The sequence below is a fragment of the Luteibacter mycovicinus genome, from assembly GCF_000745235.1.
GTDB lineage: Bacteria > Pseudomonadota > Gammaproteobacteria > Xanthomonadales > Rhodanobacteraceae > Luteibacter > Luteibacter mycovicinus.
Genome location: NZ_JQNL01000001.1, coordinates 115,344 through 171,687, shown reverse-complemented (window position 1 = coordinate 171,687; position 56,344 = coordinate 115,344). Strand labels below are relative to the sequence as shown.

General features: G+C 65.3%; 54 protein-coding genes and 2 pseudogenes (2 of these 56 only partly in view). 34 read left to right on the top strand and 22 right to left on the bottom strand.

All coding sequences use genetic code 11. From position 1 onward, the window contains the following. Positions 1 to 42 carry the 3' end of a high-potential iron-sulfur protein gene (locus FA85_RS00745; protein WP_036112961.1) on the top strand. Its footprint begins 291 nt before the window's first position, so only the last 42 of its 333 coding nucleotides appear in the window; its start codon lies off the left edge, out of view; its stop codon occupies positions 40 to 42. A 372-nt stretch (positions 43 to 414) separates the two neighbouring features. On the opposite strand, the gene FA85_RS00740 is transcribed toward FA85_RS00745, so the two are convergent. The 3 genes from FA85_RS00740 to FA85_RS00730 form a co-directional block, all read right to left on the bottom strand. Continuing rightward, positions 415 to 1,863: an amino acid permease gene (locus FA85_RS00740; RefSeq protein WP_036112962.1), complete on the bottom strand. Its 1,449-nt coding sequence runs from the start codon at positions 1,861 to 1,863 to the stop codon at positions 415 to 417. Between the two features lie 90 nt (positions 1,864 to 1,953). Further along, a complete protein-coding gene (locus FA85_RS00735; RefSeq protein WP_036112965.1) occupies positions 1,954 to 3,444 on the bottom strand; it encodes an amino acid permease in 1,491 nt (496 codons plus the stop codon). A gap of 217 nt (positions 3,445 to 3,661) precedes the next feature. Next, positions 3,662 to 4,630, bottom strand: coding sequence for a hypothetical protein (locus tag FA85_RS00730; protein ID WP_036112968.1), 969 nt, complete (start codon positions 4,628 to 4,630; stop codon positions 3,662 to 3,664). Between the two features lie 143 nt (positions 4,631 to 4,773). Between FA85_RS00730 and FA85_RS00725 the strand changes: the two genes are divergently transcribed. Continuing rightward, on the top strand, positions 4,774 to 5,334 hold the full coding sequence (locus FA85_RS00725) for an NUDIX hydrolase (RefSeq protein WP_051943623.1): 561 nt from the start codon (positions 4,774 to 4,776) through the stop codon (positions 5,332 to 5,334). Between the two features lie 9 nt (positions 5,335 to 5,343). On the opposite strand, the gene FA85_RS00720 is transcribed toward FA85_RS00725, so the two are convergent. Further along, on the bottom strand, positions 5,344 to 5,868 hold the full coding sequence (locus tag FA85_RS00720) for a 3-hydroxyanthranilate 3,4-dioxygenase (protein ID WP_036112971.1): 525 nt from the start codon (positions 5,866 to 5,868) through the stop codon (positions 5,344 to 5,346). Positions 5,869 to 5,980: 112 nt separating this feature from the next. On the opposite strand from FA85_RS00720, the gene FA85_RS00715 reads away from it, so the two are divergent. Next, positions 5,981 to 7,255: an NAD(P)/FAD-dependent oxidoreductase gene (locus tag FA85_RS00715; protein ID WP_036112973.1), complete on the top strand. Its 1,275-nt coding sequence runs from the start codon at positions 5,981 to 5,983 to the stop codon at positions 7,253 to 7,255. Position 7,256: 1 nt separating this feature from the next. Beyond that, entirely contained in the window at positions 7,257 to 7,592 is a 336-nt protein-coding gene (locus tag FA85_RS00710; RefSeq protein ID WP_036112977.1) for a tRNA-binding protein, read from the top strand. Positions 7,593 to 7,615: 23 nt separating this feature from the next. Here FA85_RS00710 and FA85_RS00705 read toward each other — a convergent pair whose 3' ends face one another. Genes FA85_RS00705 through FA85_RS00695 form a run of 3 tightly spaced genes read right to left on the bottom strand, consistent with a single transcriptional unit; the run spans position 7,616 to position 11,942 of the window. Next, on the bottom strand, positions 7,616 to 8,824 hold the full coding sequence (locus FA85_RS00705; RefSeq protein WP_036112980.1) for an acetyl-CoA C-acyltransferase: 1,209 nt from the start codon (positions 8,822 to 8,824) through the stop codon (positions 7,616 to 7,618). 50 nt (positions 8,825 to 8,874) lie between these two features. Beyond that, a complete protein-coding gene (locus tag FA85_RS00700) occupies positions 8,875 to 11,244 on the bottom strand; it encodes a 3-hydroxyacyl-CoA dehydrogenase/enoyl-CoA hydratase family protein (RefSeq protein WP_036112983.1) in 2,370 nt (789 codons plus the stop codon). Between the two features lie 35 nt (positions 11,245 to 11,279). Continuing rightward, entirely contained in the window at positions 11,280 to 11,942 is a 663-nt protein-coding gene (locus FA85_RS00695) for a TetR/AcrR family transcriptional regulator (RefSeq protein WP_036112986.1), read from the bottom strand. A 253-nt stretch (positions 11,943 to 12,195) separates the two neighbouring features. On the opposite strand from FA85_RS00695, the gene ndk reads away from it, so the two are divergent. From ndk to moeB, 8 genes are all read left to right on the top strand, one after another. Then, entirely contained in the window at positions 12,196 to 12,621 is a 426-nt protein-coding gene (gene ndk, locus FA85_RS00690; RefSeq protein WP_036112989.1) for a nucleoside-diphosphate kinase, read from the top strand. A gap of 8 nt (positions 12,622 to 12,629) precedes the next feature. Continuing rightward, complete coding sequence (gene rlmN / locus FA85_RS00685; RefSeq protein WP_239709043.1) at positions 12,630 to 13,754, top strand: dual-specificity RNA methyltransferase RlmN; 1,125 nt, start codon at positions 12,630 to 12,632, stop codon at positions 13,752 to 13,754. Beyond that, positions 13,744 to 14,514, top strand: a complete 771-nt coding sequence (pilW, locus tag FA85_RS00680) for a type IV pilus biogenesis/stability protein PilW (RefSeq protein ID WP_036112995.1) — start codon at positions 13,744 to 13,746, stop codon at positions 14,512 to 14,514. Before rlmN ends, pilW begins: the two co-directional genes overlap by 11 nt. 89 nt (positions 14,515 to 14,603) lie before the next feature. Further along, entirely contained in the window at positions 14,604 to 15,581 is a 978-nt protein-coding gene (locus FA85_RS00675) for a helix-turn-helix domain-containing protein (RefSeq protein WP_239739788.1), read from the top strand. Between the two features lie 150 nt (positions 15,582 to 15,731). Beyond that, positions 15,732 to 16,382 carry a YfgM family protein gene (locus FA85_RS00670; RefSeq protein ID WP_036113000.1) on the top strand — a complete coding sequence of 217 codons (651 nt, stop codon included), beginning with the start codon at positions 15,732 to 15,734 and terminating at the stop codon, positions 16,380 to 16,382. Then, positions 16,379 to 17,578, top strand: a complete 1,200-nt coding sequence (gene bamB, locus FA85_RS00665) for an outer membrane protein assembly factor BamB (protein ID WP_036113002.1) — start codon at positions 16,379 to 16,381, stop codon at positions 17,576 to 17,578. The genes FA85_RS00670 and bamB overlap by 4 nt, the downstream gene beginning before the upstream one ends. A 23-nt stretch (positions 17,579 to 17,601) precedes the next feature. After that, complete coding sequence (gene der, locus FA85_RS00660) at positions 17,602 to 18,999, top strand: ribosome biogenesis GTPase Der (protein ID WP_036113005.1); 1,398 nt, start codon at positions 17,602 to 17,604, stop codon at positions 18,997 to 18,999. A gap of 26 nt (positions 19,000 to 19,025) precedes the next feature. Continuing rightward, the gene (gene moeB / locus FA85_RS00655) at positions 19,026 to 20,195 is read left to right on the top strand and encodes a molybdopterin-synthase adenylyltransferase MoeB (RefSeq protein ID WP_036113008.1); all 1,170 of its coding nucleotides are present in this window, start codon (positions 19,026 to 19,028) and stop codon (positions 20,193 to 20,195) included. 53 nt (positions 20,196 to 20,248) lie between these two features. On the opposite strand, the gene FA85_RS00650 is transcribed toward moeB, so the two are convergent. Then, entirely contained in the window at positions 20,249 to 20,815 is a 567-nt protein-coding gene (locus FA85_RS00650; RefSeq protein ID WP_036113011.1) for a GNAT family N-acetyltransferase, read from the bottom strand. 65 nt (positions 20,816 to 20,880) lie between these two features. Between FA85_RS00650 and folD the strand changes: the two genes are divergently transcribed. From folD to guaA, 3 genes are all read left to right on the top strand, one after another. Beyond that, a complete protein-coding gene (gene folD, locus FA85_RS00645; RefSeq protein ID WP_036113013.1) occupies positions 20,881 to 21,735 on the top strand; it encodes a bifunctional methylenetetrahydrofolate dehydrogenase/methenyltetrahydrofolate cyclohydrolase FolD in 855 nt (284 codons plus the stop codon). Between the two features lie 110 nt (positions 21,736 to 21,845). Then, positions 21,846 to 23,300, top strand: a complete 1,455-nt coding sequence (guaB, locus tag FA85_RS00640) for an IMP dehydrogenase (protein WP_036113016.1) — start codon at positions 21,846 to 21,848, stop codon at positions 23,298 to 23,300. A gap of 119 nt (positions 23,301 to 23,419) precedes the next feature. Further along, a complete protein-coding gene (gene guaA / locus FA85_RS00635; RefSeq protein WP_036117540.1) occupies positions 23,420 to 24,976 on the top strand; it encodes a glutamine-hydrolyzing GMP synthase in 1,557 nt (518 codons plus the stop codon). Positions 24,977 to 25,250: 274 nt separating this feature from the next. On the opposite strand, the pseudogene FA85_RS00630 reads toward guaA, so the two are convergent. Continuing rightward, positions 25,251 to 26,102: pseudogene (locus FA85_RS00630) on the bottom strand (AraC family transcriptional regulator); the annotation flags it as partial. 215 nt (positions 26,103 to 26,317) lie between these two features. Here FA85_RS00630 and FA85_RS00625 point away from each other — a divergent pair. Genes FA85_RS00625 through FA85_RS00615 form a run of 3 tightly spaced genes read left to right on the top strand, consistent with a single transcriptional unit; the run spans position 26,318 to position 27,825 of the window. Next, positions 26,318 to 27,061, top strand: coding sequence for an SDR family NAD(P)-dependent oxidoreductase (locus FA85_RS00625; protein WP_036113021.1), 744 nt, complete (start codon positions 26,318 to 26,320; stop codon positions 27,059 to 27,061). 10 nt (positions 27,062 to 27,071) lie between these two features. Beyond that, positions 27,072 to 27,473 carry a VOC family protein gene (locus FA85_RS00620; protein WP_036113024.1) on the top strand — a complete coding sequence of 134 codons (402 nt, stop codon included), beginning with the start codon at positions 27,072 to 27,074 and terminating at the stop codon, positions 27,471 to 27,473. A 4-nt stretch (positions 27,474 to 27,477) separates the two neighbouring features. Further along, positions 27,478 to 27,825: a nuclear transport factor 2 family protein gene (locus FA85_RS00615; RefSeq protein ID WP_051943625.1), complete on the top strand. Its 348-nt coding sequence runs from the start codon at positions 27,478 to 27,480 to the stop codon at positions 27,823 to 27,825. Positions 27,826 to 28,096: 271 nt separating this feature from the next. Here the strand turns inward: FA85_RS00615 and FA85_RS00610 are convergent, their stop codons facing one another. Next, complete coding sequence (locus FA85_RS00610; RefSeq protein ID WP_036113027.1) at positions 28,097 to 28,840, bottom strand: SDR family oxidoreductase; 744 nt, start codon at positions 28,838 to 28,840, stop codon at positions 28,097 to 28,099. Between the two features lie 98 nt (positions 28,841 to 28,938). On the opposite strand from FA85_RS00610, the gene FA85_RS00605 reads away from it, so the two are divergent. Further along, positions 28,939 to 29,829 carry an AraC family transcriptional regulator gene (locus tag FA85_RS00605; protein WP_036113031.1) on the top strand — a complete coding sequence of 297 codons (891 nt, stop codon included), beginning with the start codon at positions 28,939 to 28,941 and terminating at the stop codon, positions 29,827 to 29,829. A gap of 50 nt (positions 29,830 to 29,879) precedes the next feature. Here FA85_RS00605 and FA85_RS00600 read toward each other — a convergent pair whose 3' ends face one another. Then, entirely contained in the window at positions 29,880 to 30,794 is a 915-nt protein-coding gene (locus FA85_RS00600) for a LysR family transcriptional regulator (protein ID WP_036113034.1), read from the bottom strand. A 257-nt stretch (positions 30,795 to 31,051) separates the two neighbouring features. Here FA85_RS00600 and FA85_RS00595 point away from each other — a divergent pair, with 257 nt between their 5' ends. The 5 genes from FA85_RS00595 (at position 31,052) to tadA (ending at position 34,540) form a co-directional block, all read left to right on the top strand. Continuing rightward, positions 31,052 to 32,215 carry an NADH:flavin oxidoreductase/NADH oxidase gene (locus FA85_RS00595; RefSeq protein ID WP_051943627.1) on the top strand — a complete coding sequence of 388 codons (1,164 nt, stop codon included), beginning with the start codon at positions 31,052 to 31,054 and terminating at the stop codon, positions 32,213 to 32,215. Between the two features lie 123 nt (positions 32,216 to 32,338). After that, positions 32,339 to 32,800, top strand: coding sequence for a nuclear transport factor 2 family protein (locus FA85_RS00590; protein ID WP_051943628.1), 462 nt, complete (start codon positions 32,339 to 32,341; stop codon positions 32,798 to 32,800). A gap of 5 nt (positions 32,801 to 32,805) precedes the next feature. Next, positions 32,806 to 33,366: a TetR/AcrR family transcriptional regulator gene (locus FA85_RS00585; protein ID WP_036113037.1), complete on the top strand. Its 561-nt coding sequence runs from the start codon at positions 32,806 to 32,808 to the stop codon at positions 33,364 to 33,366. Positions 33,367 to 33,425: 59 nt separating this feature from the next. Beyond that, entirely contained in the window at positions 33,426 to 33,980 is a 555-nt protein-coding gene (locus FA85_RS00580) for a DNA-3-methyladenine glycosylase I (protein ID WP_036113039.1), read from the top strand. Positions 33,981 to 34,024: 44 nt separating this feature from the next. Next, positions 34,025 to 34,540 carry a tRNA adenosine(34) deaminase TadA gene (tadA, locus tag FA85_RS00575; protein WP_036113041.1) on the top strand — a complete coding sequence of 172 codons (516 nt, stop codon included), beginning with the start codon at positions 34,025 to 34,027 and terminating at the stop codon, positions 34,538 to 34,540. Here the strand turns inward: tadA and FA85_RS00570 are convergent. Further along, positions 34,531 to 35,388, bottom strand: a complete 858-nt coding sequence (locus FA85_RS00570) for an NAD-dependent protein deacetylase (protein WP_081907470.1) — start codon at positions 35,386 to 35,388, stop codon at positions 34,531 to 34,533. The two genes, tadA and FA85_RS00570, sit on opposite strands and share 10 nt — an antisense overlap. Then, positions 35,357 to 36,100 (bottom strand): hypothetical protein, encoded by a 744-nt coding sequence (locus FA85_RS00565; protein WP_156108725.1) that lies wholly within the window; start codon positions 36,098 to 36,100, stop codon positions 35,357 to 35,359. The genes FA85_RS00570 and FA85_RS00565 overlap by 32 nt, the downstream gene beginning before the upstream one ends. A 138-nt stretch (positions 36,101 to 36,238) precedes the next feature. Here FA85_RS00565 and FA85_RS00560 point away from each other — a divergent pair, with 138 nt between their 5' ends. From FA85_RS00560 to yjjX, 4 genes and pseudogenes are all read left to right on the top strand, one after another. Continuing rightward, on the top strand, positions 36,239 to 36,931 hold the full coding sequence (locus tag FA85_RS00560; RefSeq protein ID WP_051943630.1) for a response regulator: 693 nt from the start codon (positions 36,239 to 36,241) through the stop codon (positions 36,929 to 36,931). A 104-nt stretch (positions 36,932 to 37,035) separates the two neighbouring features. After that, positions 37,036 to 38,676, top strand: a complete 1,641-nt coding sequence (gene pgm, locus FA85_RS00555) for a phosphoglucomutase (alpha-D-glucose-1,6-bisphosphate-dependent) (protein WP_036113047.1) — start codon at positions 37,036 to 37,038, stop codon at positions 38,674 to 38,676. A gap of 378 nt (positions 38,677 to 39,054) precedes the next feature. After that, positions 39,055 to 40,662 (top strand): annotated as a pseudogene (locus tag FA85_RS22610) (methyl-accepting chemotaxis protein); the annotation flags it as partial. Between the two features lie 56 nt (positions 40,663 to 40,718). Then, complete coding sequence (gene yjjX, locus FA85_RS00545) at positions 40,719 to 41,288, top strand: inosine/xanthosine triphosphatase (RefSeq protein ID WP_036117558.1); 570 nt, start codon at positions 40,719 to 40,721, stop codon at positions 41,286 to 41,288. Here the strand turns inward: yjjX and FA85_RS00540 are convergent. Further along, the gene (locus FA85_RS00540) at positions 41,285 to 42,031 is read right to left on the bottom strand and encodes a glucose 1-dehydrogenase (RefSeq protein ID WP_036113053.1); all 747 of its coding nucleotides are present in this window, start codon (positions 42,029 to 42,031) and stop codon (positions 41,285 to 41,287) included. The genes yjjX and FA85_RS00540 overlap by 4 nt on opposite strands. A 193-nt stretch (positions 42,032 to 42,224) precedes the next feature. Here FA85_RS00540 and zwf point away from each other — a divergent pair, with 193 nt between their 5' ends. Then, the gene (gene zwf / locus FA85_RS00535) at positions 42,225 to 43,712 is read left to right on the top strand and encodes a glucose-6-phosphate dehydrogenase (RefSeq protein WP_036113055.1); all 1,488 of its coding nucleotides are present in this window, start codon (positions 42,225 to 42,227) and stop codon (positions 43,710 to 43,712) included. A 38-nt stretch (positions 43,713 to 43,750) separates the two neighbouring features. On the opposite strand, the gene FA85_RS00530 is transcribed toward zwf, so the two are convergent. From FA85_RS00530 to FA85_RS00520, 3 genes are all read right to left on the bottom strand, one after another. Next, positions 43,751 to 45,136, bottom strand: coding sequence for an aminotransferase-like domain-containing protein (locus FA85_RS00530; RefSeq protein ID WP_239739790.1), 1,386 nt, complete (start codon positions 45,134 to 45,136; stop codon positions 43,751 to 43,753). An 83-nt stretch (positions 45,137 to 45,219) separates the two neighbouring features. After that, on the bottom strand, positions 45,220 to 45,420 hold the full coding sequence (locus tag FA85_RS00525) for an antitoxin Xre/MbcA/ParS toxin-binding domain-containing protein (protein ID WP_036113058.1): 201 nt from the start codon (positions 45,418 to 45,420) through the stop codon (positions 45,220 to 45,222). 3 nt (positions 45,421 to 45,423) lie between these two features. Next, positions 45,424 to 46,197 carry a MipA/OmpV family protein gene (locus FA85_RS00520; RefSeq protein WP_036113061.1) on the bottom strand — a complete coding sequence of 258 codons (774 nt, stop codon included), beginning with the start codon at positions 46,195 to 46,197 and terminating at the stop codon, positions 45,424 to 45,426. Positions 46,198 to 46,334: 137 nt separating this feature from the next. On the opposite strand from FA85_RS00520, the gene FA85_RS00515 reads away from it, so the two are divergent. The 4 genes from FA85_RS00515 to msrA all read left to right on the top strand — a co-directional run bounded on the left by FA85_RS00515 (position 46,335) and on the right by msrA (position 49,410). Continuing rightward, positions 46,335 to 47,024, top strand: coding sequence for a response regulator (locus FA85_RS00515; RefSeq protein WP_036113066.1), 690 nt, complete (start codon positions 46,335 to 46,337; stop codon positions 47,022 to 47,024). Further along, the gene (locus FA85_RS00510) at positions 47,008 to 48,339 is read left to right on the top strand and encodes a sensor histidine kinase (protein ID WP_036113069.1); all 1,332 of its coding nucleotides are present in this window, start codon (positions 47,008 to 47,010) and stop codon (positions 48,337 to 48,339) included. Before FA85_RS00515 ends, FA85_RS00510 begins: the two co-directional genes overlap by 17 nt. Before the next feature lie 112 nt (positions 48,340 to 48,451). After that, the gene (msrB, locus tag FA85_RS00505; RefSeq protein WP_036113072.1) at positions 48,452 to 48,913 is read left to right on the top strand and encodes a peptide-methionine (R)-S-oxide reductase MsrB; all 462 of its coding nucleotides are present in this window, start codon (positions 48,452 to 48,454) and stop codon (positions 48,911 to 48,913) included. Further along, positions 48,910 to 49,410, top strand: a complete 501-nt coding sequence (gene msrA, locus FA85_RS00500) for a peptide-methionine (S)-S-oxide reductase MsrA (protein ID WP_036113075.1) — start codon at positions 48,910 to 48,912, stop codon at positions 49,408 to 49,410. Before msrB ends, msrA begins: the two co-directional genes overlap by 4 nt. A 59-nt stretch (positions 49,411 to 49,469) precedes the next feature. Here the strand turns inward: msrA and gph are convergent, their stop codons facing one another. Together gph and FA85_RS00490 are read right to left on the bottom strand one after the other, a co-directional pair. Further along, complete coding sequence (gene gph, locus FA85_RS00495; protein ID WP_036113079.1) at positions 49,470 to 50,126, bottom strand: phosphoglycolate phosphatase; 657 nt, start codon at positions 50,124 to 50,126, stop codon at positions 49,470 to 49,472. 32 nt (positions 50,127 to 50,158) lie between these two features. Further along, a complete protein-coding gene (locus FA85_RS00490; RefSeq protein ID WP_036113082.1) occupies positions 50,159 to 52,711 on the bottom strand; it encodes a bifunctional diguanylate cyclase/phosphodiesterase in 2,553 nt (850 codons plus the stop codon). Positions 52,712 to 52,892: 181 nt separating this feature from the next. Between FA85_RS00490 and FA85_RS00485 the strand changes: the two genes are divergently transcribed. Continuing rightward, positions 52,893 to 53,438, top strand: coding sequence for a DUF2878 domain-containing protein (locus tag FA85_RS00485; protein WP_036113086.1), 546 nt, complete (start codon positions 52,893 to 52,895; stop codon positions 53,436 to 53,438). Here the strand turns inward: FA85_RS00485 and FA85_RS00480 are convergent. The 3 genes from FA85_RS00480 to FA85_RS00470 form a co-directional block, all read right to left on the bottom strand. Next, a complete protein-coding gene (locus tag FA85_RS00480; RefSeq protein ID WP_051943632.1) occupies positions 53,409 to 54,161 on the bottom strand; it encodes a hypothetical protein in 753 nt (250 codons plus the stop codon). The genes FA85_RS00485 and FA85_RS00480 overlap by 30 nt on opposite strands. Positions 54,162 to 54,314: 153 nt before the next feature. Then, positions 54,315 to 55,157, bottom strand: a complete 843-nt coding sequence (locus tag FA85_RS00475) for a class I SAM-dependent methyltransferase (RefSeq protein WP_036113088.1) — start codon at positions 55,155 to 55,157, stop codon at positions 54,315 to 54,317. Between the two features lie 39 nt (positions 55,158 to 55,196). Next, on the bottom strand, positions 55,197 to 56,344 hold the 3' portion of the coding sequence (locus tag FA85_RS00470; protein WP_036113091.1) for a dihydroxyacetone kinase family protein. The gene runs 562 nt beyond the window's last position; 1,148 of the gene's 1,710 nt are visible here — the last part of the coding sequence; its start codon lies beyond the right edge, outside the window — the gene reads right to left on this strand; the stop codon is at positions 55,197 to 55,199.

Below are 56,344 nucleotides of genomic sequence, written 5' to 3'. Positions count from 1 at the left end.
GCCGCCAAGGGCTGGTGCGTTTCGCACGCCGCGATGATGTGATGCCGGCCTGACGGTGGATAAGGAAAAAGCGCCTTCGGGCGCTTTTTTTGTGGTGGGCCGGACGGACCGCTTTCCCGAGCCCGACCAAAGAAAAAGGCCAGCTCCACAGCCGGCCTTTCCAGCCCATGAAATCATGGGAATCGCAAAATGCAGCCCAAGCGCGTCAGGCCGAGGAGCTGACCCGCCTGACGCGCTGGGCGGCAATCCGGGGCCCACTGCCAAGTGATTTACCCGCGGACTGAGGATCATACTCCCCTCCCGCCGCAGGCTGCCAATGGCAGTTAAATGACAGGCGAATTTCTGCCTATCTCGTCGCAAAACAAGACCTTATAACGAAAACCTAATACTTTCTGTAAGATTTTTGTTAGCGGCTTACACGCGTGAGGAGCCGTGCTTCAGCCGGCTGTGGCGATACCCGTACGCGCCATAGATGGCCATGCCGATCAGGGTCCACGCGCCCATCAGCGCCCAGTTGTACCAGCTCATGTAGAACAGCAGGGCGATACAGCTGGCGATGCCGGCGAGGCAGGTGAACCAGACCCAGGGCACACGGAAGGTGCGCGGGAGGTCCGGCGCGGTGAAGCGCAGGATCAGGACACCGCCACACACGGCACAGAAGGCGATGAGCGTGCCCATCGAGGTCAGGTCGCCGAGAACGTTCAACGGGAAGACGGCGGCGAGCAACGCGATACCGGCGCCCGTGATCACCGTGTTGAGGTGCGGCGTGCGGTACTTCGGGTGCACGGTGGTGAACACCTTCGGCAGCAGCCCGTCGCGACCCATGATCATGAAGATGCGTGGCTGGGCGATGACCATGACCAGCACCACCGAGGACAAGCCGATGAGGGCGCCCACTTCGACCACGCCGCGCAACCAGCCGAGTTCCGGATGGTTGCGGATGGCGGTGACGACCGGTTCGGACGTTCCGAGCTCGGTGAACGGGACGAGGCCGGTCAGCACGGCGGCCATGGCGATGTACAGCACCGTGCAGATGCCGAGCGAGGCGAGGGTGCTGATAGGCATGTCGCGCTGCGGGTTCTTGGATTCCTGCGCCGCCGTCGAGGTCGCCTCGAAGCCGATGTAGGCGAAGAACACCATGGAGGCGCCGCGCAGGATACCGGACCAGCCGTACTTGTTCTCTCCCTGGTTCTCAGGGATGAACGGGTGCCAGTTGGCGGTATCGATGTGCTGTGCGCCGACCACGATCACGGTGATGATCAGGGCGGTCTTCAGCAGCACCATCGCCATGTTGATGCCGGCGGACTCGCGGATGCCGACGTAGCAGAGCCAGGTCAGCGCCAGCACGATACCTACGGCCGGAAGATTGAACAGGGCGCCGGTGGTGACCAGGTGGCCATCGACGTAATCGAGCGGCGCGTTGGTCAGGACGGTCGGGATATGAATGCCGACGTGGTCGAGCAAGCTGACGAAATAGCCCGTCCAGCTGACTGCGACGGCGGACGCCGAGACGCCATATTCGAGGACGAGGTTCCAGCCGATGAACCAGGCGGCACCTTCGCCGAGGGTGGCGTACGCGTAGGAGTACGCACTACCGGAAACGGGAATCATCGAGGCGAACTCGGCATAGCACAGCGCGGTGAACGTGCTGCAGATGGCCGCGAGGATGAAGGAGATGATGATCGCCGGGCCGGCGTGCTCCGCCGCGGCGACGCCGGTGATGACGAAGATGCCGCCGCCGATGACCGCGCCGATGCCCAGCGCGGTCAAACCCCAGGGGCCAAGGGTGCGCCGCAGGGCGGGGCCGTGCGCGTCGTCGGGTTCAGCCTGAGGGGCTTTCTTGGCGAGTAACTGCTTGAGCATGGGCGGCCCGGAAAGAAAAGACGTTGAGAGAATAGCCGCAAACGGAAAGGCCGGCGGGAGCCCGCCGGCCTTGTCACGTGAGCGTGTCGATCAGGAGAGCGACTTGCGCAACTTGCTGTGTGCGTAACCGTAGCCGAAGTAGATCAGCTGGCCGATGACGATCCAGCCGCACATCAGCCGCCAGTGTTCTTCAAATGCCTGCCAGAACAGGTAGACGCAGGCCAGGGCGCCGATGATGCAGATCGGCCAGACGAACGGAACGCGGAAGCTGCGCTTCAGCTCCGGACGGGTGTAACGCAGGATCAGCACGCCGATGCAGACGGTGGCGAAGGCGAGCAGGGTACCCATGGAGACGAGCTCACCGAGCACGCTGACGGGGAACAGGCCGGCCATGGCGGCCGCGGCGACGCCCACGATGATCGTACCGATGTACGGCGTGCGGAACTTCGGGTGCACCTTGGCCATGGTCTGCGGAAGCAGGCCGTCCTTCGCCATCGAGAAGAAGATGCGCGGCAGGCCCATGAGCATCACGAGGATGACCGAGGACAGGCCGGTGATCGCACCGAGGATGACCAGCGCTTTCAGCCAGGACAGATGCGGATACAGACCAAGCGCGGTGGCGACCGGCTCCGGCGTGTTGAGCATGCGGAACGGGGCGATACCGGTCAGGACCAGCGCGACGGCGATGTACAGCACCGTGCAGATGGCGAGCGAGCCGAGAATGCCGATCGGCATGTCGCGCTGCGGGTTCTTCGCTTCGCCGGCGGCGGTGGAGACCGCATCGAAGCCGACATAGGAGAAGAACACGATGGTCGCGGCGCGGAAGATGCCGCCCCAGCCGTAGGTACCCGGGCCTTCCGCTTCCGGGATGAACGGATGCCAGTTGGACGGGTTGATCACCTGGATGGCGAAAGCGAGGAACAGCAGGATCACGGTGACCTTGATCGCCACGATGATCGAGTTGACGAAGGCCGACTGAGTGATACCGACGTAGCACAGGCCCGACAGCGCCGCGATGATGCAGACCGCGGGGAGGTTGATCAGGGTGCCGGTCGCCTGGATATGCCCCTCGACGAACTGGTACGGCGCCGACGCGAGCGCGGCGGGCAGGGCGAGATTGCTGCCGGTGAACTGGCCGACCATGCCGAGCAGTTCGTTGAAATAGCCTGACCAGCCCGCGGCGACCGTCGCGGCGGCGAACAGGTATTCGAGGACGAGATTCCAGCCGACGAACCAGGCGACGTACTCGCCGAGCGTGGCGTAGGAATAGGAGTAGGCGCTGCCCGAGACCGGGAGCATGGCCGCGAATTCGGCGTAGCAGAGGCCTGCAAGGGCGCAGGCGAAACCGGCGATAAGGAAGCTGATGACCAGTGCGGGACCCGCGTGAAGCGCGGCGGCCTGGCCGGTGATGACGAAGATACCTGCACCGATGACGGCGCCGACACCGAGAAGGATGAGGTGCTTCGCGGTGAGTACGCGCTTCAGCTCGTTATTTCCGTGGACGCTGGTGCTGATGTGCTCACCGGCGTCTACGTGCGGCGCGGCCTCGATCGGATGCGTCGCGAACAGGTGTTTCAACATGTGTCTCCCCTACTACCGGAATGTAGCCTTTTATTATTGGGACCGCCGCGTGACTCACGGTGGACACGCCGCTGTCTTAAAGCGCTGGCACGGCACCATAGCCCAGCGGGCATTGGCCGTACAAGCTGCGATGCGGGGCGTGCCAAGGCCCTGCACGGACAGGGTGCGGATGTCGAGCATGACTTACGGCGGTTGTGCATGGCGCGGTGCTGCTTTCTCAGAAAACCATGTTCAGCGCGGCCTGCGGTGCCACGTAGTCGCCGGCGTTGCGGCCCGCGACGGTGAACTGGACGCCTGCGATGAGCCCCACCGTGGGGCTGAAGTGGTACTCCACCGCCGGGGCGAGGCTGATGTCATGGGATGCGGGGACACGATGGCGGGTCGTCTGCCCGTGGCGCGACCGACCGCTGACGGACACCGCACTCGCGCGATTCCAGATCGCTTCGCCGACCAGGCCCCAGCGCGTGTCGAGGACATATTCGGCGGCAAGGGTCGCGTTCCAGGCCTGTCCGACGCGTGCCCGGCCGCGAAATCCTTCGGCGGTGCCATAAACGCTGCTGTCGTGAACCTTGACGTGCCCCGGCGACGGGCTCCAGGCGAGTTGCCCGCGCCAGCGCAAGGCGTGGTGGTTCGGCAGCCAGTGCAGCTGCTGCGCGCCGAGGCTCAGCGTGGTTCGCGCGGCGCCATTGCCCGTCGCATTCAGCGGATTGGTGTCCAGTCGCTGGTATTTGCCGGTGACGAAGCGCTGCGCCACCGCCAGGGCGAGCACCAGGCCGGTGCCGTCAGCCGCGGGGGCGATCAGGCGCTGTTGCACGCGCAGTACGGAGTCGCCCATGCGAAGACCGTCGGTGTGCCGTCCGCCGCCGGACGTGCGCGAGGCGTTCAGCGTGAGCTGAACCGCACTGCTGTCGGTCAGGGCGTACGTCATGGGAACGGCGACCTGCCATTGACGGTACATCGGATGCTGCTCGCGGCGGTGACCGGTGTTGTCGTAGCTGCCTCGCGTATTCGTATGGATGAGGTAAGGCTCGATGTTGAGCATCCCCATCGGCATCGTGTTGACGGCGGGCGTCACGAGCGGGCCGGTAAAGCGGGGCGATTCCTGCTCCGGCGACGCCTGTGCGGCGAAGGCTGGCGGTATCGTCAGGGCGAGTAAGAGGGCGGTGACGTTGGGGATGTAGCGCATGCTGCGATTCCTTGCTGGGCTGAACTGCCATGCGCGTCGTGCGCATGGACCCATCCTAGGCGGCCATGTCCCCTGAAAAACATCGGATTAGTCCTAAAATGTCGTGCGAGAATGCTCAGCTCGACCGCCACCGAAGGGTCCGCATGCACGCCGAACGCCACGCCTTGCTCGATGCTTTTCGTCACTATGGCGAGCGATGGCCAGCCGAACCGGATGTGGAGCGATGTGTCGCCTGGTTACGCGATAGCGAGCAGCCATTCCATCGCGAGACGTTGGCCGGGCACTTCACCGGCTCCGCATGGCTGGTCAGCGGCGACGGCGAGCGCGTTCTGCTCATGCTGCATCGCAAGCTCGGCCGCTGGCTTCAGCCGGGCGGTCATGCCGATGGCGACCCCGACCTGGCCGAGGTCGCCCTTCGCGAAGCGCGGGAAGAGACCGGACTGCGGGATCTCGAGGTTCATCCCGTCATCTTCGACGTCGATACCCATCGCATCCCCGCACGGGGGCACGAGCCGGAGCACTGGCACCATGACGTGCGTTACGTGGTGGTCGCGCGCGGCGACGAGACGTTCGTCGTCAACGAGGAAGCACTCGCGCTGGCGTGGCGTCCGGTCGCCGATATCGCGGCGGATCCGGAAGCGGATGTGTCCTTGCGACGCATGGCGGCCAAGTGGCTCGTCATGCGCGATACGCTGCTGTCGTAGCGCGGGGCCTCAGTCCTTATATTTCGCCGGTGCCGGATGCAGAGTGCCGCACTCGGTGCATGTGCGCGCCTCGACCGACCGGTAGAAGCGCTCGAAGACGGGCGGGAAGTCGTTCTCGATGCTGTCCAAAGGGAAATAGGTCTCGAACAGCTTGTGGTTGCAGTTTTCGCAGAACCACATCAATCCGTCCCGTTCACCCGCCAGCCGCCGCCGCTCGACGACGAGGCCTACCGAATCGGGCATGCGTTGCGGTGAATGCGGGACTCTCGCGGGCAGGTAGAAGACTTCGCCGGCACGGATCGGTATGTCGCGTGCCCGACCTTCGTCCTGCACCTTCAGGACCATCTCGCCTTCGAGCTGATAGAAGAACTCCGGGCCCTCGTCGTAGTGGTAATCGGTGCGCGCGTTCGGGCCACCGACGATCATGATGATGAAATCGCCATCGACGATGCATTTGTTGCCGACTGGCGGCTTGAGCAGCGCGCGGTTGTCGTCGATCCATCGCTGAAGGTCGATCGGGGGGGGCAGACTCATGGCCGGGCGTCGTATGAGAAGTCACTGAATCATACTCCGGTGTCTTCGGGTACTTCCCGTCGTGGCCCGCACTGTCGTACAACTGCGCTCTTTCGTCACTGGATCGCCGCCCATGCCGTCGTGGTACCACGACCGGGTCCCCGCACCCGAACGCCGGCCGCCGCCGCAGGGCAGGCGCGAGGCGGCCGTCGTGGTCGTTGGCGGCGGCTTTGCCGGGCTGAATACCGTCCTCGGTCTCGCCGCGCGGGGCGTGCGCGACATCGTGTTGCTCGACGCGGAGACCATCGGTTTCGGCGCGTCCGGCCGCAACGGTGGCTTCGTCTTCGCCGGTTACTCACTGGGTGAGCGCGCGCTGCTGGAACGTGCCGGCCCCGGCCGTGCAAGACAGCTCTACGGCCGCACGGTGGATGCCGTGAACCTCATTCGCGAGCGCATCTCCACGCTGACCATCGACTGCGACATGGTCGACGCCGGGGTGGTCTGGGCGAACTGGTTCCGCGATGCCGGCCTGCTGCGTGCGCGCCAGGAACTGCTCGCGCGGGAGTACGGGGCCGACTGGCAGTGGATACCCGCGAACGCCATGCATGAGTTCGTTCACAGTGCTCGCTATCACGATGGTCTGTACGAGCGGAACGCCCTGCACATCGACCCGCTGGCTTATGCGCGCGGGCTGGCGCGTGCCGCCGAGAGCGCAGGAGTCACCCTCCACGAGGGATCGCGGGTGCGCATGCTTGAGCGTCGCGGACCACGCTGGACGCTGCGCGTGGGCGATGCGGAAATCGAAACGCCGAACGTCGTCCTGGCCTGCGGCGGCTATCTGGCCGGGCTGGATCGCGACATAGACCGCGCCGTGCTTCCCATTGCGACGTATGTGATGGTGACGGAGCCGCTGGGCGAAAGCCTGGGTGCGTGCCTGCGGACGCGCGCGGCGATCTACGACACACGCTTCGCCTTCGATTATTACCGTCCCCTGACGGACACGCGGCTGCTCTGGGGCGGTCGCATCTCGGTGCGCGACCGGTCGCCGCGCGCCGTGCAGCGATTGCTCAGGCGCGATCTGGCACGCGTCTTCCCGTCCCTGAAGGATGCACGGATCGAGAAAGCCTGGTCGGGCCTGATGAGCTATGCACGCCATGAGATGCCCCAGGTCGGCACTCACGGCAACGGACTATGGTACGCACAGGCCTTCGGAGGCCATGGGCTGGCACCAACCTGCGCGGCGGGCGAAGCGCTGGCCGATGCGATCGCCGGCGGAGACACGTCCCTCGCGGCCTACGCGGACTTCGGTCTGGATCCCGTGCATCGCCCGTTCGGTTATCTTGCGGCTCAGGGGACGTACTGGAATCATGAATTCCGCGACTGGTTCAAGTCGCGACTGGAAGGATGACATGAGCGAGGAAATCAGCTGGGCCGACTTCGAGAAGGTCATGCTCGTCGCAGGCACCATCGTGCGCGCGGAGGCCTTTCCCGAGGCACGGCGCCCGGCCTACAAGATCTGGGCGGACTTCGGTCCGCACGGCGAACGAAAGACCAGTGCGCAGGTCGCCGCGATCTATGCGGCCGAGGAGCTGGTGGGCAAGCAGATCGTCGGGGTGATCAATTTCCCCGAGAAGCAGATCGGGCCGTTCCGGTCGCAGTTCCTGTTGACCGGATTTCATACCGATGAGGGCGTGGTGATCACGACGACGGAGCGGGCGGTGCCGAACGGGGCCAGGCTGGCCTGATCCCCGCCGGACACCGCCTCACCTCACAGCGATTCGAAGATGCCGGCGGCACCCATGCCCGTGCCGATGCACATCGTCACCATGCCGTATTTCTGTTTCCGGCGGCGGAGGCCGTGGATCAGCGTGGCGGCGCGGATGGCGCCGGTAGCGCCCAGCGGGTGGCCCAGCGCGATGGCGCCGCCCAGCGGATTGACCTTCGACGGATCGAGGCCGAGATCGCGGATGACCGCGAGCGCCTGCGCCGCGAAGGCCTCGTTCAGTTCGATCCAGTCGAGCTGATCCTGGGTGATGCCGGTCTGCTTGAGTGCCTTGGGAATCGCTTCCTTCGGGCCGATGCCCATGACTTCGGGCGCCACACCGGCGACGGAGAAACCGACGAAGCGCGCAAGCGGGGTCAGACCGTGGTCCTTGATCGCCTTCTCGCTGGCGATCAGCAGGGCGCCGGCACCGTCGGACATCTGCGAGGAGTTGCCCGCGGTGACCGAGCCGCCGAACTGGCCGTTGCGGAACACCGGACGCAGCTTGCCGAGGACCTCCAGCGTCGTGTCCTTGCGCGGACCTTCGTCGGTGTCGATGACGCGACGGTCTTCGCGAACGCTGTGGTTCTTCAGGTAGGGGTAGCGGTCGTCGAGCTGGAACGGGGTGATCTCGTCCCTGAACTCACCGGCGGCGATCGCCGCGAAGGCACGCTCGTGCGACTGCAGGGCGAAGCGGTCCTGATCCTCGCGGCTGACCTTCCAGCGCTCGGCGACCTTCTCGGCCGTGATACCCATGCCGAACGCGATGGCGCGGTTTTCGTCGTTGTCGAAGATCGCCGGATTCATGGCGATCTTGTTGCCCATCATCGGCACCATGCTCATCGACTCGGTACCGCCGGCGAGCATCAGGTCGGCCTCGCCCAGGCGGATGCGGTCGGCCGCCATCGCGATGGCCTGCACGCCGGACGAGCAGAAGCGGTTGATGGTGACGCCCGGGACCTGCTCCGGCAGGCCCGCCAGCAGCACGCCGATGCGTGCGACGTTCATGCCTTGCTCGGCTTCCGGCATCGCGTTGCCGATGACGGCGTCGGCGATCAGGGCGGGGTCGATGCCCGGGGCCTGCTCGATGACGGCGCGGATGACATGCGCGAGCAGGTCGTCGGGGCGGGTATTGCGGAACACGCCGCGCGGCGCCTTGCCCACCGGGGTGCGGGTGGCGGCGACGATGTACGCGTCTTGCACTTGCTTGCTCATGATTGGTTCCTTTAAGTGGTGAAGTCGGATGCGTAAGAGCGCGAAGCGCGTCAGTTACGCAGCGGCTTCCCCGTCGTCATCGTGTGCGCGATGCGGGCCTGGGTCTTTTCGGTCTGTGCCAGTTCGACGAAGTGGCGACGCTCGAGCGCGAGCAGCCACGTCTCATCGACCAGCGAGCCACGCTCGATCTTGCCGCCCGCCAGGGTGTCGGCGATGCGGCTGGCGATGTCGATGTCATGCGGCGAGGCGAAATAGCCTTCGGCGAGATTCGCGAGCGAGGCTTTGAACGTGGCCGTGGCGACGTCGCCGCCGACCGGGATGGCGCGGCCGGGCATGGGCGGGCGATAGCCGGACTCGGCCAGGGCGACCGCCTGGGCCTTGGCCACGTGCAGCACCTCGTACGAATTGAAGACCACGATGTCGTCCTGGCGCAGGAGACCCATGGATTTGGCTTCGAGTGCGCTGGTCGAGACCTTGGCCATCGCCACGGTCTCGAAAATCTTCTTCAGGAACTCGAACGGGTCTTCCGGGTTGGCCTGCGCGGCGCGCACGGCGAACTCCTTCAGGCCACCGCCAGCGGGCAGCAGGCCCACGCCGGCTTCGACCAGACCGATATAGCTTTCCAGCGCCGCGACCGTACGCGCCGAATGCATCTGGAACTCGCAGCCTCCACCGAGGGCCAGGCCGCGAACGGCCGCGATCACCGGCACCAGCGAATACTTGATGCGCATGCTGGTGGCCTGGAAGTTCGCCACCATGGCTTCGAACTGAGCCAGCTTGCCGGCTTCCAAGAGGCCCAGCGCGCCCTTGAGGTCCGCACCGGCCGAGAACGGCTCGGACGGCTGCCACAGCACGACGCCGCGAAACTGCTGCTCCGCCAGGCCGATCGCATGCTGGATGCCGTCGAGCACGTGATCGTTGACCGTATGCATCTTGGTCTTGAACGAGATCACGCCGATGTCGTCGCCCGAGTGCCACAGGCGCACGCCGTCGTTTTCCCAGACCGTGGTGCCCTGGTCGAATTTCTCGCCCAGGATCGGATCCGGGAAGGCCTGGCGCGCGTAGACCGGGTGCGAGGAACGCGGCTTCTCCGCGTTGGCACTGGCCGAGTACGAGCCGGCCTTGCCGTGCACGCCGGCCCGACCGTCGGTGACCCAGGCGGGCAGGGGTGCGCTGCTCATGGTCTTGCCGGCGGCGATGTCTTCAGCGATCCAGCCGGCGATCTGCTGCCAGCCGGCGGCCTGCCAGAGCTCGAAGGGACCGAGCTTCCAGCCGTAACCCCAGCGGATGGCGAAATCGACGTCACGCGCCGTCTCGGCGATATCGGCCAGGTGGAAGGCGGTGTAATGGAAGAGATCGCGGAACACCGCCCAGAGGAACTGGGCCTGCGGATCCTGCGACGCGCGCAACCGGGCGAACTTCTCGGCGGGATCCTTGATTGCCAGAATGGCCGAGACCTCGTCGGAGGCCTTCTGCTCGGACGGGCGATAGTCCTGCTTCTGCAGGTCGAGCACCACGATGTCCTTACCGGCCTTGCGGTAGAAACCCGCGCCGGTCTTCTGGCCGAGCGCGCCCTTGTCGATCAGACCTTTGAGCCAGACCGGCGGCTGGAAATACGAGTGCCACGGATCGTCCGGGAGCGTGTCGCCCATGGTCTTGACCACGTGCGCCAGTGTGTCGAGGCCGACGACGTCCGCGGTGCGGAAGGTGGCGCTCTTCGGGCGGCCGATGGCCGGGCCGGTCAGCGCGTCGACGGTGTCGAATCCCAGGCCGAACTGTTCGGTGTGGTGCATGGTCGACAGCATCGAGAACACGCCGATGCGGTTGCCGATGAAGTTCGGGGTGTCCTTGGCGTAGACGACGCCCTTGCCCAGCGTCGTGGTCAGAAAGGCTTCGAGGCCTTCCAGTACGCCCTTGTCGGTCAGTCTGGTCGGGATCAGCTCGACCAGATGCATGTAACGCGGCGGGTTGAAGAAATGCACACCCGTGAAGCGGTGGCGCATCTCTTCGGGCAGCGCCTCGGCCAGCCCGTTGATCGACAGGCCCGACGTGTTGGACGCCAGCACGGCGGTCTTCGACACGTGCGGGGCGATCTTCTGATACAGGTCGAGCTTCCAGTCCATGCGCTCGGCGATCGCTTCGATCACCAGGTCCACGTCGGCCAGCTGGGCCAGATCGTCCTCGTAGTTCGCCGGGATGATCGCGGCGCCAAGCGTTTTCTCCGCCAGCGGGGCGGGCGACAGCTTGGCCAGGTTGGCGATCGCCTTGAGGGCGACGCCGCTCTTCGGACCTTCCTTCGCGGGCAGGTCGAACAGCACGGTTTCAACGTTGGCGTTCGTCAGGTGAGCGGCAATCTGCGCGCCCATGACGCCGGCGCCGAGTACCGCGGCCTTGCGAATGCGTAACGGTGTTGCGGTCATGATGATCTCCGGTGGTACTTGGGATTCGTCCACGGTCAGCGCGTGGCCGTGGAGTTCGAAACGGTGGGGCTTCGCAGGCCGGCGGCGGCGAAGCGGATGAGGTGCTCGGCGGCGCTCTCCCGGTGGTCGCGTTCGTCCACGTCGTTCTTGCGCTGGATGATTCCGAAATCGGCCATCGCATAGGTCAGCGCGCCGGTGACGATGTCGAGGCGCCAGTAAATCTCCTCCTTGGCGAGACCAGGGAGCAGGCGGCCGAACTCGGCGGCGAACTGCCGCAGCACGTGGCCGTAGTTCTCGGAAAGGAACCGGCGCAGCGTCTCGTTGTGCTCGGCATAGGCCCGGGCCAGTACGCGGACGAAGGCGGCGCCGCCCCCGTCGTTCCGGGACAGGTCCAGAGCCGGCCTGATGTAGGCGTCGAGGATGTCCTCCAGGGACGTCCCGGCCTTGCCAGCCACCCTGGCCAGTGCCGCCAGGCGCCGGCTGTTCAGCTCGTCCAGCCGGCGGCGGAACACTTCCTCGATCAGCTTGTCCTTCGAACCGAAGTGGTAGTTGACCGCGGCCAGATTGACCCGGGCGGCAGCCGTCACCTGGCGCAGCGACGCCCCGGCGAAGCCATGCGTGGCGAACAGGGCCTCGGCGGCACCCAGGATGCGTTCCTTGGTGGTCCGCTCGCGGGACGCGTAGGGTGCGCTGGTCATGTCGGCGGACTCCGAAGCGGCAGGTTTGAATCAAACGATCGTTTGAGAATACGCCCGGGTCCGCAAAAGGGTCAATGTGCGAACGCACATGACGCCGGAGGCCTGCAAACGGCTTGCGATTGAGCTAGAATCTGTCAAGATTTCGTGAGCTAAGTCAGTCATTCCTGACGGCTTTGGCCCCAAACTTTCACCGGGCGTCCCCGCGGACGCTGGCAGACTCGTTCACCCTTTTCCCATTCCCCGGAGCAAACGTATGGCGCTGGAGCGCACCCTTTCGATCATCAAGCCCGACGCCGTCAAGAAGAACGTCATCGGTGAAATCCTGACCCGCTTCGAGAAGGCCGGTCTTAAGATCGTTGCCGCGAAGCTGAAGCAGCTGACCCGCGAAGAGGCCGAAGGCTTCTACGCCGTCCACAAGGAGCGTCCGTTCTTCGGCGCCCTGGTCGACTTCATGATCTCCGGCCCGGTCATGATCCAGGCCCTGGAAGGCGAAGGCGCGGTCCTCAAGAACCGTGACCTGATGGGCGCCACCAATCCGAAAGAAGCCGCCGCGGGCACGATCCGCGCCGACTTCGCCGAGTCCATCGACGCCAACGCGGTCCATGGTTCGGACTCGCTCGAGAACGCCGCGAACGAGATCAAGTACTTCTTCAACGACTCGGAAGTCGTTTCGCACTGAGACACGCCGTGAATACGCCTGCTGACAAGGTCAACCTGCTCGATTTCGATCGCCAGGGGCTGCGCGATTTCTTCGCCCAGCTCGGCGAGAAGCCCTATCGCGCCGAACAGGTCATGAAGTGGATCTACCACCGTCTCGAAAGCGATTTCGAGAATATGACCGATGTCGGCAAGGCGTTGCGTGAAAAGCTCAGCGCCAGCTGCTATGTGGGCCCGCCCAAGACCGCGTTCGAAAAGACCGCGGTCGACGGCACCCAGAAGTGGCTGCTCGGTATGGATGGCGGCAACGCCATCGAGACCGTGTACATCCCGGAGCCGACCCGCGGCACGCTTTGCGTGTCGTCGCAGGTCGGCTGCGCCCTGAACTGCCAGTTCTGCTCCACGGCAACGCAGGGTTTCTCCCGCAACCTGTCGACGGCCGAGATCATCGGTCAGGTCTGGGTCGCGGCCAAACATCTGGGCAACGTGCCTCACCAGCAACGCCGCATCACCAACGTGGTGATGATGGGCATGGGTGAGCCGCTGCTCAATTTCGACAACGTGGTGAAGGCCATGAGTCTGATGCGCGACGACCTGGGCTTCGGCCTGGCCAGCAAGCGCGTCACGCTCTCCACGGCAGGCCTCGTTCCGATGATCGACAAGCTTTCGACGGAAAGCGACGTCTCGCTGGCCGTCTCGCTTCATGCGGCCAACGACGAGCTGCGCACCGAGCTGGTCCCGCTGAACAAGCGCTACCCGCTGGCGGAGCTCATGGCGGCCTGCGAGCGCTACATCAATCGCGCGCCGCGCACCTCGATCACGTTCGAATACACGCTGATGAAGGGCATCAACGATCGCCCCGAACATGCCAGGCAGCTGATCAAGTTCATGCGCCGCCTGCCGGGCGCGAACAAGGTCAACCTCATTCCGTTCAATCCGTTCCCGGGAACTCGCTTCGAGCGCTCCAATCAGGAAGACATCCGCAACTTCCAGACCCAGCTGCTCAACGCCGGTGTACTTACGATGCTTCGCCGCACCCGTGGTGACGACATCGACGCCGCTTGCGGCCAGCTCAAGGGGCAGGTGGTCGATCGCACGCGCCGTCAGGCGGAATTCCGCAAGAAGCTGGAAGAGGGAGTGGTGAATGCGGCTTGAGCGGTGGGGGATGCTGGTGGCGCTCGTGTGGGCGTGCACCGGCTGCGTGGGTGACGGCTCGGTCCTGAAGCCCGCCACGGCGGCGGATGAGCGCGCCAAGGGAGCTCAGGTGCACACCGAACTCGGTCAGCGCTACATGGAGAGCGGCAACCTGCAGGGCGCGATGGAAAAACTGCAGAAAGCGCTGAGCTTCGATCCCAGATATGTGCCCGCCCACACGGTGATCGCGGTGCTTTACGAGCGGATCAACGATCCGGTCAATGCGGAGCTGCACTACCGTAAGGCCATAGAGTTCGATCCGAAAAAGGGGTCGCTGAACAACAATCTCGCCGTGTTCCTGTGCAAGCAGGGGCGTGCCGGCGAGGCCAAACCGTTCTTCGATCGCGCCCTTGCGGATCCGTTTTACGAGACGCCCGACCTGGCCATGACCAACGCGGGCACCTGTCAGATCCAGGCTCACGATTATGAGGCCGCGGAAGGTTACTTCCGTAAAGCGCTCGAGCGTAATGGCAACAACGCCGATGCCCTGTATCAGATGGCTTACCTGTTGTACCTTAAGAACGATGCGTTCCGGGCACGGGCCTTCATGCAGCGCTACGAAGCGCTGGCCAGGCCCACTCCGGATTCGTTGAAGCTCGGTCGCGATATCGAGCTCCGTCTGGGCAACGGGGAGGTTGCCCAGGACTATGCCAAACGGTTGCGCTCACAGTTCCCGGATTCGGAACAAGCGCGCTCACTCGAAGCCAGCGCACGTCAATGACATCCGTACCTTCGAATTCTTCCGGTCGGGACGATCGCGAACAGGATCTGTTCGCCGGGCTCGCGCCGAACGCACACACGGAGCAAGCCATGGATCCCCAGCTCGATGTGAACGCTGACGAGGGCGGTCGCGTCCTCATCGACCTCGGCGCTGGCACCACGGGCTTCGGAGCCCGTCTGCGTGCCGCCCGGGAGGCGCGTGGCTACACCGTCGAGGCCTGCGGCCAGGCGTTGCGTCTGCCGTCGCGCCTGCTGCGCCAGCTGGAAGCGGGCGAGTACGGTGGCATCGACTACCAGGTTTATCTGGCCGGCTATCTCAGTAAATACGGCAACCATCTCGGCGTCGACCCGGAAGCCATTCAGGCCGAGCTCGCGCGCCTGACCCCGCGCCAGCCGGAGCTCGTCGTCACCGGTGGGGTGTCCCATTCGCGCTATCTGCTCGAGCGCTATGTGACCGCCGCCACGTACGTCGTGCTGACCGCGGTGATCGTCGTGCCCATGGTGTGGCTCGGCGTACGCGGCACGCTCGATCGCGATATGCCGCGCCTGGCTCCGCTGGATGCCGCTCCCGTCGCTCAGCAGGACGCCCCGGCCGGCGCCTCGTCCACCGCGCTCGCGAGCGATGCCGCCCCCGCCAGGCCGGCGGCCGTGTCGGAGCCCCGCGCCGAGGACCAGCAACCGCTGCTGGCGTCGATGGCCATGTTCCCGCCGCTGGACCGGGGCGCCGCCAGGGCGCCGCTGGCTACCGCCGCCGCCGCGCCTGTCGTCGATGACGCGGCGAAGGCTCAGGGGCAGGGCGCGCACAGCCTTTCCCTGTCGTTGCCGTCCGCGAGCTGGGTCGAAGTGACGGCCGCCGATGGCTCGCGTCTGGAGTACGGCATCCTGCCTGCCGGAACGCAGAAGTCCTACCGCAGCGACAGCCCTCTGGATGTCCGCATCGGCAATGCCACGGGTGCCCAGGCCTCGGTGGACGGGCAGGCCGTGCAGATCGACGCGTTCCGCCGCGCCAACGTCGCCCGTTTCCGTGTGGATATCCGCGACGGCAAGGCGACGCCGGTCTCCAACTGATCGCCGCGAGCGTGGTTCCGTCTCAGCGCGGCGCCGCCGGCCCGCGCTTTTCGGTTATCCTTGCCTATTGATCCGCCCCGTCATCGTCAGATGGCAGGTGCGGGCTTGTTCCCTTCAGGATGTGCTGCGCGGAGCGCAGTGGGTGATTGCATGTCTTTCGACGTATACGACGACTACGAACAAGGCGAACGCGTCCAGCAATGGCTGCGCAAGAACGGCGTTTCGATCGCCGTCGGCATCGCGCTGGGCCTCGTGCTGATCTTTGGCTGGCAGCAGTGGAAGTCGCACCGCGCCGGTCACGAGCAGGCGGCGGCCGGGGAATATTCGGCGCTTCAGGCGGCCGTGGCGCAGAACAACGCCAATGCGATCGACGTCCACACCGAAACGCTGCTGAAGGATTATGCGGACACCGCCTGGTCCGTCTTCGCAGCGGGCGAGCGGGCGCAGCGCAACGTCATGGCCGGTCAGCTCGACAAGGCTTCGGGCGACCTGGACTGGGCCGTGGCCCATGCCAAGGACGACGCGCTCAAGACACTCGTGCAGCTTCGTGTCGCACAACTCAAGTTTGCCCAGAACAAGCCACAGGACGCCCTCACCGCGCTGGACGCGATGCCGGGCAAGTCGTTTGTGGCCATCGCGCAGGAACTCCGCGGCGATGCGCTGGTCAAGCTTGGACGCCACGACGACGCACGCAAGGCCTATCAGGCGGCGATCGCCGCGATGGGCGACAGCGCACCGCAACGCGGTGTGGTTCAAACAAAGCTCGATGATCTGGCAGTGGCCGGGAAGCAGGGTGCATGAAACGTTTTTGGGCAATCGCGTTGACTTCGTCGCTGGTCGTTCTGGCCGGCTGCCATTCGTTCAAGAAGGAAAACGTCGAACCGCCGACCCCGCTCGACAAGAAGTTCGAGCCGACCCTCAAGGTCGAGCGTCTCTGGAAGTCCAGCATCGGTGACGGCGCCGCCGAGTCCGGTGTGCGTATGCGTCCGACCGTCGTCGACAACGTGCTTTACGCCGCCAGCACCGACGGCAAGATCGCCGCCTTCGAGGCTTCGACCGGCAAGAAGCTGTGGTCCAAGAGCACCCGCCAGCACGGCTGGTTCGGCTGGGGCGACGCCAAGCGCGAAGACGCGCGCTTCTCCGGTGGCCCCGGCGCCGCCGGCGACCTCGTCGCCATCGGCACGCTGGATGGACATCTGTACGGTATCAACGCGAAGGACGGCGAGCGTCGCTGGTCGTCCGAGCTGTCGTCGGAAGTCATCACGGCACCCGTCATCGTCAACGGTCTGGTCGTCGTTCGCTGCAACGACGGTCGCATCTACGGCATCGACGCCAGTAATGGCGAGCGCCGCTGGGTGTTCGACCAGGCCCAGGTGCCGCTCCTCAGCCTGCGTGGCAACGGTCGCCTGCTGATCGCCAACGGCGTGGTGTTCGTCGGCAGCGATGCCGGCAAGCTGATCGCCATTCGCCTGGACAACGGTGAGAAGCTCTGGGAGCAGACGCTCGCCAGTGGTGAAGGCCGTACCGAGATCGATCGCCTGAACGACGCCGATGGCTCGCTGGTCCTCGATGGCACCACGCTTTACGGCGCCGCGTACCATGGCAACCTCACCGCGATCGACGGCCCGAGCGGGCGTCCGCTGTGGAATCACGGCTTCTCGACGTTCACCTCGCTGGACGTGAAAGACAACGCCGTCTACGGCGTCGACGACCAGTCGCAGGTTTTCGCCTTCGACAAGAGCAGCGGCGCGAACATCTGGAAGCAGGCGGGTCTCAAGTACCGCTGGCTGACCGGGCCGGCGATCCAGGGCAACTATGCCGTGGTCGGCGACCTCGACGGTCACATCCACTGGCTGGCGGTCGGCGACGGCAAGATCGCCGCACGTGAGCGCCTGTCCAAGAAAGCCATTCGTGCCCAGCCCCTCGTGGTGGGTGACACCGTGTTCGTTGAAGATGTCGAGGGCCACATCGGCGCCTACCGCATCGCGACGAACTGATCCACAGGATAGATGTAACTCCCATGTTGCCCGTCGTCGCTTTGGTCGGCCGTCCCAATGTCGGTAAGTCGACCCTCTTCAATGCGCTGACGCGTAGCAGGGACGCTCTTGTCGCCGATATGCCCGGCGTCACTCGTGACAGACACTACGGTGTCTGTCGTCTCGGTCCCCGACCGTTCGTTGTCGTGGATACCGGCGGCTTGTCCGGTAGTGATGAAGGCATTGAAGGCCTCACCGCGCAGCAGGTTCGTCTCGCGATCAGCGAGGCCAACCTGCTCGTCTTCGTGGTGGATGCCCGCGATGGCGTCCTCCCGCTGGATGCCGGCATCCTCACCGAGCTCCGCCGCAGCGGCAAGCCGGTCATCGTCGTCGTCAACAAGACCGACGGCGTCGATGAAATCGTGGCGCTGGGCGAATTCGCTTCGTTCGGCATCGCCGAAACGCTGCCCATGTCCGCCGCGCACAACCGCGGCGTCGACGTGCTGGTGGCCAAAGCCATCGGTTACCTGCCGGACGACAGGGATAACGACCCCGCGCTCGAAGATCAGGGCATCCGCGTGGCGATCGTCGGCCGTCCCAATGCCGGCAAGTCCACATTGATCAATCGTCTGCTGGGCGAGGATCGTCTCATCGTTTCGGACCTCGCCGGCACCACGCGCGATCCGATCCGGGTATCGCTGGAGCGTGACGGCAAGCGCTACACGCTGATCGATACCGCCGGCGTCCGCCGTCGTGCACGCGTCGAAGAAGCGGTAGAGAAATTCAGCGTCATCAAGACGTTGCAGTCTATTGCTGCGTCGCAGGTGACGGTCGTTCTGATCGATGCCCGGGAAAACCTCGCCGACCAGGACCTGACCCTCATCGGGCACGCCATCGAAGAAGGCCGGGCGCTGGTCATCGCGGTGAACAAGTGGGACGGCATGGACTCTTATGCCCGCGAGCAGACGCAGAAAGCGCTCGAGCGCCGCCTGCAGTTCGCCGAGTGGGCGAAGACGGTCTTCATTTCCGCGCTGCACGGCTCCGGCCTGCGCGAACTCATGAAGGCGGTCATTCGCGCTCACGGGGCAGCGACGAAGGTGCTGACGTCCAGCGAACTGACCCGGACGCTCGAGCAGGCTTACGAGGCCTATCAGCCGCCGTTGGTGCGCGGGCATGCGCCCAAGCTGCGTTACGCCCATCCGGGCGGATTCAATCCGCCGACGATCGTGATCCACGGCAGCCGGACCAAGCACATTGCGCCGGCTTACCGCCGTTACCTGGAAGGGTTCTTCCGCAAGCGTTACAAGCTGGAAGGCACGCCCATCCGTATCGATTTCCGCGATGGTGAGAACCCGTTCGCCGGCAAGAAGAACGTCCTGACGGAAGGCCAGCAGCGCCGCCGCCGGGAAATGATCCGCAACGCGAAGCGACGCGAGAAGTAAGCGTCGCCCTCGCAGAGGTGCCTCGCATGACCGAAGACCTGGGTAGGGATCGCTGGCTGGCCGAGTTGCGCCAGCGGGTGCCCGAGATCGCCGCGACCGATGCCTTGTCCCGCCAGCTGGACGGGGCATTGCTGATCGATGTCCGTGAGGACAACGAGCGCAGCGAGGGCTCGCCGGCCGGTGCGAGCGGGCTCTCACGTGGATTTCTTGAACTGCGCATCGAGCAGATCGAGCCGGACCGGCAGCGCGAGATCCTCGTGCTCTGTGGCAGCGGCCAGCGCTCGTTGCTCGCCGCCGAGGCCTTGCAGCGCATGGGCTATGCACGGGTGTCCTCGGTCGCGGGCGGCATGGCGGCGTGGAAGGTCGCGGGCTTACCGGTGCTTGCGGGTGCGCTCGATAGCGACGCCGCTGAGCGTTACGCCCGACAGGTGTTGCTACCGCAGGTCGGTGAGGCTGGGCAGTCCAGGCTTGCCGCCGCTCGCGTGGCCGTGATCGGGGCGGGCGGCCTGGGGTCTCCGGCGTTGCTTTACCTCGCCGCGGCCGGCGTCGGGCATCTAACCCTGATCGACGACGATCGCGTCGAGCGATCCAATCTGCATCGCCAGGTCGTCCATGCGGACGCGCGCGTGGGCATGAGCAAGGCGGAGTCGGCCCGGATGACGCTGCTTGCGCTCAACCCGCGCATTCATGTCCGTGTCGTGGTCGAGCGCCTCCGTGCGGACAACGTCGAAGCGATGATCGGCGGCCACGATGTGGTGATCGATGGCGCGGACAATTTCGCCACGCGCTACCTGCTGGCCGCGGCAACGCGGCGCCTGGGGCTGCCCATGGTTTATGCCGCGATCGAGCGCTTCACCGGTCAGGCGAGTGTGTTCGATCCGCGACGCGCGGATTCTCCCTGCTACCGCTGCCTGTTCCCCGAGCCGCCGGCGGCCGCCGATGCGCCCAACTGCAGCGAGGCCGGTGTGCTGGGGGTGCTCCCCGGACTGGTGGGCATGGTGCAGGCCACCGAAGCGATGAAGCTGATCCTTGGCGTCGGCGAAACGCTCGTCGGACGATTGCTGACTTACGACGCCCTCGGCATGCGTTTCCGCGAGCTGAAGCTGAAGCGCGATCCGCAGTGCCCGGGTTGCGGAGACGGGGCGTCCTTCGACGGCTATGTGGACCTCGAGCGGATGTGCGGGATCGCCGGCTGAGGCGTTGCGGGTCGGCTGCGGGCTTCATCCTTACGGAAAGCCGGAAGACTCGCTCACAATCGATCCCCGGACACGACGGAATACATCGCAGCGTCGAAAGGTTTATTTCGTAAAACCAATCGGTTACGAAGTATTCCTTCGAATATGCCTCCAATGCGTTCAGCTGTCTTCCGGCTCGGCACGTTGTCGTGCGCCGCGACGATTTCCAGCCGCGAGACCCGCACGGCCTCGAACGCGAACTGGACCGCGAGCTTGCCCGCCCGTGCCGCGACGCCCCGGCCCTGCGCCGACTCACGCACCCAGTAACCGAGGTTGGCAAAACGGTGCTCGCGATTGAGGTGGTTCACGCCCATGCCGCCGAGCAGTGCGTCCGTCGCTGCATCGAACACGAGGAACTCATGGCCTTCGCCCATCAGCCAGGCCTTCTGGCAGGTTGCGATCCATGCCGCCGCGTCCATGGGCGTGTATCCCACATGGCACCAGTCCTGCCAGCGGCCGACGGTCGCGACGGACTCGCGTACGGCTTCGGCGAGGGCCTCCATGTCGCCGGTACGGTGCGGGCGAAGCGTGACCTGCCCATCGGTCAGGGCGTTTGGGTAGGGAAGGGTTTCGATGGCCATGCCGGAGAGTATGCAAGCGTCGTAAGCTCAGGGGATAATGTCCGGTTTCCACAGGGCGATATCCCATGACCGCACGTATTCTCGACGGCAAGCGCATCGCCCAGGAACTGCTCGAGCACATCGGGCGTCGTGTCGCCAAACGCGTTACCGAGGGGCATCGCGCACCTGGACTCGCGGTGGTTCTGGTCGGCGAAGACCCGGCCTCTGCGGTCTACGTCAGGAACAAGCGCAAAGCCTGTCAGCAGGTGGGCTTCAAGTCGTTCGGCTACGACCTTCCGGCCGAAACGTCGCAGGAAGAACTCTTTGCGCTGATCGACAAGCTCAACGCGGATCCGGCGGTGCACGGCATCCTCGTGCAGTCGCCGCTGCCGGCGCATATCGATGAAGAAGCGCTGGTCGACCGGATCGATCCGATGAAGGATGTCGATGGCTTCCAGGCGGTCAATGTCGGCCGCCTTGCGCTGCGCCGTTTCGGTCTGCGTCCGTGCACGCCCAAGGGTGTGATGACGCTGCTGGGTCATACCGATCGCCCGGTGCGCGGCGAGCACGCGGTCATCGTCGGCGTCTCAAATCACGTCGGTCGGCCGCTTGCGCTGGAGCTTCTTATTGCAGGAAGTACAGTCACTTGCTGCCACAAGTTCACCCAGAATCTCGAAGGCTTCGTGGCGCAGGCGGACATCCTCGTCGTGGCCGCGGGTAAGCCGGGGCTGGTCAGGGGCGAATGGATCAAGCCGGGCGCCGTGGTCATCGATGTAGGTATCAATCGCCTGGAGGACGGGCGTCTGGTGGGCGACGTGGAATTCGCCCCCGCGGCCGAGCGTGCGTCATGGATCACGCCGGTGCCGGGTGGGGTGGGACCGATGACGGTGGCGACGTTGATGGAGAACACGCTGGAGGCGGCGGAGGCTCTCGACGGTTGAGGGGCAGGGGGTCGCCGGCATGGCCCGTTCCTGCTGGAGGGCACTCGTCGCGCTGTCGTTTTGCTGCAACGCACGCTATAATGCCGCGATTTACTCGCGGGACTAATGCTATGCGCATCCTTGCCGAGGCACTCACTTACGATGACGTGTTCCTGGTTCCCGGCCACTCCACGGTTATGCCCCGTGATGTGGATACCTCAACGCGGTTCACGCGCGGCCTGCGCCTGAATATACCCATCGTGTCCGCCGCCATGGACACCGTGACCGAAGCCCGCCTCGCCATCACGATGGCCCAGAACGGCGGCATCGGCATCATCCACAAGAACATGACCGCCGAGCTCCAGGCCGCTGAAGTACGCCTGGTCAAGAAGTTCGAAGCCGGCGTCATCCGCAGCCCGATCACCGTCCGCCCGGACACCTCGATCGGCGACGTCATGGCCCTGACCCGCGCGCACAACATCTCCGGCGTGCCGGTGGTCGACGGCGAGAAGCTGGTCGGCATCGTCACCAGCCGCGACCTGCGTTTCGAGCGCAAGCACGACGACCCGGTGCGCAACATCATGACCCGCGAAGATCGCCTGGTCACGGTGAAGGAAGGCGCCTCGCACGACGAAGTCCTCGAACTGCTGCACCGCAACCGCATCGAAAAGGTCCTGGTCGTCAACGACAGCTTCCAGCTGCGCGGTCTGATCACGGTCAAGGACATCCAGAAAGCCCGCGACAATCCCAACGCCGCCAAGGACTCGCATGAGCGCCTGGTCGTGGGCGCCGCCGTGGGTGTGGGTGGCGATACCGAGCGTCGCATCGAGCTCCTGGTCGACGCCGGCGTGGACGTGGTCGTGGTCGACACGGCGCATGGTCACTCGCAGGCGGTCATCGACCGCGCGGGCTGGGTCAAGAAGCATTACCCGCAGGTCCAGGTCATCGCCGGCAACATAGTCACCGGTGAGGCGGCGCGTGCGCTGCTCGACGCCGGTGTCGACGCGGTCAAGGTCGGCGTGGGTCCCGGTTCCATCTGCACCACCCGTATCGTCACCGGTATCGGCGTGCCGCAGATCACCTCGATCGACATGGTCGCCACCGCGCTGAAGGGCGAGATTCCGCTCATCGCCGACGGCGGCATCCGTTACTCGGGCGACATCCCCAAGGCACTGGCCGCCGGCGCGTCCTCGGTCATGCTCGGCTCGATGTTCGCCGGCACCGAAGAAGCCCCGGGTGAGGTCGAGCTGTTCCAGGGTCGCTCCTACAAGAGCTACCGCGGCATGGGCTCCATCGGCGCCATGCAGCTGGGCTCCAAGGACCGTTACTTCCAGGACGAAGCCGATGCCGACAAGCTCGTGCCGGAAGGCATCGAAGGTCGCGTGCCGTATCGCGGTCCCCTGCGCAACATCATTCACCAGATGATGGGCGGGCTGCGTGCCTCCATGGGTTACATGGGCGCGGCCTCGATCGAAGAGATCCACGAGAAGGCCCAGTTCGTGAAGGTGACCGGCGCCGGTGTGCTCGAAGCGCATCCGCACGACATCCAGATCACGAAAGAAGCGCCGAACTACCGCCGGGACTGATGCGCTCACGCGCTCGACCCGGTGACCCAGGACGCCCGCCGCAAGTGGGCGTTCTGCTTTTTCAGGCCAACGCGCAGCGCGCGGGGCCGCCAGAAATTTCATACTGCCAGGCCGCCACGATGACCGATATCCACAGCGACAAGATCCTCATCCTCGACTTCGGTTCGCAGTACACGCAGCTGATCGCCCGCCGCATCCGCGAGATCGGCGTCTATTGCGAGGTGTGGGGCTGGGATCACGCACCGGACGAGATCGCCGGCTTCAACCCGAAGGGCGTCATCCTTTCGGGCGGCCCGGAATCGGTGACCGAGGACAACTCGCCGCGCGCGCCCCAGCAGGTCTTCGACCTCGGCGTGCCGGTGCTGGGCATCTGCTACGGCATGCAGACCATGGCCGAACAGCTCGGCGGCAAGGTCGAGGCCGGCCACGATCGCGAGTTCGGTCCGGCCACCATCACCTTCGGCAGCTGCGCGCTGTTCGACACGGTGGTCGAGGACGGTGAGGCGCTGGGTGTATGGATGTCGCACGGCGACCGCGTCACCGCGATCCCGGAAGGTTTCAGGGTCACCGCGTCGACGTCCAGCCTGCCGCTGGCCGCCATGGCCGACGACGCGCGCCGCTTCTACGGCGTCCAGTTCCACCCGGAAGTGACCCACACCAAGCGCGGCATGGAGCTTCTCCGCCGCTTCGTCGTCGACCTCTGTGGCTCGGCCACGCTGTGGGACGCCGCACACATCATCGAAGACGCCGTCGCCCGCGTGCGCGAGCAGGTCGGCAGCGATCGCGTGCTCCTGGGTCTCAGCGGCGGTGTGGATTCGTCCGTCGTGGCCGCGCTGCTCGAGAAGGCCATCGGCAACCAGCTGACGTGCGTCTTCGTCGATACGGGTCTGCTGCGTTTCCAGGAAGGCGACCAGGTCATGACCACCATGGCCGAGCACATGGGCGTGCATGTCATCCGCGTGGATGCGAAGCAGCGTTATTTCGACGCGCTGGCTGGCGTGGAAGACCCGGAAGCCAAGCGCAAGGTCATCGGCCGCCTGTTCATCGAGATCTTCGACGAAGAGTCGGCCAAGCTTGAAGGCGTGAAGTGGCTGGCCCAGGGCACGATCTATCCCGACGTCATCGAATCCGCCGGCAGCAAGACGGGCAAGGCCCACGTCATCAAGAGCCATCACAACGTCGGCGGCCTGCCGGAACACATGAAGCTCAAGCTGGTCGAGCCGTTGCGCGAGCTGTTCAAGGACGAAGTCCGCCGCATCGGCGTCGAGCTCGGCCTGCCGCGCGAGATGGTCTATCGCCATCCCTTCCCGGGTCCGGGTCTGGGCGTGCGCGTGCTGGGCGAGGTAAAGGCGGAATACGTCGACCTGCTGCAGCGGGCCGATGCGATCTTCATCGAGGAGCTGCGCAGCCATGGTCTGTATGACCGGGTGAGCCAGGCGTTTGCAGTGTTTCTGCCCGTGCGCTCGGTGGGCGTGGTCGGTGACGGCCGGGCTTACGAGTGGGTGATCGCGCTGCGTGCCGTGGAGACGATCGACTTCATGACGGCGCACTGGGCGCACCTGCCGTACGACTTCCTTGACAAGTGCTCGACGAGAATTATCAATGAGTTGCGTGGTATTTCTCGCGTCGTTTATGATATTTCGGGGAAGCCGCCGGCTACGATTGAGTGGGAGTGAGCTGGCCCGTCGGACTGATCGAGTGGAAGGGGACCATCAGCGCTTCATGTTGGCGCTGAGTGGCTAGCACGGCGCTTCGACATCGGGATCATGCAGCGACTGCCAGAGGCCGCGCAGCGCGTGATCCTGGCGCGCAATCTGCTGCCCAGTCGAGAACTATCTTCGGCCGCTGAGGCGAATGCTTCAGCTTCTTTCTCGTTACCGTCGCCATCTTGGAAGGCGTAGGCCACGAGCATTCAGGAGGGCTGCAGATAGATCGCCCATCCGCGAACCGTCAGGTCGCATCCGCATTCTGCAAAGGCCTGATGTTGGTGGCGCCGTCCTTGTTACGCATTGCGTTGTGAATACGCAGTACGTCCTTCGCTGGCGGCAATCCAAATTCACGAGCGTACTCGCGGCTGAACTGGGTCGGACTCTCGTAGCCCACTTCATGCGCCGCCGTGGTGACGCTGTAGCCCGCAGTAACCAGCCACTTGCGCGCCTGCAGCAGGCGAATCTGTTTTTGGTACTGCAGCGGACTTAGCGCTGTCACGGCTTTGAAGTGACGGTGGAAGGCCGATACGCTCATCGCAACCTCCTCGGCCAGTTCTTCCATCCGCAGCGGGCGCGCATAGTCCTGGCGGATACGTTGAATGACCCGGTTCATGCGCGCCAGGGCGGTGTCCGGCGTCGCGATGTCATGCAGCATCCAGCCCATTGGACCTTGCAGTACGCGGTAAAGGATCTCGCGTTCATACGCGGGTGCAAGGGCCGCAATATCCATCGGATGGTTCATCAGGCGCAGCATGCGAACCCAGGCATCCAGCAATTCGACGGTCATGGCAGCGACCGAGAAGCCCGTTTCGCGGCGTCTTGCCGCGGCAGCATTGGGCAAATCGGACAGCAATTCCGCCAGCAGCGACGGGTCGAGCGTCAGGCTTACCGCAAGATAGGGCGCGCCCGAATCGCTGCTGCGCACGATGCCGGCTGCAGGCAGGTCGACGGACATGACGAAATAGGTGGCAGGATCATAGTGCAGGGTCTGTCCGCCCACGGTCATGGACTTACTACCCTGCAGGATCACGTTGACCATGGGCTCGTAGACGGCGGCAAGCTCGTGTTCCGGAACGGCTCCCTGAACCATCGCCACGCGCGGGATGCCAGTCTCGGTTCGACGATTTTGCGCGTGAGCGGCAAGGCTCCGCAGTTCGGTCAATGGGTTCTCCATGACACCCATTGGACTTCGACTTTCGGCTGACGGCAAGCGATCGAGCAGAAATAGGCAGGAATGAGGCACGATCGGGTGAGCCAGCGACGCCACGCGCACCTATCGTATCGGTACCGAATTTCAAGGAGCCATTCATGGGAGTCATCGTCATCACCGGCGGCAGCCGGGGCATTGGCGCGAGCACCGCAGTCGAATGCGCGCGGCGCGGATTAGGCGTCATCCTCACCTACAACCAGAATTCAGGCGCTGCTGAAGACGTGGTTCGCAGCATTGCGGTCGTGGGAGGCAAGGCGGTTGCGTTGCCGCTGAATGTCGCCGATGTCCGCACCTTTACAGGCTTTCGAAGCTCAGTGGAACAGGCGCTGGTATCCACATGGGGAGTGAGCCAGTTGGCCGGCCTGGTCAACAATGCGGGCTACGGTCTGTTCAATCCCATCGAAACCGTCACCGAAGACCAGTTCGACGGCTTGATGAACGTGCATCTGAAAGGCCCGTTCTTCCTCACTCAGGCGTTGCTGCCGTTGCTGAGCGAAGGCGCCAGCATCGTCAACCTGACGAGTGCGACCACGCGGGTGGCCACTGCGGGCGTTGCGCCCTATGCCGCATTCAAGGGGGGCCTGGAGGTACTGACGCGCTACATGGCCAAGGAATTCGGCGAACGCCGCATCCGGGCCAACTCGGTATCGCCGGGACCCATCCGCACCGAACTCGGCGGGGGACTGAACACTGAGTTCGAGGCGCTGCTTGCCTCTCAAACCGCCCTCGGGCGCGTGGGCGAGCCAGAAGAAGTGGCTCGTGCGATCGCGTCGCTGCTGACCGTGGACGGTGGCTGGGTCAACGCCCAGAACATCGAAGTCGCCGGCGGCTACGTCGTCTGAGGGCCATCCCATGATCGATCACATCTTTCTTACCGTGGGGGACACCGATCGCTCGGTTGCCTTCTACGAGACAGTGCTTCCCATCCTCGGAATCACCAGCCGGCTCGACTATGACGGGAAGGACGGCCCGGTGGGCCATCCCGACCTGAAGGGTTTCGGCGCAAAAGGCCGCATGTCGTTTTGGCTACGGCAAGGCGTTGCGGCGCCCGGTGCCGTGCACATTGGCTTCATTGCGGATTCCGAAGACGTGGTGAATGCCGCCTTCGCGAAGGCCCTGGCCGCCGGTGCGACCGAGATCCATGCGCCCGGGCCGCAGCTTCACTACGATCCCCGCTACTACGCTGCGCAGGTCAGGGACCTGGATGGCTACAGCCTGGAGTTTGTCTACAAGAGCTGGCAACACGGGGCCTGATGGGATGACTCAGCAGACCGCAAACCTACGAAGGATCGCGAATGCCCTCATCGCTGCGACCAACGCCTTCGACGTGAAAAAGACATTGGCCTTGTTCACAGCGGATGCGGTGATCGACGACCCGTCCACCGGCCATCGCTTCGACGGCCACGCTGGCATCCGGCGCTATATCGAAGAGTATTTCATCGGCTATCACACGGTGACAAAGTTCGTGTCGATCAAGTTCCTCGACGACAACCGGGCGCGCGTGCGGGTCGATTTCACCGGGGATTTTGGTCGCGAGACCGGCCTGTTGGAGATTTCGGTCGACGCCCGGGGACTGATCCTGCGCATCGACGCTTCGCTCGACTAGCCGATCCCGAAGAATGATCCAAGCCGGGCGGCGCTTGCGACACCTGAGCTGCAGGCGTGATGCTTCACCTTCGGTCAGATCACCGCAGGCGCATTCCCGGCGGGAGACGCGGTGGAACATGCCAGCAGCTGAGCCACGCTGAGTTGGTCGGCGTGCTGTTCCAGATGGGACACGCGCGACTGGCCTGATATCCGAATAAATACAATTTATCTTTAATTCAAATAAATGGCGAATATTCGTATATCAGATAACTGTGGTCGCGAACCTCGGATCAGTCAGTTGCAGCCAGCGCCACCGCATCATCGCCAGCAGGAATATGTGACGGACTTCCCGCATCGTTCGCCGCAAGCCATACCGCCTCGGCGACCTGCACCGACCGCGTGATGGGATGATTGCCTTGCCAGCTGGCGAATACGTTCTTCGCCAGTTCCGCGTACGGCTCGGGAAAACCCGCCGCCATGCGTGGCTGGGCGTTCTCGCCGAACCGCGTGTCAGGCGCGCGGCCCGGCAGCACGACACGAACACGTACGTTGAACTGCTCCAGTTCGAGCGCCAGCGAATCGGAGAAGGCATTCACCGCGGCCTTGCTCGCCGTATAGACGGACAGCAGATGCAGGGGGCGGAGCGTCACGGTCGAGGTCACATTGACGATCACGCCGTCCTTGCGCTCGCGCATCTGCGGAACGAAAGCCTGCGTCACGGCGATGGTGCCGAGCGTATTGGTCTCGAAGACGTCGCGGGCGACGTCCATTGGCGTGCCCTCCAGCGCGTTCAGCATGCCGATCCCCGCATTGTTGACCAGAACGTCGATCGGGCCGGCGCCCGCCAGGGCCCGGCGGATGCTGGCCGGATCGGTGACGTCGAGTGCGATTACTCGCAGGCGGTCGGAGCGGGGCAGGACGTCTTCGCGTGGCGTGCGCATGGTGGCGACGACATGCCAGTCGCGGTCGAGGAAGTAGCGGGCGATCTCGAGGCCGAAGCCGGACGAGCAGCCGGTGATCAGGACGGTTTTCATGGGATCTCCTGGGTGGGTGTGCAGGAGAGTCACGATACGGCCCGGCATCCGGACTTGCTACAATCATTCGTCCCATTATCGTTCGTAGGAGTCCGGTCGTGGTCGATCCGCTCGCCGATGTCGTCACCTTGCTACAGCCGAAGCCGACGTTTTCGAAGGCAGTCAGCGCGGCGGGGCCCTGGCGCGTTCGCCGGAAAGAAGCGGGGCAGCCGTTTTATTGCGTCATCCTCGATGGGTCCAGCCGGATGCAGACGAACGGAGAGGCGCCGATCACGCTCGAGGCAGGCGACTTCATCCTGATTCCCGAAGCCCTCGACTTCACCATGTCGGGCCTGGTGGAAGTGCCGGACGACGCGCCGGATAGCTTGCCCGCGGCCATGCCCGATGGCCGGTTCCGTCTCGGAACCATCGACGCGCCGGCGGATGTGGAATACCTGATCGGTCACTGTGCGTTCGGCTCGCCGGACGCCGATCTGCTCGTCTCGCTGCTTCCCCGGATCGTGCTGGTGCGTGGCGAGCGTCGCCTCGCTACGCTGGTCGAACTCCTGCGCGATGAATCGCGCGCGCAACGGCCGGCGCGTGATGTCGTACTCGCTCATTTGCTGGAACTGCTTTTCATCGAGGCATTGCGATCGACCGGTACGGCGGCGTCGCCCGGGTTGGTACGGGGACTGACCGATGCACGCCTGGCCCTCGCGCTCCGGCAGATGCACGCAAGTCCGGAGAAGCCCTGGACCGTCGTGGAACTTGCGAAGATCGCGGCGCTGTCTCGCTCGGTGTTTTTCGAGCGCTTCAGCCGCGCCGTGGGTGTGGCTCCCATGGAATACCTGCTGTCGTGGCGTATGGCTCTGGCCAGGCGGCTGCTGCGTGGGAAAGACATGGGCGTGGCTACCGTCGCCGGGCGTGTCGGCTATAGCTCGGCGAGCGCGTTCAGCGTCGCCTTCGCGCGTCATGTGGGCATGCCGCCGACGCAATTCAGAGACGCGTAGAAGCGCGTCGGTGCGATAGGCGATGCCCGTGACGTATCCGCTTCGATCGCTCAGGCGGCCTGTTCGCCCATCGGAACCCGCTCGACCAGGAAATCCACGAAGGCCCGGATGCGCGATGCCAGGTGCGGATGTCCCACGAATACGGCGTGCGTGGCCTGGCGTTCGCCCGTAGCGAACGCGTCGAGGATCGATATCAGCCGCCCTTCGGCGATGTCGCGCTCGACGTGGTAACTCGACAGGCGGGCGATGCCCACGCCTTCCATCGCCATGCGCCGCATCGTCTCCCCGTTGTTCGCGCGAAAATTGCCGCCGATGGGCACCTGACGTACCTGTCCCGTAGCGGGGTCCAGGAAGGGCCACGAGGTAAACGCCGGACCGAGGTTGAAGGCCAGGCAGTTATGTGAGGCCAGGTCGTCCGGCGTGGTGGGTACGCCATGGCTTTTCAGATAGGCCGGGGAAGCGAAGACGACGAACCCGGCCTCGCCGATCTTGCGGGCCTTGAGGCCGGAGTCGGGCAGGGTGCCGACGCGGATGGCGACGTCGGCACGATCGTCCACCAGGTCCACGATGCTGTCGCTCAGCGACAGGTCCAGTTCGACGCGCGGGTACAGGGCGAGAAAGTCGGGCACCAGTGGCACCACCTTGCGCACGCCGAACGACACCGAGGCACTGACTCTGAGCCGCCCGGAGGGCGTCGACCGGGCGCCATGGGCGACCAGGCGCTCCGCTTCATCGATATCGGCCAGCACGCGCAAGGCGCGCGCGTGATAGACCTCGCCTTCAGGCGTGAGCTGCAGCGTGCGGGTGGTGCGTACGATCAGGCGGGTGCCCAGACGCGCCTCGAGACGTGCGACCAGCTTGCTGATCGCCGACGGTGAGAGGCCTGCGGCGCGGGCGGCGCCGGCGAAACTGCCGGCCTGCACGACGCGCATGAACGCTTCCATTTCACCGGCGCGGTTATCCATGAAGAAACCTCTATTCGTGAATTCAAGGAACGGGTGTCGGTCCGCAGGACGCCTTGTGGCCCGGGCAACCAGCTTTCATATTACGTCCTGACCACGGCAGCTCACGATCATCCAAGCCATGTGGCCTGCCGATCGAACTATATTGATGAACTGAGCGACTGAATGTGCCGCATGACTCTCATTCGCTCGCGTGCTTGCCGATTCCCCTGCTGATCACCATGTCGGGAGCCATCCCGACCCTTTTTCCGGAGCCACTCATGGCGCAGCCCGCGCTTTTCAAACCCTTCCGCGTACGTAACCTCGAACTGGCTAACCGGATCGTGATCGCTCCCATGTGCCAGTACTCGGCCGACAACGATGGCCGCATGACCGACTGGCACCAGATTCACCTGGGGCAGCTGGCCTTGTCCGGTGCGGGTTTGCTGACCATCGAGGCGACGGCCGTCGAGCCGGAAGGTCGCATCACGTGGGGCGACGTCGGCCTGTACGACGACGCCACCGAGGCGGCCATGGGCAAGGTGCTGGAGAGTGTGCGCCACTGGTCCGATATGCCGATCGGTATCCAGCTCGGCCACGCCGGACGTAAGGCGTCCACCGAGACACCCTGGGCCGGTGGTCATCAGCTGGCGCCGGATGACGTACACGGATGGCAGACGGTAGGTGCTTCGCCGATTCCCTTCCACGCGGGCGATGTAGCTCCGACCGAGCTCGACAAGGCCGGCCTCGCGAGGGTGCGCGGCGCGTTCGCCGCGGCCGCCGTGCGTGCGGCGCGCCTGGGCCTGGCGTTCGTGCAGCTGCACGGGGCCCATGGCTACCTGTTGCACCAGTTCCTCTCGCCGCTGTCGAACCAGCGCAGTGACGAATACGGCGGTTCGCTTGAGAACCGCATGCGTTTCCCGCTGGAAGTCTTCGACGCCGTGCGCGCCGCGTTCCCCGTCGATCGCCCCGTGACCATGCGTGTTTCCGCGACCGACTGGGTGGACGGCGGTTGGGACCTCGAGCAGACCATCGCCTTCGCCAAGGCGCTGGAGGCGCGTGGCTGCGATGCCATCCACGTTTCCACCGGCGGCCTCGACGAACACCAGAAGATCCCGGTCGGACCGAGCTATCAGGTGCCGTTCGCGCGCGGTGTGAAGGAAGCGGTCGACATGCCGGTCGTGGCTGTCGGTCTGATCACCAGCCCCGAGCAGGCGGAAGCCATCGTGGCCACGGGCGAGGCCGACCTGATCGCCCTGGCGCGAACGATTCTCTACGACCCGCGCTGGCCCTGGCATGCCGCCGCCGAACTGGGCGGCACGGTCCATCCGCCCAAGCAGTACCTGCGTTCGCAGCCGTCGCGGCATCGCCACCTCTTCGACGTCGAAGGGCTGGTCGAACCGCAGGCCGCGTGGCGGCGGGATGAGGGTGGCGCTTACCGCTGAGTTATCGCTGGCAAGCAGCGCCGGTCCGACGTGCCGCAGGGTCGACCCCTGCGGCATTTTCGTTCAGGCGAATCTCTGTACCAATCGGTACACTGCGACCTCCATCGACACAGGAATCCGATCGTGGCCGCTCCGTTCCCTCCCTTCACGCACGCTACCGCCGTTCAGAAGGTCCGCATGGCCGAAGACGGCTGGAACAGCCGCGACCCGGCGAAGGTCGCGCTGGCATACACCCGCGACAGCCAGTGGCGTAACCGCGCCGAGTTCGTCCATGGCCGCGAGGCGATCGTCGCCTTCCTCACCCGCAAATGGGAGAAGGAGCACGACTACCGTCTGATCAAGGAGCTCTGGGCCTTCGACGGCAACCGTATCGCCGTCCGTTTCGCCTATGAATGGCACGACGACAGCGGTCAGTGGTACCGCTCATACGGCAACGAGAACTGGGAATTCAGCGCGGAGGGCGAGATGGAGCGCCGTTACGCCTGCATCAACGATCTGCCTGTCGCCGAGTCCGATCGCAAGTTCCACTGGCCGCAGGGGCGTCGTCCGGACGATCATCCGGGACTCTCCGATCTGGGACTTTGAGCGCGATGGCTCGCGAGGTCTACGAGCGTGCGGAGATCATCCCGCTGCTGGCCGAGGCGTTTCGGGAACTCGGCTACGACGGGGCGACGATGAGCCGTATCACCGAGCGTACCGGGCTGGGCAAAGGAAGCCTCTATCACTTTTTTCCCGGTGGGAAGGAAGAGATGGCGGCGGCCGTTCTTGCGGATATCGATGCCTGGTTCAATGAACACATCTTCAAGCCGTTGCGTGACGCCGAGCCTGATGTGGCGATCGAAGGGATGTGGAAAGCCGTGGATACCTATTTCGATTCAGGACGACGCGTGTGTCTGGTCGGGGCATTCGCCCTGGATGAGACACGCGACCGCTTCGCGATGGCGGTGAAGAACTATTTTGTCTGTTGGATCGATGCTCTGAGCGAATGCCTTGGTCGGCTGGGACAGCCCCGGGTCATGGCGCGCGAGATGGCGGAAGATGCGGTCGCTGGCATTCAGGGGGCGATCGTTCTGTCGCGGTCGCTGGGTCAGCCCGGCATTTTCAGACGTGTCGCGGCCCGGATGGCTTGTCGGACAAGTGCCGGGCGCTAAGATGTACGAACTGTTGCCGCCCCTACGTCCTGATCTCCGGCACCGACGGATCGCCTCTCATGCCCACCATAGAACCCACACGCTGTGCCTGGGCCGGATCCGACCCGCTCTACACCGAGTACCACGACACGGAGTGGGGCGAGCCTCTGCACGATTCGCGAATGCTCTGGGAGCAGCTGATGCTGGAAGGTTTTCAGGCTGGGCTCTCGTGGATCACCATCCTGCGCAAACGCGAAAACTTCCGCAAAGCGTTCAAGGGGTTCGATCCGGTCAAGGTTGCCCGCTTCGGTGAGAAGGACATCGTGCGCCTGCTGGACGATGCCGGCATCATCCGCTCGCGCGCCAAGATCGAGGCGACCATCAACGGGGCGCGCATTTATGAAGACATGCACGCCCGCGGCGAAGACTTCGACAGCTACTGCTGGTCGTTCACCGACGGCAAGGTGATTCGTGGCGACGGCCGTACGGCGCCTACGCAGACGCCTTTGTCGGTCACCATCTCGAAAGACCTCAGGAAGCGCGGCTTCAAGTTCGTCGGTCCGACCATCACCTATGCCTGGATGCAGGCCGTGGGTATCGTCGACGACCACGCCCTCGGCTGCTTCCGTCGCTGACGAAACGACGTAGAATCCCCGGCCTGCCTGACGGAAGACCGCTCTTGTCCGCACCTCCGGTTTCCAGCGACGACCGCTTTACCGACGCCGATCGCGCGTGGATGGCCCGTGCGCTTCAGCTGGCGGAACACGCGCGCGATGCGGAGGGCGAGGTGCCCGTCGGTGCCGTGCTCGTGCAGGGTGGCGTCGCGATCGGCGAAGGCTGGAATCGCAACATCACCCTCAACGACCCCACCGCGCATGCGGAAATCCAGGCGCTGCGGGCCGGAGGCCAGGCTGTCGCCAACTACCGGTTTCCAGGCTCCACGCTGTATGTAACGCTCGAGCCTTGCACCATGTGCGCGATGGCCATGATCCACGCCCGGGTCGGACGCGTGGTCTTCGGCGCGACCGATCCCAAGACCGGCGCGGCCGGGAGCGTGTTCGACACGCTGGTTTCGCCGTTGCACAACCACCGGGTGAGGGTCGAGGGCGGCCTCGGGGCTGACGTGGCGAGCACGATGCTGCGCGAGTTCTTCCGCGCGAGGCGCCAGGCGCCACGGGTTGAAGGTCAGGCGTAGGGCGCGAGCGCGTCCGTGACCGACTGCTCGATTTTCACGTCGATCAGTGCGTCCGCGCGGGTGACGCCGAGGTTGACCGAGGCGATCGGCAGACCTTTGCGCGAGGCTTCGAGAACGAAGCGGTAGCCGGAGTAGACCATCAGCGACGAGCCGACCACCAGCATGGCGTCGGCCCGGGCCAGATGTGCCCAGGCCGTGTCGACACGGGCGCGGGGGACATTTTCACCGAAGAAGACGACATCGGGTTTCAGGATCCCGCCGCAGACCGTGCAGGTCGGGATGACGAATGCGCTGAAGTCCACCTCGTCGAGGTCCGCGTCGCCATCGGGCGCCACCGTGGCCTGCAGCGCGAGCCACGCGGGGTTCGCTTCCTCGAGTCTGGCCTGCATGGTGGCACGCGTCGTGATATCGCCGCATTGCATGCAGCGCACGCGGTCGAGGCGTCCGTGGAGGTCGACCACATTGATGCTGCCGGCCGCTTCGTGCAGCCCGTCGACGTTCTGGGTCAGCAGGAGTTCGATGCGCCCCTCGTGCTCCATCCGTGCCAGTGCCCGATGCGCGAGGTTGGGGCTCACCGATGAGAAATGGCGCCAGCCGATCATGCCACGCGCCCAGTAGCGTGCCCGGGCCGGCGGACCGCTCATGAACATCTGCAGGGTCATCGGCGGGCTGCGTTTCCACGCGCCCTGACCATCGCGGTAGTCGGGAATACCGGAATCGGTACTGATGCCTGCGCCAGTCAGCACGAAGAGGCGCGGATGGGTGTCGATGAAGGTGTGCAGGGTACTCACAGTGCCGGGCACTATAGCCGATCGCTCAGCTGTGTTTGCGCAGCACCTGAAGCGCATGCGCGGCGTCTTCCCCGAAGCGCCGGATCGCCGCGTCGACGCTGGCATCCCGTTCTTCCGCCAGGCGGCGCTCCAGCGTGAGTCCCAGGCGCGCGAGGTCGGTGGCCTCGGCCATACCAAGCGCACCGGAGACCCGGTGCAGCCAGGCCTGCAGATCGGCGATGCCGGGCTGGGCGAGCAGGACGTCGAGTTCGGAAAGATCGCGGCTGAGTGAGCGATCCAGTGCCGAGATCACTTCGCGCAGCGCATGGGTGCCTCCGAGCGTGGTCCGCAGGGTCTCGATGTCGATGCGCGGAGGATGGCGTGGCAAGGTCAGCGTGACCTCGATGATGACCCGTGTACCCCGATCCGGCGCGCACTCCCTGTGCAGGACGCCATCGAGCGAGGCGATCAGCCGGGCGGCAGTGTCCAGGCCTGGACAGTCGTCGAGCGTCTCGCCGGGATCGGCCACCGTGATGTGGACCAGCTGGCCGTCCGGCACATCGCCGACGACATCGACCTGCAGCGCGACATGTGCATGGACGGTGACGGCGAAGGCGCGGTCGAGCAGCAGGCAGAGGACGTCACCGAGCGCTGCGTAAGGACCCACGAGATCGGGCGCCAGGGCGGCGTCCAGCTCGAGCTGAAGCGTGCCGCCGCGCTGCCGGGCGAGGCCCGTGTAGTAGTGGCTTACGCGCGTCAGCAGGTCGGGCAGGTCAGCGCTCGCACCCATGCGGACGCAGGCCCGGGCGATGCGTTCGCGCCATGCGTGAACTCGCGCGCGCAGGCGCATTCGTAGTGGCGATGCCGGCGGCGATGTGCTCAACTCTGCGCCCCGCCGCACGGACTGGCTACGGAGAAAGGATTACTCATGGTTCACCGCGTCATTCTTGCGGATGATCATCCCGTCGTTCTCAAGGGCATCAGCCTGGCCCTGACCAAGGACGGCCTTGCCGACGTGGTCGGCGAGGCGCAATCGCCCGATGAACTGCTGGCTGCGCTCGCCGCGCAGCCTTGCGATGCGCTGATTACCGATTTCAGCATGCCGGAGCCCGGACGGGACGGGCTCGCGCTGCTTACGGAAGTGCGGAAGCTCTATCCGCCATTGCCGATCATGGTGATCACCACGCTGGCCAATCCCGCGCTGTATCGCGAGATTCTCGGTACGGGCGTCCGCGGACTGATCGGGAAGTCGGGCGACACCCGGGAAATTCCCGAGGCATTGGCGCAGATCGTGTCCAACCATGTGTACCTGGGTGCCTCCGTTCGCGAGATGATCGTTACGCCGCAGGGCGAGCCGGTGGGCAAGGGCACCCTGGCGGACCTGTCGCCGAGGGAGCTGGAGATCCTGCGGTTGTTCGCCGCGGGTAACAGCGTGACCGACATCGCCCGCGCCACGGGCCGTGGTCTTTCGACCGTGAGCCAGCAGAAGACGAATGCCATGCGCAAGCTGCGGCTGGACACGGATGCTGAGATCTTCGAATACATCGACCGGCTGCGGTTACCGCCGGCCGATGAGAGCGATGGCAAACAAGATAGTCGCAGGCGACCGCGCCGGACATAGAAAAAATCTCAAAAGTGCACACCGGTTTGACAACGCCATTCAGGCGGCATGCCTACAATGCCCCGGTCCGGTGCCCTGACGGCACCGCCCAAGGAGAGCTATCGGTGAGTGCCAAGATCAGCCCGCTGGCGGGAAAGCCCGCTACGGAAACCACTCCGGTCGACGTCGCCGCCCTGCTTGCCGCGTATCACGACCTGCGACCCGATCCGTCGGTACCCGAGCAGCGCGTCGTCTTCGGTACGTCCGGCCACCGCGGCTCCTCGTTCGATCGTTCGTTCAACGCATGGCATGTGCAGGCCGTGGTCCAGGCGATCTGTGAGTATCGCCGTAAGGAAGGCGTGGACGGGCCTGTGTTCGTAGGCATCGATACACACGCGCTGTCCGCCCCGGCGTTCGAGAGCACGCTCGAAGTGCTCGCCGCGAACGGCGTGCCGACTTACATCTCGGCCGGTGGGGAATACACCCCGACACCCGCGGTCTCGCACGCTATCCTGGTGTTCAACCATGGGCGCGACAGCGGACATGCCGACGGCATCGTCATCACGCCGTCGCACAACCCGCCCGAGAGCGGCGGCATCAAGTACAACCCGCCGCACGGTGGGCCCGCCGATACCGATGCGACATCCTGGATCGCGGCCCGCGCCAACGCGCTGATCGAGGGCGGCCTGCGTGAAGTGAAGCGGCAGCCGTACGCACAGGCGCTGAAGGCGTCGACGACGCAGGAATACGACTTCCTGGAACGCTACGTGGCCGATCTGGGCAATGCGCTCGATCTGGACATCATCCGGAACAAGGGCGTCCGGATGGGCGTGGACCCTCTGGGTGGCGCCGGCGTCCACTACTGGCGCGCCATCGGTGAGCGTTACAAGCTCGACCTGACCGTGGTCAGTGAGACCGTCGACAAGACCTTCTCCTTCATGTCGCTCGACTGGGATGGCCGTGTCCGCATGGATCCATCGTCCGCCTATGCGATGCAGCGGCTGATCGGCCTGAAGGATAAGTTCGACGTGGCCTTCGCCTGCGACACGGACCACGATCGCCACGGCGTGGTCGCGCCCAGCACGGGGCTGCTGCCGGCCAATCACTACCTGGCGGCCGCCGCCTGGTATCTGTTCCAGAACCGTCCGGGCTGGCGCGCGGACGCGGCCGTCGGCAAGACAGCGGTGAGCACGGGTCTGCTCGACCGCATCGCCGCGCATCTGGGCCGCCCGCTGCGCGAAGTGCCGGTCGGCTTCAAGTACTTCGTGTCAGGACTCTACGACGGCAGTCTCGGCTTCGGCTGCGAGGAAAGCGCTGGCGCGTCGTTCCTGTCGAAGGACGGCGGGGCCTGGTCGACCGATAAGGACGGCATCGTCGCCGCGTTGCTTGCCGGCGAGATGACCGCGCGGCTGGGCAAGGATCCCGGTGAGATCTACCGGGGTATCACCGGCGAACTGGGTGATCCGGCCAATTCGCGCATCGACGCGCCGGCCTCCCACGCGCAGAAGGCGAAGCTGTCGAAGCTCGCTCCGGACCAGGTCGAATCCAGGACGCTCGCCGGCGATCCGATCGTCGAGGTGGTCAATCAGGCGGGCGGCCAGCCGATTGGCGGGATCAAGGTGATTTCCGCGGAGGCATGGTTCGCGGCCCGTCCGTCGGGCACCGAGGACATCTATAAGGTCTACGGCGAAAGTTTTCGCGGCAACGATCACCTCCAGCAGGTGCTGGCTGAGGCGCAGGCCATGGTAGACAAGGCTCTCAGCTGAAACTAAGGTGTTGACGAGGGCTAAAGTTAAGCCCTCGTCAAGCCGATAGGTAAGGGTCCCCTTACTAACGGCACTCGCGTGAATTTTCTCAAGTCGACCCAGGCCCGCTATACCGTAGCCGTGCTGGGCTCTTTTATCGTACTGGTCGTCCTCACCCTGGTCGTCGTCCGGCTGTTCGTCAGCCCCGACCTGCGCGCGACCGAGGCGCAACTCGTCGGCCGCAATGTCGACGAGATCGGCACCGTCATCACCAACAAGCTCAAGCAGGTCGAAGCGCAGCAGCGCAGCATCACGCAGACGGTGGCGCTCATGGACAGCGCGTCCATCGACCGTCTCCAGCCGGGTCTGGTCGACCAGTACGGCGATCCCGACGTGTTCGGTGGTGGCATCTGGCCGCTGCCGTTCAAGCGCGAGGCGAGCAAGGAGCGCGACAGTACCTTCTTCGCCCGGGATGCCAGCAACAAGCTCGTGGTCAACACGCACTGGAATCAGCCTGACGCGCTCAAGTACTGGGAGCAGAGCTGGTACAAGAATGGCCTCAGCGCTCCGCGTGGTCATTGTCTCTGGGCCGATGCCTATAAGGACGATGCCAGCGCACAGCCGCGCACCAATTGCGCCATGGCGATCTACAAGGGCGATGACGTGTTCGGCGTCTCCACCATCGACGTCACGCTGGGCTTCTTCAACCGCCTGGTCGCCGACATGGAGAAGAAGGTCCATGGTCAGATCCTGATCGTCGAGCCGAACGGCACGGTGGTCAGCAACAGCACCTACATCAAGGACGATATCGTCCTGAAGAAGATCCCCGATCTGGCCGCTGGCTCGGCGATGATCGCGCAGGTGAAGGACGCCCTGCCGAAGGTGGCCAAGGGCGGTCAGGTCGAGCTCGATTACGACGCGGATGGCGAGTCGCACACGCTGTTCCTGAAGCCGATCGCCGGCACTCCGTGGGTGCTGGCCACGAGTCTCCCGACCCGGCTGCTTACCGAGAACAGCACGCGCATCCTGACCAAGCTCGCCGCGGTGCAGGTGCCTCTGGCACTTCTGCTCATCGTGGCGCTGGTGCTGGGCATCCGTGCGCTGATGAAGCAGCTCGCGACCCTCAAGGCCAACATCGACGACCTCAACTCCGGCGACGCCGATCTGACCCGTCGCCTGGCGAACGGCAGCGGCAGCGAATACAACGGCGTGGTCGAGAGCTTCAACGGCTTCATCGCCCGTCTGCAGGGAATGATGCGTCAGGTGCGCGACAGTTCGTCGGCCATCTCGTCGGCGGCCACGCAGATCGCGAGCGGCAACATGGATCTCTCGCAGCGTACCGAGGAGCAGGCCAGCTCGCTGGAAGAGACGGCTGCGTCCATGGAAGAACTGACGGCGACCGTGCGCCAGAACGCCGATAACGCCCGTCAGGCCAATACGCTGGCGCGTGAGGCAGCCAACGCGGCGCGCGATGGCGGCGGCACGGTGAACGAAGTGGTCGTGACGATGGACGCGATCAGCCAGTCGTCCGCACGCATCGCCGACATCGTGGGTGTGATCGACGGTATCGCCTTCCAGACCAACCTGCTGGCGCTCAACGCGGCGGTGGAAGCGGCCCGGGCGGGCGAGCAGGGTCGCGGGTTCGCGGTTGTGGCAAGCGAAGTCCGCAGTCTCGCGCAGAGTTCCGCCAAGGCGGCGAAGGACATCAAGGCGCTGATCGCCGAGTCGGTCGACGACGTCGAGCGCGGTTCGCAGCTGGTCCGCGTCGCCGGCCAGCGCATCGGTGAACTCACCGGCAGCGTTGCTCACGTCGCTACTTTCATGGAGGAGATCATGGCGGCCAGCACCGAGCAGAGCCAGGGCATCGACCAGGTCAGCGGTGTGGTCACCCAGCTGGACGACATGACCCAGCAGAACGCGGCGCTGGTCGAGGAAGCGGCTGCCGCGGCCAAGGCGATGGAAGACCAGACGCGTACGCTCGAAGCGGTGGTCGGCGGGTTCAGGCTCTGAGATAAGGGGCGCTTGGTACCATGGGGGACTTTCATCGCCCCTATGGTCCCGTCATGTCGTCACCCCAAAGCACGCTCAAGGTCGTCGTCGGCTCCCTCAATCCCGTCAAGATCGGCGCGGTACGCAACGCTATCGCACCGCTTTTTCCGGGACGGCTGATCGAATGCGAAGGCATGCACGCACCGTCGGGCGTGCCGGAACAACCGATGACCGCCGCCGAGACTCGCGAAGGCGCGATCAACCGGATGGAATACTGCCGCGCACACGGCGCCGAGGCGGACTTTTACGTGGCGCTGGAGGGCGGCGTGGACGTCACCGCGGATGGTCCGGGCACCATGGGCTATGTCGCGATCGCCGGGGGCGATGACGTATCGGTCGGCTGCAGCGCGTGGCTGCCCCTGCCGCCGGCCGTTTACGAGGCGCTGGTCGATGGCGAGGAGCTCGGTCCCGTCATGGATCGCCTGTTCGGCACCGTCAACATCAAGCAGCAGGGTGGCGCCATCGGCCTGGTCACGAATGGTCACGTGACGCGCGAGAGCGCGTACACGCAGACCATCATGCTGGCGATGGCGCCGTTCCTGCATCCGGAACTCTACGGGCTGGTCGCGGCGGAAGACGCTTAGCGCATGCCACCCGAGCCGAGGATCAGTTCGCCGGTCACCCAGCGTGCGTCGTCCGAGGCGAGGAAGGTCACGATCGGCGCGATGTCTTCCGGCTTTCCGACGCGGCCGAGCGGGGTCTGGCTGGCAGCCCAGGTTTCGAAGTCGCCGCCGGCGATGCCCGCCGTGTGCGTGCCTTCGGTGATGACCATGCCCGGGTTGACCGAGTTGACGCGGATGCCGCGCGGGCCGAGCTCGCGCGAGAGCACGCCGGTAATCGCGTCGACGGCGCCCTTGGTGCCCGTGTAGACGCTGCTGTCGACCGGTGTGATACGCGTGACCGCGGATCCGATGTTGATCACGCTCGCGCCCTGGCCCAGGTGCTTCGACGCGGCCTGCGTCACCAGAATGGTGCCCAGTACGTTGATATCGAAGATGCGGCGATACAGTTCTTCGGTGGTGGCCTCGATCGATGCGAACTCGTAGACACCGGAGTTGTTGACGACGATGTCCAGACGGCCGAAGTGCTCGATGGCGGCGGCAACGAGCCCTTCCGCGTCGGCCTGCTTCGAGACGTCACCGCCTACCGCGACAGCCTTGCCACCGGCCGCCTCGATGGCTGCCACGACCGCGTCCGCGCCCGCCTTGCTCGAAGCGTAGTTGACGACGACCGACGCGCCTTCGGCGGCCAGCGACCTGGCGATGGCGGCGCCGATACCCTTGGATGCGCCGGTGACCAGCGCGACTTTGTCTTTCAGCTTGCTCATGGGAGTGGTTCCTTGAATGACCGCCGATCTGGCCGTCGAAGAGCTATCCATGGGGTCGCCAGGGCAGGGGTGTCATAGGTGCCGCGTCATAACACTTATGCGGCGTACGCAAGATTGTTTAGGTGCGCCGGGGTTGAATCCATGATGCAATGCCGCATTGATGAACGGCATACCCTTCTGGAACTCCCGAGCCATGAGCACTTCGACCGCACTCGAACCCGTCGACTCGTTCGACTACGTCATCTTCGGCGCCACCGGCGACCTGACCATGCGCAAGCTGTTGCCCGCGCTGTATCGCCGCTTCGCTGAAGGCCAGGTGCCGTCGGACTCACGCATCGTCGGTACCGCGCGCTCGCCGCTCGACGACACGTCGTACCGCGAACGGGCGCAGAAAGCCCTGAAGGAATTCATCCGCGCCGAGGAATACTCGGACGACACGGTGAACCGGTTCCTCGGGCTGGTTCACTATGTGAGCCTCAATGGCGCCGAGTCCGGCGGTAACTGGGACGGCCTCAAGTCGCTGCTGGACGACGGCGCGACGAATGACCGCATCCGCGTCTTCTATCTCGCCACCTCGCCCGACCTGTATGGCGATATCGCGAAGAACGTCGACGAAAAAGGTCTGCGCACCGAAACGTCGCGCATCGTGCTCGAGAAGCCGATCGGTACCGACCTGGATACCGCGCGCAAGGTCAACGAGGGCGTGGGTCGCCACTTCCCCGAAAACAGCATCTTCCGCATCGATCACTACCTCGGTAAGGAAGCGGTGCAGAACATCATCGCGCTGCGCTTCGCCAATCCCATGCTCGAGCGCATGTGGGACCACGAGTCGATCGAGTACGTGCAGATCACGGCGGCCGAGACGGTGGGTCTGGAAGGCCGGGGTGGTTACTACGACGGCTCCGGCGCGCTGCGCGACATGATCCAGAACCATCTCCTGCAGGTATTGACGGTCGTCGCGATGGAGCGTCCGTCATCGCTGGATGCCGACGCGCTGCGCGACGAGAAAGTGCGCGTCCTGAAATCCCTCAAACCGCTGGACCGGAACAATCTCAGCGCCCATGTGGCGCGCGGCCAGTACGTGCAGGGCACCAACGCGGGCAAGCCGGTGCCGGCCTATCGCGAGGAATTGCCCGGCGAAACGCCCAGCAATACCGAAACCTTCGTCGCGCTCAAGGCGGAGATCGATACGCCGCGCTGGCATGGCGTGCCGTTTTACCTGCGATCGGGCAAGCGCATGCCGGAGAAGCTGACCGAGGTGGTGATCCAGTTCCGCGCGGCGGAGCCGGGCCTGTTCGGTGAGGCACGTCCGGGCAGCCGTCTGGTGATTCGTGTGCAGCCGAACGAGAGCGTGACCTTGCCGCTGTTCGTGAAGCAGCCGGGTAACCGGTTTGCGCTGGACGAGGTGGATGCGTTCTCGAAGTTGAACGAGCCCTCGCGCATCGTCTATCGCGATTCGTATGAAGGGCTGATGCTGGATGCGGTGAAGGGCAGTCCGGCCTTGTTCGTGCGTAAGGACGAAACCGAGGCCGCATGGCAGTGGGTGACGCCCATTCTCGAAGCCTGGCATGACGACCAGACGGGACCGGATGCCTACGAAGCGGGCACCTGGGGACCGGATTCGGCCCGGGCGCTGCTGCGTCAGGCGGGGCATGTCTGGGTAGAAGATATCGCGGCCTGAGTCGTCGCCAGCAGGCCGGTTCCCGCCAGGTTGAGCGCTTACACGACCAATGAGGCTTCACCCGTCTCGCCACGCTCCAGCAGCGTGGCGAGGCGATCGAGCCCTTGCTTCAGTCGCACGCGCTCCTTCACTCCTCCCAGCGACACACGAATCGCCTCGGCCGGCGGCGCGCCCAGGGAAAACGCCTCGGCCGGTGTCACGGCGAGGCCGTCCAGCCGCGCCGCGGTCGTCAGCGAGCGGGCCGTCCAGCGGGCGGGCAGGGGAAGCCAGAGGTGAATACCCTGAGTGGCGACGTCGACACGGCTCAGCGCGAAGGCCGCCATGCGCTGCCTTTCACGCGCCTCGCGCCGCACGCCTTCCAGCACGGCGGCCGCGGTGCCGTCGTGAATCCACTGCGTGGTCAGGGCGCTCGTCATCGGAGCAGGCATCAGGCTCACGGCGCGCAGACTGGTCAGGAACGCGCCACGCGCCGCCGCGTCGGGCGACACCACGTAAGCCGTACGCAGCCCCGGTGTCAGCGCCTTGGATAAGGTCGCTACGTAGTAAGTGCGCTCCGGGATGTGTCGGGCGAGGGGCAGCGGAGGGTCGTCCGCGAGCGCCCAGTACGGGTCGTCCTCGATCACCTGCAGGCCGTGCAATCGGGCCACGTCGGCCAGATGCAACCGCCGCGTCGCCGGCACCGTCCGGGCCGTTGGATTGCATAGCGTCGGATTCAGGTAGAGCACCCGCGCGTTCTCGCGCGCCGCGGCGTTTGCCAGCTCGTCCGGAAGCATCCCGTCCGCATCGCCGGCGACGGCGATCAGGCGGCGCCCCAGTTTTGCCGCCGCCGTGATCATGCCGGGATAGAGCAGCGCGTCGGTCAGAATCGCCTCGTCCGGAACGGTCAGAGCGAGGATCAGACCGGCCAGCGCCGTCTGCGCGCCGGGGCAGGTGACGATACGTCCTTCATCCAGCTTCCCGAGCATGGGCTTCAGCCAGAGCGCGCCGGCCGCGCGGTCCGCGGCGCTGCCACCACCGGCGTGGTAGCTCATCAGCAGGTGCGCGTCCGCATGCGTCAGAACCTGATCGATACCGCGTTTCAGCAGGTCCGCCAGATCGATTCCGTCTGGCGGGGGCGGCAGATTCATGCCCAGGTCCACGACCTGTGTCGTGTCGAACCGAGGCGCCGCGACGAATGTCCCCAGCGCGCCGCGCGCGTGGAGCAGATGGCGCTCACGGGCTTCGGCATAGGCGCGGGTAACGGTGGTGAGGTCGATGCCGAGCGCACGGGCGAGCAGGCGTTGTGGCGGTAGTCGATCGCCGGGACGAAGCCTTCCGTCGGCGACCGCGCGTTCCATGAAGCGGACGACCTGCAGGTAGCGCGGTCCCTTTTCGTCCAGCACGCCCGCCCAGTCGATACCCTGCAGGTAGGTTGTCCGTGTCACCTTGCCAACCATGTAGGGAGGGAATGGCCAGGTAGTATGCGCCTCATCGGCGCGCTGGGTCATACATCGCCAACGCGCACGGCTCAGGCGCTGCGTGCGCCCGAGAGAACCGCCTCTAGAAGATCGACGACCCGCTGTCCCTCGCCCACGTGCGCGAGTTCGATGGCCGTGCGGCCGTCGAACTCGCCGATAGGCGTGCGCAGCAACCACTCCCAGACGGCGCGGCGGTCGGGCTCGATGAGCCTTGCGATGTCGGCGATGCGATGAATGATGCCGTTACGCATGGCTCAGAAGACGTGGCTGAGTGAGAGGAAGAAGCTCTGGGTGTGGTCGTCGCCGACCATCGGACTATCTTTCACGGCGTCGGGCAGCACGGTGTAGCGCATGCCGGCGGCGGTAATCCACGACGGCGACAGGCGGTACATGGCCGCCAGACCCAGCCAGGGCGCCGTGCCGCTGCCGGCGCGGTACGACGCCAGGCCGCTACGTGCCGCCTCGCGTCCGCTCACGCCGTAGTAGTAGTCGTTGAGCGCCCCATTGGCGCGGGTCACGCCGAGAGTCGGGGTGAGGGTAAGCGCGCCCTTGCGGATGGGATACGCGTAGTTCGCATCGAGCGACGTGCCGCCACCATGCCCGGTGAATTCCTTCTGCGCCGAGGCCTGCAGGACACCCCAGTCGGCCGTGTGCTTCCAGGCGATGCCACCCATGCCGGAGATATCGCGATCGGACAGGCGGCGCAGCCGCGCATCGTTGCTGTCGTCGTGACGGAAGCGGTTGACCAGCGGCGACACCAGGACCGAGATCTCATCGTTCGGTGTCTTATACAAGCGATAGCCGAACGAGGCGCCGCGGAAGTAGAACGACTTGCCTTCGTAGTTGACCAGCGGCAGTGGCCAGGCCTTGTTGTCGTAGCTGCGATACGGGCTCGGGCTCCAGGTCGCGCCGATGCCGAGCGTCCAGTGCGCCTGGCCATCGGTGGAGGATTGCGCGTGGGCCGCGGGGACGGCGACGCCGGCGAGGACAGCGACGAGGGGCAGGGAGCGGAAGCGGGGCAGCGACATGCAAGGTAACCGTGGGGACGATGTCGGGCATGGTGGCGAGCCGACATTGCCTCAACATTGCGCGTCCGGTCAGGCCTTTAGCGCGTGTTAGCATCGCCCCCCTTCATGCCCGCGGTGCGGGCCGGGCGGGGTCGCGCATGCGCATATTGCTGGTGGAAGACGAGCCGGAGATGGCCGAGGCCCTTCAGGGAGCCCTGCATCGGCACGGCATGCTGGTGGATCTGGCGGGTGACATCGCGCATGCGACGGAGGCCTTGCAGAGCAGGGTGCATGACCTGCTGCTGCTTGACCGTCAGCTCCCCGACGGCGATGGAGCCACGCTCGTGGCGAAGGCACGTGCCGTACACGTCGACCTGCCCGTGATCATGCTGACGGCGCGCGGTACGTTGACCGATCGCATTCAGGGGCTGGATCTGGGCGCCGACGATTACCTGGTCAAACCGTTCGCTATCGAAGAACTGCTCGCACGCATACGCGCCATCTCGCGCCGGCCGGCGCAGATCGCATTGCCGGTCGCTTCCATCGGCAACCTGCGTTACGACTTCGGTGCGCGGGAAGTCTTCGTCGATGGCGAGCGTCTGCGGCTGCAGCGCAGGCAGCTCCTGCTGCTCGAGGCACTGGCCTACCGGCACGGACGCACGGTGCAACGCGAGGTGCTGCAGGAAGCCGTTTACGGCTTCGACGATGCGATTCAGTCCAATGCGCTGGACGCGCACGTATCCAAGCTTCGCCGCGTGCTCGCCGAAGGGGGCGCCCACGTGGAAATTCACGTGATTCGCGGTGTGGGCTACCTGTTGCGAGAGGTGGCGAATGCATCACCCCGGTAAGTCACTGACGAAACGGCTGGCCTGGCGCCTCAGTGTTCTGCAGACGCTGACGCTGGTGGCGACGATCGCGGCGTTGACGTGGAGTCTGATCAATGCGCGGGCATCGTACATCGACGATGCGGTGTCGAAGACCATCCTGCGCTCGCTGGTCGTCGAAGGCGGGACGCTGCGTCTGGACGACGATCGCGACATGGCGATGCTGCTCACGAAGTCGCCCGGTCTCTGGTTCGCCGCCGCGGACGAACAGGGGCGCCATCTGGAATATGGGCATGTCCCGGCGGCGTACGCGTCATTCGTCGCCGCGCTGCCTTCACTGGAAGCCTCGGAAATCCACAGCGGCGAACCACCTTACGTGATGACGATGCGTCTGGCGGTCGATGAGCGGGACGGGGACCGTATACACGTGATGGTGGGCGGTGTGCCTATTTCCGGGCCCGCGGTGCTCGTCGCGAGGATCGCGTTTTACCTCGGATGGCGTATCGGCCTGCCACTGGTCTTGCTGACCCTCATCGCCGTGCCCTGGATCATCCATCGTGCGATGGCAGGCGTCGGTCGGGTCGCCCGGCAGGCCGAGGACATCGATATCGCCGATCGCGGAGCGCGCCTCGAGGACGGTGCGGTACCTCGCGAACTGCAGCCTCTGGTGCGTGCCTTCAATACCGCGCTGGCCCGGCTGGCCGAAGGTTACGACGCGCGCGACCGCTTCCTGACGGATGCCGCCCACGAACTGCGCGCGCCTATCGCCATCCTCGAAGCCCGTCTGGCGGCTCTTCCGCCCGGCGATTCGAGGACGAGGCTGCTGACCGACCTTGCGCGTCTGGCGAACATCGCCGAGCAGCTACTGGATCTGCAGCGCCTTGGCCGTCAGCCCGACACCCTCGGTGTTCTGGATCTCGTCGCCCTGGCGCGTGAGGTCAGCTCGGATGTCGCGCCGCTGGTGCTCGACGCGGGATACGAACTGGCCATGGACGCACCGGATCACCCCGTGAAGATCGTCGGTGATCGCCTTTCGCTGTCGCGCGCGCTGACCAATCTGATCCAGAACGCGATCGTGCACGCAGGGGGCAGGGGACTCATTCATGTCGAGGTCCACGACGACGGTGTGCTCCAGGTGAGCGATCAGGGACCGGGTATTCCCAGGGAAGAGCGCGCGCGCGTGTTCACTCCGTTTTATCGCCTTCAGCCGAGCAGCGTCGGTACCGGCCTGGGCTTGCATCTCGTGCAGGAAATCGTGGCACGACACGGCGGCGACATCGGCGTGACGGACGCGCCCGGTGGCGGCGCGCGTTTCCGGATACGGCTGCCTTCGGCCTGACCTCCGTCAGGCCGGAGACGCCAGAGCCGGGTCTCTCCGGTGGTGCGACGACGTTGCCATTGCATCCACGCGGTCCGCCCGCATTATGTGACGAACCCTCGAGGAGGTCCCCATGTCCGACTATCGCAAGACTCCCGAAGCCCTTTCCCGGCTCACCCCCGAACAGTTTCGCGTGACCCAGCAGAGTGGCACCGAAAGGCCGTTCCAGAACGCCTTTCACGACAGCCATGAGCCCGGTATCTACGTCGATATCGTATCGGGCGAGCCGCTGTTCTCGTCGCTGGACAAATTCGACAGCGGCTGCGGCTGGCCGAGCTTCACGCGTCCGCTCGAGGACGAGCATGTCGTCGAAAACCGCGACATCAGCCACGGCATGATCCGCACGGAAGTGCGTTCGACGCATGCCGACAGTCATCTGGGTCACGTGTTCCCCGATGGCCCGCGCGACCGTGGCGGGCTCCGTTACTGCATCAATTCCGCCTCGCTGCGCTTCATCCCCGTGGCCGATCTCGAGAAAGAAGGCTATCCGGATTACGTGGCCCTGTTCGCCAACGAAAAAGGAGGTGTCGTATGACGTCACGCGCCATTCTGGCCGGCGGCTGCTTCTGGGGTATGCAGGACCTGATCCGCAAGCAGCCCGGCGTGATCGCCACGCGTGTCGGCTACTCCGGTGGCGACGTGCCCAACGCGACGTACCGCAACCACGGCACCCATGCCGAAGCCATCGAAATCGAGTTCGACCCGGCGAAGATCGACTATCGAAAGATCCTGGAGTTCTTCTTCCAGATCCACGATCCGACGACGCTGAACCGCCAGGGTAACGACCGCGGGCTGAGCTACCGGTCGGCCATCTTCTACCTGGACGACGAGCAGAAAGCCGTCGCCGAGGACACGATCGCGGACGTCAATGCATCGGGGCTATGGCCGGGCAAGGTCGTGACCGAACTCGCCCCGGCGGGCGATTTCTGGGAAGCCGAGCCGGAGCACCAGGACTATCTGGAAAAGTACCCCAGCGGTTACACCTGTCATTTCATCCGTCCGGACTGGGTACTGCCCCGACGCGCGGCCTGATGTGACCTGATCCAGGCCCGGCGCCGCCGGGCCTGGCACGCGGGCGGGGCGGGCGGCGATCAGCGCGGGCGGATGGAAAGCAGGTCGGGCATGCGATCGATCACGGCCAGTGCACCGGCTTTCCGCAGATCCAGCGACTTGCGGTAGCCGTAGCTGACCATGACCAGCGCCACACCCGCGTCATGCGCCGCCAGCATGTCGCTCTCCGAATCGCCGACCATGAGCACGTCCGACACGGCGACTTCCGCCGCTCTGGCGATATGCAGCAAGGGCACGCCGCTGGGCTTGCGCTCGGGAAGCGTGTTACCGCCGACGATGGTATCCACGTACGGCAGCATGCCGCGAACCTCGAGCAGCGGACGGACGAACTCTTCGTTCTTGTTGGTGCAGACCGCGATCTTCACGCCCTGCGCGTGCAGCGCCGCCAGTGTTTCGACGACGCCGTCATAGGCGACGGCATCGAGCGCGGTCTCGGCATAGTGCTCGAGAAAACCGGGCATCACCGCGTCGATATCGGCGTCGCTCCCGGCATCGCGGAACGCGTAGGTGATCAGCTTGCGCGAGCCCTCACCGATCCACTCGGTGATGCGCGCGGTGTCGACGGTGGGCAGTTTCCAGTCGGTCAGCGTGCGGTTGACCGACTCGGCGATGTCGGCGGCGCTGTCGACCAGCGTGCCGTCCAGATCGAAGATGACCAGCGAAAAGGGAAAGGTCACAGGCTCGGGCTCCGGGCGCAAAGACCGCCATTCTACGCCCTTGCCGCCCGCCGCTCCTGCATGAAGACGATCACATCGTCGACGGACATGGGCATGGCGGCATGGAAGCCTTGCAGGTAGTCGCAGCCATGCGCGATCAACCATTCCGCCTGCGATTCGCGCTCCACGCCTTCGGCGATCACGTGCAGGCCCAGGGTATGGCCGAGCGTCAGGATGGCTTCGCAGACGGATGCCGAGCGGACTTCGGAGTCGATTTCGGCGACAAACGCGCGATCGATTTTCAGCGCATCGATAGGCAGATCGCGCAGATAGGCGAGGCTGGAGAACCCCGTACCGAAATCATCGAGGTGCACCGGTACGCCCAGTGCCTTCAGGGCATCCATCGCGCGAAGGGCCTGATCGCCGATCACGGCGCTCTCGGTGAGTTCGACCTGGATCGCTCCCGTCGGCAGGTGGTAATCGGCGATGGTCTGGCGGATCGCATCGACGATGTCGTCGCGCTGCAGCTGCACGGCCGAGACGTTCACCGCGAGGGCGATGTCCGCGAAGCCCGCCTGCGCCATGGTCACGTACGCTCGCCCGACCTCACGCAGCACACGGTGGCCGAGCGGAACGATCAGGCCGGTTTCTTCGCACAGCGGAATGAAGACATCCGGTGCAACGAAGTCGCCGTCGGGCAGTGGCCAGCGGATCAGCGCTTCGAGGCTGACGATCAGGCCGTCGCGGCTGCGGATGATCGGCTGGAAGTGGACGATGAAGGTGTCCTGATCCAGGGCGTTACGGATCTGCGCCGCCATCTTCAGACGGTTGATCGATGCCGCCGCCATGGCCGCTTCGAACACGTGCCAGGTGCCCGGCGCGCCGTTACCCATCTGCGCCGCGAGGGCGGCCGCGCCCAGGACCTTCTCGGCCCGCTCGCCGTCACGCGGGTGCACGGCAAGGCCAACCCGCGGTTCGAGGACGTGCAACATGCCATGGACGCTGACGGGCGAGGTCACCGCGCGCATCAGCGCCGCCAGCATCTCGCCACGGCGCTCATTGTTCAAAATGGCGAGGACGAAGGTTTCCGCGGGACGATGGGCCACGGCGCTGTCGGGGCCCCTGAGGGCCGCGAAGCGGTCCGCCATCACGCGGAGCACGTCCTGACCGACGGCCTGCCCGAACGTATCGCTGATCAGCTCGAGGCCGCGCAGTTGAACGAAGGCCAGTTCGTAACCGACCGAGCGGCGACGGTCGTCGTCGAGGAATTCGAGCAGGGCATCCGTGTTGTGCAGACCCGTGGTGGCGTCATGTGTGGCCCTGTGACGCAGAACACGCTCGTTACGCAACCTTTCGGTGACATCTTCGGCCACCACCAGACGCGCGGCGTGCCCGGGGAAGTCGATGTCGGAGGCGTGGACCCGCACCTGGAGCAGGCTTCCGTCCGCGCGACGGTGTGTCCAGGGATGTTTTTCGGCGGCGCGAACGTCGCGGTTCGTAACGGCGGCCTTCAGGGCACCCTCGTCGGCGGCGGGCCGGATGTCCAGCAAGGTCATGGCAAGGAATTGCGTCCGCGTGTAACCGTACGCGTCGATGGCCGCCTGGTTCACGACCAGAAAGCGCAGTGTGTCGACGTCGTAGACCCAGCAGGGCATCGGATTCTTGTCGAAGATGATGCGGAACCGGCGCTCGGCCGTTTCGATCTGTTCGACATAGCGCAGGTGGTCGCGTTCGGCGTGACCGATGCGGCGCAGGATGTACAGCAGGACGATCCAGTAGAGCAGGTAGAGCGCGCCGGTGAGCGCAACCACGGGGTACCAGCTTTCGACGACGGCGGCGCTTGCCGTGCCGAATCCCACCCACAGCGGATATCGTCCCGGCGCCGCGGCGGAAATGAGACGCTCCACGCCGTCGATGCGACTGACGCGGCGGCCCAGACGGATGTCGTCCGGTGCGAACAGCATGTCGACCGGCTTGCCGGTCAGTTCGGCATTCGCACCCGTCCGGGCGACGATCATGCCGAAGCGATCGGTGATGGCGGCCACGTCCTGCGGGCCGGCGTGGAGGTTGTCCACGACGTCCTGGAATTCGGCCTGCCTGAGGCGGACGAGTACCCAGCCCCCATCGGACAGAGGCACAGCCAGCGGCATGACCCAACCGTCGTTGTGTCGTGCGAGCGGACCCGTACGCAGGTCCGCACCGCGCGTGACGTCGCCACTCCACTGGCGGATAGAGGGTTCCGGATCGCCGGCGCTGATCGGCTGGCCCTGCGCGTCGACCAGGACGATGCTTTCGACCTGCTCATGGCGTGCCATGACGCCCTTAAGGTTATCGGCGACCAGTGCCTGCGCCTGCGCAGGAACGGTGCTGGCGAGATCGCGGGCATTGGCCGCGACGGCCTGCATCGCGCGCTCGATGGTATGCAGGCGCGCACTGAGCAGACGCTGTGCACCGTCCGCGAGAGCCTGCGCCTGAGCATGCGCCGCCTGCACGCGGTGACGATAATCCTGAAACAGGACGGCCGCCAGACCGATGCCGATGATCATGCCTACCGCGAAGCCGATGGACCGGACCAGCGAAGAAGTTTTCCTGAACTCGTTGATCACGGCGATGGAACGCCTATCCCCCCTGGAAATGAGGACGCTAACAGTCTCTCGGATCGCCCGCAATCATCTTCACAGATGCGGCGAAGTGTGCATTTGCCAATTTTTGGGTGTTGATGCGATGCATCCGCCGACGTTTCCATGCCGTAATGATGGGTAACGCATGATTACTTAAGAAATCCGCATGAACACGCGTGTCCTCACGTTTATCGCTTACCAGGCGCTGTGGTTCGCCGTGGTCGTCGCCGCAGGACACGACCGCGGCTGGCTTGCCTGCGCAGCATGTCTCGCGTTCGTTCTCTGGCAATCGATCGCGTCAGCCGAGCGCGCCGTCGTCTGGCGGCTTGCCTTTCTCGCGGTGTTGCTGGGCATGCTCGTGGACGGAGGTGCGACGGTGGCGGGTGTCGTGCGCTACGCGGCGAAAGATCCGATGCCCTTTCCCGGTGGGCCCCCGTGCTGGATCCTCGGGCTCTGGGCGTCGTTCGCCGTAACGCTGCCGGGACCGATGCGCTGGCTGTCCGGCCGTCCGGTGGCGGCGGCGTTGCTGGGAGCCATCGGCGGGCCGTTGTCGTACGCGGGAGCGCAAAGGGGTTGGAGCGCGGTGACGTTTCCGGCACCTGTCTGGCAAGGATACGCGTGGCTGGCGGTTTCCTGGGCTGTCGCGATGGCGGTGCTTGCCGTCGCGCTCGCACACCTGACGTCAGGCCGGGCAGCGACCGTCAAGCGGTAATGCGAGGGCGTCGTCCCACGCGTGGGACGGGACGTCACTCTTGCGCTCGGACGGGCTGAACTCGATGCGTACGTCGAGGGGCTTTCCATGCTCGTCGCGTATCGCGCCGGGCCCTTCGTACCGCCGCAGCAATCGTGTCGCCTCGGTATAGGTCACGCTGATGGTCGGTGCGGCAAAGCCGTACCAGGCATCCAGCCTGAGATCGATCCTGCGGTCCGGCCCCTGCGCAGGGGCGGCGGTGATCTTCACGGGAAAAAACTTACCGCGTCCCGTCATCAGGAACGGGACGGACGCTCCGCCTTGAATGACGCGATCCCAGTTGGCCCGTACGTAAGCATCGAACCCGGCATCGATGACCGCGCCGGCATCGATGCTCAATGGATGCTCACTGCGCTGGCCATCGACTTTGCGTACATAGGCGACACGCTGGCCGCCTTCGCCACGGACGCCCTCCTCGTATCCGTTGCGCGCATCTTTGAAGTCGAAGTCCGGCTGTGTCGGCGCACCAGCCGTGCTTAGCCGCTTGCGGGCGAAGGCCCTGCCATCCGGACACTGAAAGACGATGGCGTGCCGTGACGCATCTTCGATGTGGACTTCCCGATAGATAAGCGTGTCGCTGCCACGGGCGAAGGCCTCGCCCGTGTACTGCGCCATCGCGAAAGAGGGCGAAGCGGCGGCGTACGCCGAAAAGGCGATGAGTGAGAGAGCGGCTGGATGGCGCATGGGACCTCGTGGCGAAGGGGCGTCATGGAGTTCATACGTGCAGCCTCGTCGTCAGGATGCGCGTTGGTGCCGTGCAGGCATCGTGACGCGATCCCTTTCCCGGTCTACCTCGTTCGCATGCCTTGTGTGTTCCTATTCGCCTGCTACTTGCCCTTACCGGCGTGTGGCGAACACGCCGTCCAGTGCCAGCTCCGCCGTGAAGCCGGCTTTGGTCAGCCGTGTAGCGACTTCGCGTGGCACGTCACGTCCGCTGGTCAGCTTGTTGGGGCTGCCGGTGTAATGGAAGAGACGCCCGCCACGACGGAGCACGCGGGCTAGCTGGCCGTAGAAGGCCTGCGAGTAAAGCTCGCCCGCGATGCCGAAGCGCGGCGGATCGTGCAGCAGGGCATCGACGGACGCGTCCGCGATATGCGCGATGGCGTGCGAGATGTCCGCGTGCGTAAGAGTCAGCCGTCCTCCGGTTTCGGGCGCTTCCGGGTCGGGCGACCACGGGTTGATATTGCGCAACCAGAGCACATCCGCGTTCTTTTCGAACGAGTCGATGCGCGCGACGCCGGAATCCAGACAGCAGGCGGCGAAATAGCCGAGTCCGCCGCAGGTATCCAGCACGACCTTTCCTCGGGGTTCGACCAGCGCCACCTTCCGCCGCGCATCGTCGACCGGCGACTCTTTAGACGTCGGCAGCATCTTGATGCCATCGATTTCGAAGGTCGGCGCGCCCCATTCGGTGGGAACCAGTTTGATCAGCGAGCCCGAAAACCTCGACACCGGTTCGAAGCTTTCCCCATCCCACCAGTAAAGGGTCCGGTCCTTGAGCTTGCCAGGCCACGGGTAGACCCGTTCGCGCCAGGTCCACGTGTCCGCGGCAAGCGATACATCGTCATCGGTACGCCCCAGATCCAGCGAACCACGCCACGTGCCCGTGCCGTCCTGTCGCGCCGCGGCCCACGCCTCGACGATGGGACGCGTGAGCAGCGGACCGGAATAGTGGGACACAGGCGAACTCCAGCAACGGGCAATCGGCGATTTTACCTGTCAGAACGCCGATCCGACGGCTTTCAGCCACACGGCGACCGCGTGCGCACCCGGATCGGCGTGCCCCTGCGTCCGATCGCCGAGATAGGCGGACCGGCCCAGGCGTGGCCGCATCGTCCTGGTCGCCTCCACGCCTTGCTCGGCGGCGGCGATGGCGGCGTGGACGACGGCCCTGGTCTCATCGCCCCTCGCCACGGCGGCGTCGATCGCATCGGCGGCGGGGAGCAGGGCGTCGAGCATGGTGCGGTCGCCGGCTTTGCCACCGCCCAGCGCCTGCACGGCTTCGCAGCCGGCACGGAAAGCCGCAGCCCACGCCAGGGGCGTGTCGACCTTGCCCGCCTCGGCGAGGGTCGTTGCGGCACGCACGATGAACACGGCATAGAGCGGTCCGGACGTGCCGCCGAGCACGCGCCGCAAGGTCCCGGCAAGGGCGAGCAGGGCACCGGCGGGATGGGCGACGTCGAGCGTGGGCAACGCATCGTCGATCGCACGGGCACCGCGCGCGAGGCTGAGGCCAATGTCACCGTCACCCACGACGGAGTCCAGTGCGGTGAGCTCGGGCTCGGCGGTTTCGAGAGCCGCTGCCACGGCGCGCAGGCTGGCGGTGAAGCGATCCGCCTGGCTTGCGTCGGCCCACGCCGGTCCTGCGGCGTCCGCCGCCTTCTCCGTGGGGGCGACCGTAACGATCGACGGACGCGTCGTCGGCCGCAGGGGCGCATGCCAGGCCGCGGCGGCGGTAGGTGCCAGCAAGCGCCCGAGGCGGTGTTCGTCGAGCTTGAGCAGGCTCAGCGAGCAGCCGGGCATTTCCAGTGCGGTGAGATAGGTACCGACCAGCGCCGCGGGTACTTCGACGCCGAGGTCGGCGAGCCGCGTCAGTGCGTGGCGCGCAACGATGTCGAGCTCCTGCACGGCGGTGCCGCCCAGGTTGTTGACCAGCAGCGCCACACGGTCCCCGCCACCGATGGCGCCGCGCGACAGCAGGCGCTCGATGAGCCGATCCAGCATCTCGTCGGCGCGCGCGATGGGGCCGCGCTGTGCGCCGCGTTCGCCGTGGATACCTAAGCCGTATTCCACTTCGGTCTCGCCCAGTTCGAACCCTGGCTTACCGGCGGCCGGTACCGTACACGACTCCAGACCCAGTCCCATGC

Coding starts and splice junctions, on each gene's coding strand:
- FA85_RS00740 (WP_036112962.1), bottom strand. CDS start 1,863: ATGCTCAAGCAGTTACTCGCCAAGAAAGCCCCTCAGGCTGAACCCGAC.
- FA85_RS00735 (WP_036112965.1), bottom strand. CDS start 3,444: ATGTTGAAACACCTGTTCGCGACGCATCCGATCGAGGCCGCGCCGCAC.
- FA85_RS00730 (WP_036112968.1), bottom strand. CDS start 4,630: ATGCGCTACATCCCCAACGTCACCGCCCTCTTACTCGCCCTGACGATA.
- FA85_RS00725 (WP_051943623.1), top strand. CDS start 4,774: ATGCACGCCGAACGCCACGCCTTGCTCGATGCTTTTCGTCACTATGGC.
- FA85_RS00720 (WP_036112971.1), bottom strand. CDS start 5,868: ATGAGTCTGCCCCCCCCGATCGACCTTCAGCGATGGATCGACGACAAC.
- FA85_RS00715 (WP_036112973.1), top strand. CDS start 5,981: ATGCCGTCGTGGTACCACGACCGGGTCCCCGCACCCGAACGCCGGCCG.
- FA85_RS00710 (WP_036112977.1), top strand. CDS start 7,257: ATGAGCGAGGAAATCAGCTGGGCCGACTTCGAGAAGGTCATGCTCGTC.
- FA85_RS00705 (WP_036112980.1), bottom strand. CDS start 8,824: ATGAGCAAGCAAGTGCAAGACGCGTACATCGTCGCCGCCACCCGCACC.
- FA85_RS00700 (WP_036112983.1), bottom strand. CDS start 11,244: ATGACCGCAACACCGTTACGCATTCGCAAGGCCGCGGTACTCGGCGCC.
- FA85_RS00695 (WP_036112986.1), bottom strand. CDS start 11,942: ATGACCAGCGCACCCTACGCGTCCCGCGAGCGGACCACCAAGGAACGC.
- ndk (WP_036112989.1), top strand. CDS start 12,196: ATGGCGCTGGAGCGCACCCTTTCGATCATCAAGCCCGACGCCGTCAAG.
- pilW (WP_036112995.1), top strand. CDS start 13,744: ATGCGGCTTGAGCGGTGGGGGATGCTGGTGGCGCTCGTGTGGGCGTGC.
- FA85_RS00675 (WP_239739788.1), top strand. CDS start 14,604: ATGGATCCCCAGCTCGATGTGAACGCTGACGAGGGCGGTCGCGTCCTC.
- FA85_RS00670 (WP_036113000.1), top strand. CDS start 15,732: ATGTCTTTCGACGTATACGACGACTACGAACAAGGCGAACGCGTCCAG.
- bamB (WP_036113002.1), top strand. CDS start 16,379: ATGAAACGTTTTTGGGCAATCGCGTTGACTTCGTCGCTGGTCGTTCTG.
- der (WP_036113005.1), top strand. CDS start 17,602: ATGTTGCCCGTCGTCGCTTTGGTCGGCCGTCCCAATGTCGGTAAGTCG.
- moeB (WP_036113008.1), top strand. CDS start 19,026: ATGACCGAAGACCTGGGTAGGGATCGCTGGCTGGCCGAGTTGCGCCAG.
- FA85_RS00650 (WP_036113011.1), bottom strand. CDS start 20,815: ATGGCCATCGAAACCCTTCCCTACCCAAACGCCCTGACCGATGGGCAG.
- folD (WP_036113013.1), top strand. CDS start 20,881: ATGACCGCACGTATTCTCGACGGCAAGCGCATCGCCCAGGAACTGCTC.
- guaB (WP_036113016.1), top strand. CDS start 21,846: ATGCGCATCCTTGCCGAGGCACTCACTTACGATGACGTGTTCCTGGTT.
- guaA (WP_036117540.1), top strand. CDS start 23,420: ATGACCGATATCCACAGCGACAAGATCCTCATCCTCGACTTCGGTTCG.
- FA85_RS00625 (WP_036113021.1), top strand. CDS start 26,318: ATGGGAGTCATCGTCATCACCGGCGGCAGCCGGGGCATTGGCGCGAGC.
- FA85_RS00620 (WP_036113024.1), top strand. CDS start 27,072: ATGATCGATCACATCTTTCTTACCGTGGGGGACACCGATCGCTCGGTT.
- FA85_RS00615 (WP_051943625.1), top strand. CDS start 27,478: ATGACTCAGCAGACCGCAAACCTACGAAGGATCGCGAATGCCCTCATC.
- FA85_RS00610 (WP_036113027.1), bottom strand. CDS start 28,840: ATGAAAACCGTCCTGATCACCGGCTGCTCGTCCGGCTTCGGCCTCGAG.
- FA85_RS00600 (WP_036113034.1), bottom strand. CDS start 30,794: ATGGATAACCGCGCCGGTGAAATGGAAGCGTTCATGCGCGTCGTGCAG.
- FA85_RS00595 (WP_051943627.1), top strand. CDS start 31,052: ATGGCGCAGCCCGCGCTTTTCAAACCCTTCCGCGTACGTAACCTCGAA.
- FA85_RS00585 (WP_036113037.1), top strand. CDS start 32,806: ATGGCTCGCGAGGTCTACGAGCGTGCGGAGATCATCCCGCTGCTGGCC.
- FA85_RS00580 (WP_036113039.1), top strand. CDS start 33,426: ATGCCCACCATAGAACCCACACGCTGTGCCTGGGCCGGATCCGACCCG.
- FA85_RS00570 (WP_081907470.1), bottom strand. CDS start 35,388: ATGCGCTTCAGGTGCTGCGCAAACACAGCTGAGCGATCGGCTATAGTG.
- FA85_RS00565 (WP_156108725.1), bottom strand. CDS start 36,100: ATGGGTGCGAGCGCTGACCTGCCCGACCTGCTGACGCGCGTAAGCCAC.
- FA85_RS00560 (WP_051943630.1), top strand. CDS start 36,239: ATGGTTCACCGCGTCATTCTTGCGGATGATCATCCCGTCGTTCTCAAG.
- yjjX (WP_036117558.1), top strand. CDS start 40,719: ATGTCGTCACCCCAAAGCACGCTCAAGGTCGTCGTCGGCTCCCTCAAT.
- FA85_RS00540 (WP_036113053.1), bottom strand. CDS start 42,031: ATGAGCAAGCTGAAAGACAAAGTCGCGCTGGTCACCGGCGCATCCAAG.
- zwf (WP_036113055.1), top strand. CDS start 42,225: ATGAGCACTTCGACCGCACTCGAACCCGTCGACTCGTTCGACTACGTC.
- FA85_RS00525 (WP_036113058.1), bottom strand. CDS start 45,420: ATGCGTAACGGCATCATTCATCGCATCGCCGACATCGCAAGGCTCATC.
- FA85_RS00520 (WP_036113061.1), bottom strand. CDS start 46,197: ATGTCGCTGCCCCGCTTCCGCTCCCTGCCCCTCGTCGCTGTCCTCGCC.
- FA85_RS00515 (WP_036113066.1), top strand. CDS start 46,335: ATGCGCATATTGCTGGTGGAAGACGAGCCGGAGATGGCCGAGGCCCTT.
- FA85_RS00510 (WP_036113069.1), top strand. CDS start 47,008: ATGCATCACCCCGGTAAGTCACTGACGAAACGGCTGGCCTGGCGCCTC.
- msrB (WP_036113072.1), top strand. CDS start 48,452: ATGTCCGACTATCGCAAGACTCCCGAAGCCCTTTCCCGGCTCACCCCC.
- msrA (WP_036113075.1), top strand. CDS start 48,910: ATGACGTCACGCGCCATTCTGGCCGGCGGCTGCTTCTGGGGTATGCAG.
- FA85_RS00485 (WP_036113086.1), top strand. CDS start 52,893: ATGAACACGCGTGTCCTCACGTTTATCGCTTACCAGGCGCTGTGGTTC.
- FA85_RS00480 (WP_051943632.1), bottom strand. CDS start 54,161: ATGCGCCATCCAGCCGCTCTCTCACTCATCGCCTTTTCGGCGTACGCC.